General features: G+C 58.0%; 60 protein-coding genes (2 of these 60 only partly in view). 29 read left to right on the forward strand and 31 right to left on the reverse strand.

Annotated features, from left to right (window positions below):
- Window positions 1-140: the start of a Trk system potassium transporter TrkA gene (gene trkA, locus GS632_RS05815; protein ID WP_171179974.1), read on the reverse strand. It extends 1,237 nt beyond the left edge of the window; 140 of the gene's 1,377 nt are visible here — the first part of the coding sequence; its start codon is at window positions 138-140; its stop codon lies off the left edge, out of view.
- A 96-nt stretch (window positions 141-236) separates the two neighbouring features.
- On the opposite strand from trkA, the gene GS632_RS05820 reads away from it, so the two are divergent.
- Window positions 237-719: a hypothetical protein gene (locus GS632_RS05820; protein WP_171179972.1), complete on the forward strand. Its 483-nt coding sequence runs from the start codon at window positions 237-239 to the stop codon at window positions 717-719.
- Here the strand turns inward: GS632_RS05820 and GS632_RS05825 are convergent.
- From GS632_RS05825 to dusB, 7 genes are all read right to left on the reverse strand, one after another.
- A complete protein-coding gene (locus GS632_RS05825) occupies window positions 711-1,874 on the reverse strand; it encodes an MFS transporter (RefSeq protein ID WP_171721452.1) in 1,164 nt (387 codons plus the stop codon). The two genes, GS632_RS05820 and GS632_RS05825, sit on opposite strands and share 9 nt — an antisense overlap.
- 53 nt (window positions 1,875-1,927) lie before the next feature.
- Window positions 1,928-2,506 carry a helix-turn-helix domain-containing protein gene (locus tag GS632_RS05830; RefSeq protein WP_171237685.1) on the reverse strand — a complete coding sequence of 193 codons (579 nt, stop codon included), beginning with the start codon at window positions 2,504-2,506 and terminating at the stop codon, window positions 1,928-1,930.
- 24 nt (window positions 2,507-2,530) lie between these two features.
- Window positions 2,531-3,940, reverse strand: coding sequence for a sigma-54 dependent transcriptional regulator (locus GS632_RS05835; RefSeq protein ID WP_171179966.1), 1,410 nt, complete (start codon window positions 3,938-3,940; stop codon window positions 2,531-2,533).
- Window positions 3,937-6,201, reverse strand: a complete 2,265-nt coding sequence (locus GS632_RS05840) for a PAS domain-containing sensor histidine kinase (protein ID WP_171721524.1) — start codon at window positions 6,199-6,201, stop codon at window positions 3,937-3,939. The genes GS632_RS05835 and GS632_RS05840 overlap by 4 nt, the downstream gene beginning before the upstream one ends.
- A 123-nt stretch (window positions 6,202-6,324) precedes the next feature.
- On the reverse strand, window positions 6,325-7,692 hold the full coding sequence (locus tag GS632_RS05845) for a response regulator (protein ID WP_171179962.1): 1,368 nt from the start codon (window positions 7,690-7,692) through the stop codon (window positions 6,325-6,327).
- Window positions 7,692-8,780: a nitrogen regulation protein NR(II) gene (locus tag GS632_RS05850; RefSeq protein ID WP_171237687.1), complete on the reverse strand. Its 1,089-nt coding sequence runs from the start codon at window positions 8,778-8,780 to the stop codon at window positions 7,692-7,694. Before GS632_RS05850 ends, GS632_RS05845 begins: the two co-directional genes overlap by 1 nt.
- Window positions 8,777-9,760 carry a tRNA dihydrouridine synthase DusB gene (gene dusB / locus GS632_RS05855; RefSeq protein ID WP_256368512.1) on the reverse strand — a complete coding sequence of 328 codons (984 nt, stop codon included), beginning with the start codon at window positions 9,758-9,760 and terminating at the stop codon, window positions 8,777-8,779. Before dusB ends, GS632_RS05850 begins: the two co-directional genes overlap by 4 nt.
- 182 nt (window positions 9,761-9,942) lie before the next feature.
- Between dusB and GS632_RS05860 the strand changes: the two genes are divergently transcribed.
- The 6 genes from GS632_RS05860 to GS632_RS05885 all read left to right on the forward strand — a co-directional run bounded on the left by GS632_RS05860 (window position 9,943) and on the right by GS632_RS05885 (window position 15,923).
- Entirely contained in the window at window positions 9,943-11,073 is a 1,131-nt protein-coding gene (locus tag GS632_RS05860) for a bifunctional 2-C-methyl-D-erythritol 4-phosphate cytidylyltransferase/2-C-methyl-D-erythritol 2,4-cyclodiphosphate synthase (protein ID WP_171237689.1), read from the forward strand.
- Window positions 11,070-11,567 carry a phosphatidylglycerophosphatase A gene (locus GS632_RS05865; RefSeq protein ID WP_171237690.1) on the forward strand — a complete coding sequence of 166 codons (498 nt, stop codon included), beginning with the start codon at window positions 11,070-11,072 and terminating at the stop codon, window positions 11,565-11,567. Before GS632_RS05860 ends, GS632_RS05865 begins: the two co-directional genes overlap by 4 nt.
- A complete protein-coding gene (locus tag GS632_RS05870) occupies window positions 11,564-12,031 on the forward strand; it encodes a CinA family protein (protein WP_171237691.1) in 468 nt (155 codons plus the stop codon). Before GS632_RS05865 ends, GS632_RS05870 begins: the two co-directional genes overlap by 4 nt.
- Window positions 12,032-12,235: 204 nt before the next feature.
- Window positions 12,236-13,417: an ammonium transporter gene (locus tag GS632_RS05875; protein WP_171237692.1), complete on the forward strand. Its 1,182-nt coding sequence runs from the start codon at window positions 12,236-12,238 to the stop codon at window positions 13,415-13,417.
- Window positions 13,418-13,553: 136 nt separating this feature from the next.
- On the forward strand, window positions 13,554-14,231 hold the full coding sequence (locus tag GS632_RS05880) for an orotate phosphoribosyltransferase (protein WP_171179948.1): 678 nt from the start codon (window positions 13,554-13,556) through the stop codon (window positions 14,229-14,231).
- 201 nt (window positions 14,232-14,432) lie between these two features.
- Window positions 14,433-15,923 (forward strand): replicative DNA helicase, encoded by a 1,491-nt coding sequence (locus GS632_RS05885; RefSeq protein WP_171179946.1) that lies wholly within the window; start codon window positions 14,433-14,435, stop codon window positions 15,921-15,923.
- A gap of 254 nt (window positions 15,924-16,177) precedes the next feature.
- On the opposite strand, the gene GS632_RS05890 is transcribed toward GS632_RS05885, so the two are convergent.
- Window positions 16,178-16,717 (reverse strand): GNAT family N-acetyltransferase, encoded by a 540-nt coding sequence (locus GS632_RS05890; protein WP_171179944.1) that lies wholly within the window; start codon window positions 16,715-16,717, stop codon window positions 16,178-16,180.
- 241 nt (window positions 16,718-16,958) lie between these two features.
- Between GS632_RS05890 and alr the strand changes: the two genes are divergently transcribed.
- The 11 genes from alr to GS632_RS05945 all read left to right on the forward strand — a co-directional run bounded on the left by alr (window position 16,959) and on the right by GS632_RS05945 (window position 26,855).
- On the forward strand, window positions 16,959-17,993 hold the full coding sequence (alr, locus tag GS632_RS05895; protein WP_171237693.1) for an alanine racemase: 1,035 nt from the start codon (window positions 16,959-16,961) through the stop codon (window positions 17,991-17,993).
- Window positions 17,990-18,772 carry an ABC transporter permease gene (locus tag GS632_RS05900; RefSeq protein ID WP_171179939.1) on the forward strand — a complete coding sequence of 261 codons (783 nt, stop codon included), beginning with the start codon at window positions 17,990-17,992 and terminating at the stop codon, window positions 18,770-18,772. Before alr ends, GS632_RS05900 begins: the two co-directional genes overlap by 4 nt.
- The gene (locus GS632_RS05905) at window positions 18,769-19,515 is read left to right on the forward strand and encodes an ABC transporter ATP-binding protein (protein WP_171237694.1); all 747 of its coding nucleotides are present in this window, start codon (window positions 18,769-18,771) and stop codon (window positions 19,513-19,515) included. Before GS632_RS05900 ends, GS632_RS05905 begins: the two co-directional genes overlap by 4 nt.
- Window positions 19,512-19,955: a hypothetical protein gene (locus GS632_RS05910; protein WP_171721453.1), complete on the forward strand. Its 444-nt coding sequence runs from the start codon at window positions 19,512-19,514 to the stop codon at window positions 19,953-19,955. Before GS632_RS05905 ends, GS632_RS05910 begins: the two co-directional genes overlap by 4 nt.
- Before the next feature lie 14 nt (window positions 19,956-19,969).
- On the forward strand, window positions 19,970-20,422 hold the full coding sequence (locus GS632_RS05915; protein WP_171721454.1) for a paraquat-inducible protein A: 453 nt from the start codon (window positions 19,970-19,972) through the stop codon (window positions 20,420-20,422).
- 150 nt (window positions 20,423-20,572) lie between these two features.
- Window positions 20,573-21,355 (forward strand): DNA repair protein, encoded by a 783-nt coding sequence (locus GS632_RS05920; protein WP_171179931.1) that lies wholly within the window; start codon window positions 20,573-20,575, stop codon window positions 21,353-21,355.
- 122 nt (window positions 21,356-21,477) lie between these two features.
- Complete coding sequence (gene radA / locus GS632_RS05925; RefSeq protein ID WP_171179928.1) at window positions 21,478-22,842, forward strand: DNA repair protein RadA; 1,365 nt, start codon at window positions 21,478-21,480, stop codon at window positions 22,840-22,842.
- Window positions 22,843-22,882: 40 nt separating this feature from the next.
- Window positions 22,883-23,476 carry a CvpA family protein gene (locus GS632_RS05930; protein ID WP_171237697.1) on the forward strand — a complete coding sequence of 198 codons (594 nt, stop codon included), beginning with the start codon at window positions 22,883-22,885 and terminating at the stop codon, window positions 23,474-23,476.
- A 654-nt stretch (window positions 23,477-24,130) separates the two neighbouring features.
- Window positions 24,131-25,654 (forward strand): amidophosphoribosyltransferase, encoded by a 1,524-nt coding sequence (purF, locus tag GS632_RS05935; RefSeq protein ID WP_171179924.1) that lies wholly within the window; start codon window positions 24,131-24,133, stop codon window positions 25,652-25,654.
- 265 nt (window positions 25,655-25,919) lie between these two features.
- The gene (locus GS632_RS05940) at window positions 25,920-26,168 is read left to right on the forward strand and encodes a hypothetical protein (protein ID WP_171234395.1); all 249 of its coding nucleotides are present in this window, start codon (window positions 25,920-25,922) and stop codon (window positions 26,166-26,168) included.
- A 42-nt stretch (window positions 26,169-26,210) separates the two neighbouring features.
- On the forward strand, window positions 26,211-26,855 hold the full coding sequence (locus GS632_RS05945) for an SDR family oxidoreductase (protein ID WP_171179920.1): 645 nt from the start codon (window positions 26,211-26,213) through the stop codon (window positions 26,853-26,855).
- Between the two features lie 60 nt (window positions 26,856-26,915).
- On the opposite strand, the gene GS632_RS05950 is transcribed toward GS632_RS05945, so the two are convergent.
- From GS632_RS05950 to GS632_RS05965, 4 genes are all read right to left on the reverse strand, one after another.
- A complete protein-coding gene (locus tag GS632_RS05950; RefSeq protein WP_171179918.1) occupies window positions 26,916-27,758 on the reverse strand; it encodes an ATP-binding protein in 843 nt (280 codons plus the stop codon).
- A gap of 115 nt (window positions 27,759-27,873) precedes the next feature.
- Complete coding sequence (gene tatC / locus GS632_RS05955; RefSeq protein WP_171234397.1) at window positions 27,874-28,755, reverse strand: twin-arginine translocase subunit TatC; 882 nt, start codon at window positions 28,753-28,755, stop codon at window positions 27,874-27,876.
- A complete protein-coding gene (tatB, locus tag GS632_RS05960) occupies window positions 28,752-29,210 on the reverse strand; it encodes a Sec-independent protein translocase protein TatB (protein ID WP_171179914.1) in 459 nt (152 codons plus the stop codon). Before tatB ends, tatC begins: the two co-directional genes overlap by 4 nt.
- Before the next feature lie 6 nt (window positions 29,211-29,216).
- Window positions 29,217-29,432 (reverse strand): twin-arginine translocase TatA/TatE family subunit, encoded by a 216-nt coding sequence (locus GS632_RS05965; RefSeq protein WP_171179912.1) that lies wholly within the window; start codon window positions 29,430-29,432, stop codon window positions 29,217-29,219.
- Between the two features lie 222 nt (window positions 29,433-29,654).
- On the opposite strand from GS632_RS05965, the gene GS632_RS05970 reads away from it, so the two are divergent.
- Window positions 29,655-29,960, forward strand: a complete 306-nt coding sequence (locus GS632_RS05970; protein WP_171237699.1) for a hypothetical protein — start codon at window positions 29,655-29,657, stop codon at window positions 29,958-29,960.
- Between the two features lie 21 nt (window positions 29,961-29,981).
- Window positions 29,982-30,653 carry a YafY family protein gene (locus GS632_RS05975; protein ID WP_171179907.1) on the forward strand — a complete coding sequence of 224 codons (672 nt, stop codon included), beginning with the start codon at window positions 29,982-29,984 and terminating at the stop codon, window positions 30,651-30,653.
- Between the two features lie 60 nt (window positions 30,654-30,713).
- Here the strand turns inward: GS632_RS05975 and GS632_RS05980 are convergent, their stop codons facing one another.
- From GS632_RS05980 to GS632_RS06015, 8 genes are all read right to left on the reverse strand, one after another.
- A complete protein-coding gene (locus tag GS632_RS05980) occupies window positions 30,714-31,886 on the reverse strand; it encodes a M23 family metallopeptidase (RefSeq protein WP_171721455.1) in 1,173 nt (390 codons plus the stop codon).
- 62 nt (window positions 31,887-31,948) lie between these two features.
- Window positions 31,949-32,599, reverse strand: a complete 651-nt coding sequence (locus tag GS632_RS05985) for a protein-L-isoaspartate(D-aspartate) O-methyltransferase (RefSeq protein WP_171179903.1) — start codon at window positions 32,597-32,599, stop codon at window positions 31,949-31,951.
- A complete protein-coding gene (surE, locus tag GS632_RS05990; protein ID WP_171237701.1) occupies window positions 32,596-33,378 on the reverse strand; it encodes a 5'/3'-nucleotidase SurE in 783 nt (260 codons plus the stop codon). The genes GS632_RS05985 and surE overlap by 4 nt, the downstream gene beginning before the upstream one ends.
- A 114-nt stretch (window positions 33,379-33,492) precedes the next feature.
- Complete coding sequence (locus tag GS632_RS05995) at window positions 33,493-34,623, reverse strand: ABC transporter ATP-binding protein (RefSeq protein ID WP_171721456.1); 1,131 nt, start codon at window positions 34,621-34,623, stop codon at window positions 33,493-33,495.
- Window positions 34,624-34,668: 45 nt separating this feature from the next.
- Window positions 34,669-35,721 carry a methyltransferase domain-containing protein gene (locus tag GS632_RS06000; protein ID WP_171179897.1) on the reverse strand — a complete coding sequence of 351 codons (1,053 nt, stop codon included), beginning with the start codon at window positions 35,719-35,721 and terminating at the stop codon, window positions 34,669-34,671.
- Between the two features lie 101 nt (window positions 35,722-35,822).
- Complete coding sequence (locus GS632_RS06005) at window positions 35,823-36,941, reverse strand: hypothetical protein (protein ID WP_171721457.1); 1,119 nt, start codon at window positions 36,939-36,941, stop codon at window positions 35,823-35,825.
- A 2-nt stretch (window positions 36,942-36,943) separates the two neighbouring features.
- A complete protein-coding gene (locus tag GS632_RS06010) occupies window positions 36,944-37,723 on the reverse strand; it encodes an SDR family oxidoreductase (protein ID WP_171721525.1) in 780 nt (259 codons plus the stop codon).
- A 73-nt stretch (window positions 37,724-37,796) separates the two neighbouring features.
- Window positions 37,797-38,159, reverse strand: a complete 363-nt coding sequence (locus tag GS632_RS06015; RefSeq protein WP_171237703.1) for a nuclear transport factor 2 family protein — start codon at window positions 38,157-38,159, stop codon at window positions 37,797-37,799.
- Between the two features lie 109 nt (window positions 38,160-38,268).
- Between GS632_RS06015 and GS632_RS06020 the strand changes: the two genes are divergently transcribed.
- The 4 genes from GS632_RS06020 to GS632_RS06035 all read left to right on the forward strand — a co-directional run bounded on the left by GS632_RS06020 (window position 38,269) and on the right by GS632_RS06035 (window position 43,139).
- The gene (locus GS632_RS06020; protein WP_171237704.1) at window positions 38,269-39,873 is read left to right on the forward strand and encodes a peptide chain release factor 3; all 1,605 of its coding nucleotides are present in this window, start codon (window positions 38,269-38,271) and stop codon (window positions 39,871-39,873) included.
- Window positions 39,874-39,922: 49 nt separating this feature from the next.
- Window positions 39,923-40,666: a hypothetical protein gene (locus GS632_RS06025; RefSeq protein WP_171237705.1), complete on the forward strand. Its 744-nt coding sequence runs from the start codon at window positions 39,923-39,925 to the stop codon at window positions 40,664-40,666.
- Window positions 40,663-41,592: a glycosyltransferase family 2 protein gene (locus GS632_RS06030; protein ID WP_253284432.1), complete on the forward strand. Its 930-nt coding sequence runs from the start codon at window positions 40,663-40,665 to the stop codon at window positions 41,590-41,592. The genes GS632_RS06025 and GS632_RS06030 overlap by 4 nt, the downstream gene beginning before the upstream one ends.
- Window positions 41,593-41,777: 185 nt before the next feature.
- Window positions 41,778-43,139 carry a DEAD/DEAH box helicase gene (locus GS632_RS06035; protein ID WP_171179887.1) on the forward strand — a complete coding sequence of 454 codons (1,362 nt, stop codon included), beginning with the start codon at window positions 41,778-41,780 and terminating at the stop codon, window positions 43,137-43,139.
- Here the strand turns inward: GS632_RS06035 and GS632_RS06040 are convergent.
- Genes GS632_RS06040 through GS632_RS06050 form a run of 3 tightly spaced genes read right to left on the reverse strand, consistent with a single transcriptional unit; the run spans window position 43,136 to window position 45,158 of the window.
- On the reverse strand, window positions 43,136-44,038 hold the full coding sequence (locus tag GS632_RS06040; protein WP_171721458.1) for a DMT family transporter: 903 nt from the start codon (window positions 44,036-44,038) through the stop codon (window positions 43,136-43,138). The two genes, GS632_RS06035 and GS632_RS06040, sit on opposite strands and share 4 nt — an antisense overlap.
- A 21-nt stretch (window positions 44,039-44,059) precedes the next feature.
- A complete protein-coding gene (locus GS632_RS06045; protein ID WP_171234408.1) occupies window positions 44,060-44,962 on the reverse strand; it encodes a fatty acid desaturase in 903 nt (300 codons plus the stop codon).
- A complete protein-coding gene (locus GS632_RS06050) occupies window positions 44,955-45,158 on the reverse strand; it encodes a DUF2061 domain-containing protein (RefSeq protein WP_171234409.1) in 204 nt (67 codons plus the stop codon). The genes GS632_RS06045 and GS632_RS06050 overlap by 8 nt, the downstream gene beginning before the upstream one ends.
- 108 nt (window positions 45,159-45,266) lie before the next feature.
- Here GS632_RS06050 and GS632_RS06055 point away from each other — a divergent pair, with 108 nt between their 5' ends.
- Both GS632_RS06055 and GS632_RS06060 read left to right on the forward strand, forming a co-directional pair.
- Entirely contained in the window at window positions 45,267-46,136 is an 870-nt protein-coding gene (locus tag GS632_RS06055; protein WP_171237707.1) for a helix-turn-helix domain-containing protein, read from the forward strand.
- 79 nt (window positions 46,137-46,215) lie between these two features.
- Window positions 46,216-46,398, forward strand: a complete 183-nt coding sequence (locus tag GS632_RS06060; protein ID WP_171237708.1) for a hypothetical protein — start codon at window positions 46,216-46,218, stop codon at window positions 46,396-46,398.
- Between the two features lies 1 nt (window position 46,399).
- Here GS632_RS06060 and GS632_RS06065 read toward each other — a convergent pair whose 3' ends face one another.
- The 4 genes from GS632_RS06065 to GS632_RS06080 are packed head-to-tail and all read right to left on the reverse strand — an operon-like array spanning window position 46,400 to window position 49,922.
- Window positions 46,400-47,158, reverse strand: a complete 759-nt coding sequence (locus tag GS632_RS06065) for an SDR family oxidoreductase (RefSeq protein ID WP_171721459.1) — start codon at window positions 47,156-47,158, stop codon at window positions 46,400-46,402.
- A complete protein-coding gene (locus GS632_RS06070) occupies window positions 47,155-48,621 on the reverse strand; it encodes a carnitine 3-dehydrogenase (protein ID WP_171237710.1) in 1,467 nt (488 codons plus the stop codon). The genes GS632_RS06065 and GS632_RS06070 overlap by 4 nt, the downstream gene beginning before the upstream one ends.
- 8 nt (window positions 48,622-48,629) lie before the next feature.
- Window positions 48,630-48,947 (reverse strand): hypothetical protein, encoded by a 318-nt coding sequence (locus GS632_RS06075; RefSeq protein ID WP_171721461.1) that lies wholly within the window; start codon window positions 48,945-48,947, stop codon window positions 48,630-48,632.
- Window positions 48,948-49,007: 60 nt separating this feature from the next.
- On the reverse strand, window positions 49,008-49,922 hold the full coding sequence (locus GS632_RS06080) for a 3-keto-5-aminohexanoate cleavage protein (protein WP_171179871.1): 915 nt from the start codon (window positions 49,920-49,922) through the stop codon (window positions 49,008-49,010).
- Window positions 49,923-50,054: 132 nt separating this feature from the next.
- On the opposite strand from GS632_RS06080, the gene GS632_RS06085 reads away from it, so the two are divergent.
- Window positions 50,055-51,041: a GlxA family transcriptional regulator gene (locus GS632_RS06085; RefSeq protein ID WP_171721462.1), complete on the forward strand. Its 987-nt coding sequence runs from the start codon at window positions 50,055-50,057 to the stop codon at window positions 51,039-51,041.
- Between the two features lie 74 nt (window positions 51,042-51,115).
- On the opposite strand, the gene GS632_RS06090 is transcribed toward GS632_RS06085, so the two are convergent.
- The 3 genes from GS632_RS06090 to GS632_RS06100 are packed head-to-tail and all read right to left on the reverse strand — an operon-like array spanning window position 51,116 to window position 54,123.
- On the reverse strand, window positions 51,116-52,162 hold the full coding sequence (locus GS632_RS06090) for an aldo/keto reductase (protein ID WP_171237711.1): 1,047 nt from the start codon (window positions 52,160-52,162) through the stop codon (window positions 51,116-51,118).
- A gap of 31 nt (window positions 52,163-52,193) precedes the next feature.
- Complete coding sequence (locus tag GS632_RS06095; RefSeq protein WP_171237712.1) at window positions 52,194-52,652, reverse strand: DNA polymerase III subunit chi; 459 nt, start codon at window positions 52,650-52,652, stop codon at window positions 52,194-52,196.
- Window positions 52,653-52,656: 4 nt separating this feature from the next.
- Entirely contained in the window at window positions 52,657-54,123 is a 1,467-nt protein-coding gene (locus tag GS632_RS06100) for a leucyl aminopeptidase (RefSeq protein ID WP_171237713.1), read from the reverse strand.
- A 229-nt stretch (window positions 54,124-54,352) separates the two neighbouring features.
- On the opposite strand from GS632_RS06100, the gene lptG reads away from it, so the two are divergent.
- Together lptG and GS632_RS06110 are read left to right on the forward strand one after the other, a co-directional pair.
- Complete coding sequence (gene lptG / locus GS632_RS06105) at window positions 54,353-55,453, forward strand: LPS export ABC transporter permease LptG (RefSeq protein ID WP_171234417.1); 1,101 nt, start codon at window positions 54,353-54,355, stop codon at window positions 55,451-55,453.
- Window positions 55,453-55,697: the 5' portion of an LPS-assembly protein LptD gene (locus tag GS632_RS06110; RefSeq protein ID WP_171721463.1), read on the forward strand. Its footprint extends 1,912 nt past the window's final position; only the first 245 of its 2,157 coding nucleotides appear in the window; its start codon is at window positions 55,453-55,455; its stop codon lies beyond the right edge, outside the window. The genes lptG and GS632_RS06110 overlap by 1 nt, the downstream gene beginning before the upstream one ends.

Raw genomic sequence — 55,697 nt, forward strand, 5'->3', positions numbered from 1 at the left:
CCCTGCACATCCAGCGTTTCCGTCGCCCGGCGCACGAGATCGGGATTGTTGTCCACGACCGTTACGTCATTCAGTTCGCCCGAAAGGTGCCGCGCAATCTGCCAGCCAACCTGACCCGCGCCGCATATGATGACCTTCATGTTTCTGGCCCTTCTGCCTGAAAGGATTGAATGACAGATGCCCCCAAAGCGGTCAATTGAATTGTCATCTCTGTGCGGCTGCGGCAAGATAAGCATATGAAAACGCTGTTTCCTATGCTTGCAACCCTAATGGTGCTGTCCTCATGCGGCGGGCCGCTTTCGCTTTATTACCGCGAAGGTGCAACCGTTTCCCGCCTGCAACAAGAGACGACACAGTGCCAGCTTAAGGCGGTACAAGAAGTGCCGGTTGCCAATCAAATCCGCCAGAGCCCGCCAACATACTGGCCCGGGCGCACCTATTGCGACGGTCGGGGACGGTGTTACCAGTCCCCGGGATGGTGGCAGCCCGGTCGGGTCTATACCGTGGATGTGAACCAGGGCCTGCGCAACACGGTCGAGGCGCAGTGCATGGCGCAAAAAGGATTCCGCCCCGTCAGCCTGCCGCCCTGCAAGCAAAACGTAAAATCAAGCGTACCTGCAACGCGCACAACTACATTGCCGCCACTTACAACGCAATCGTGTTTTGTAAAATTCGATGACGGGTCTTTTCAGATCATTTCGCCTGGTCAGTCAGGCTGAGTTGGTTTGTGCTGCGCGCTGGCGGGCCAGCGCGGTATGCGCAAGGATCGCGATCGCATAAATTCCGGTTATACTCAGCAGCATCCCGGCCTCATCCACGCGCCACAAAACCGCCAGCAGAACCGGTGTGCCCAGCAAGTTTCCCGCGTTGCCCATCTGCGCCATGGCCCCATAGCTAAGCGCCTGCGCCTCGGCCGTTTGGTTCAGGATCGGTACTGCAGCAAAGCTGCCCCCCTGTACGAGTCCCAAAACGGCAAACAGTAGAACGCACACGATCTCCAACGGCAGGCCAAGGAAGGCCCCGGAAATGGAAAAAATGCCCAGCCCGAGCCCCAGATTGATCACCGCGACGCAGGGCATCACATTCAATAGGACAGGAACAGCTATCCAACTCAGGACAATACCCGCCAGCGGCATCAACCCGGCGACATGCGCGCTGATGTCTTCCGGCAAACGACCCGGCAGGATGGCCAGCAAAGACACAAAGGTCAGCGTATAAAAGAACCACCCCACTGCCGGGGCTGACACGAAGGGAGAGCGATAAGTGCGAAGATGAACGTTCAGCACTTCTGCCCACCGCCAAGGTTTGGTGTCAGAGGCAAATTGCACGCGCATCCGGCAGATCAGGATCACACCAGCTACTCCAAGCATCAAGAAACCATGCAGCAGGAAGAACGTGGTCAGACCAAAAGCGGCGATCATCGGTAGTCCGATCCACGCATTCAGTGCGAAAGCGACGCCAAAGAATGTACTCCAAAGGACCATCGCAATGTTACGCGCTTTGCCGGTTGTGATTTGCGCGATCAGTGTGGGCGCAGCGACGACAATGGCCAGATGCGAAAGCCCTTCAACAAAGCGACTGGCCAGCATGATGTAAAATCCGGGCCATGTCGCCTGAAACACTGAAATCGCGCCACCGAGGCACAAGCCGAAAATCAAAAGCTTCATGGGCCCAACCCGCCCTACGATGGCCCCGGACAAGGCCCCAAGCAAGGCTCCGATCAGGCTGATGATCGACAGCAACCATCCCATGGCTTCGGTGTGATCAGGATACAGTAAGACAAGCTCGGGAAACGGAACTGCAATTTTTGCAAATTGCGTCGCCGCACCCAATCCGGCCAGCCAAAGAATGAGGACCTGAAATACCCGTAGCATTGGGCGCTTCTAACGTGCCGCGCCCGGTCGCGGAACGCATAAATTATGCGACCTTAGTGTCTGGAACCGCTGACCAGACGAACAGGCGTGCCGTCAGACAGATAGAGACGTTCCCAGATGATTTCGCCAGCGCTGATACGAATACGGTCATGGACAGCTTCGGACGTCAGGAACGCCTTTGGCGCGGGCGTATGCATCTCCCACCATCCATCGGCATCGAGTTCAGCCTCGGCTGCCTGTATTTCCTCCGTTGCAAATTGCCACAGCGACACACCAAGCAAAGCGCTCTGGCTGGTTTTCCAATCGCGCGCCCGGCTGGCCGAATAGGCAAGACACCTGTGGCTGGCCTCTTCTACCAAATGCACACAATCTGACGAGCTCATGACCAACCGCCGCAATGCGCTGTCATCAGTACGGGCCGGACCAAGGGCCGCAAAGACGGCCTGTTGGGTCTCGGGCGGTGGTGTCTGACCGCCTCTTTCCCACCGCGAAACGGTCGCCTGATCCACCTGCAACAATTCAGCTAGATGAGCCTGCTTGAACCCAACCGACCGGCGCAGCCGTTTCAGGCGCTTTCCGAAACCTGGATAGCCGCGGGTTTCAAGCCGGTTCACTGCGTTTGAAGCCCTCATGGCCAGCCCAGCCGTCCCGGTGGATTACTCCGCCGGTTCCGGCTCATCGATTTGCGCAACACGTGCACCGGATTTGTTCGACGTAACGACACCCAGCGACTTCAGCTTGCGGTGCAACGCGCTGCGCTCCATCCCGACAAAGCTGGCCGTGCGGCTGATATTGCCGCCAAAGCGATTGATCTGGGTCAGCAGGTACTCTCGCTCGAACGCTTCACGCGCCTCGCGCAGCGGCAAGGTTGCCAGAGCACCCGACAGAACGACGCGGCCCGAATCTTCGGTCTTATCCTCTTCGCTGGGCAACTCGCGCGCTTCGATCGGGCCGGTTCCGTCGCCGAGGATCAAAACCCGTTCGATCAAGTTCTTGAGCTGACGCACATTCCCCGGCCATGTCATCGTCTGCAACAGAGCAACAGCCTCTTCCGAGAGTTCGCGGATCGGCAGACCTTGGGTTTCGTTACACATTTCGATGAAATGCTGGGCCAGAACCGGAATATCCTCGCGGCGATCTTCAAGCGAGGGAACTGCAACAGGCACAACGTTCAGACGGTGATACAGTTCTTCGCGGAACCGCTCGGCTGCGATTTCTTCGTCCAGATCCTTGTTGGTGGACGATATAACACGCAGATCCACGCGCACTTTGTCCGATCCACCCACACGCTGAAACTGCTGATCCACCAACACCCGAAGGATCTTGGATTGGGTGCCCAGGGGCATGTCCGCCACTTCGTCAAAATAGACAACACCGCCATGGGCTTCTTCCAGCAAGCCGGGCTCGACCCCGCGCTCAGCGGATTCGCGGCCAAACAAAACCTCTTCTACGCGCTCGGGCTCGATCCCTGCGCAGTTCACTGTCACAAAGGGCGCATTGGCACGGTTGGAATGGGCGTGGATATAACGCGCCGCGATTTCCTTGCCCGACCCGGCAGGACCGCTCAGCATCACACGGCCATTTGACTTGGTCACTTTGTCCAACTGACCCTGCATGGCCCGGAACGAGGCCGATTTGCCGATCATGTCCGAGTTGTTGACCTCTTTGCGCTTCAACGACGCATTCTCGCGGCGCAGGCGAGACGTCTCCATCGCGCGGCGGATCACCACCATCAACTGGTCAATGTTAAACGGCTTTTCGATAAAGTCGTACGCGCCCTGCTTGATAGCGGCGACAGCGATTTCGATATTGCCGTGCCCGGAAATGATCACCACCGGCACATCTGGGTTATCGCGCTTCACCGCTTTCAGAATATCGATCCCATCCATGCGGCTGTCCTTCAGCCAGATATCAAGGATCAACAGCCCCGGCGGCTCGGAATTGATGGACGCCATGCACTCGTCCGAGTTGGCCGCCAGCCGGGTTGAATAGCCTTCGTCCTCCAGAATGTCGGACACCAGCTCGCGAATATCGCGCTCGTCATCTACGATCAGAATGTCACTCATCTTTGGCCTGCTTTCAGTTTGTTGGTTCTAATTGCCTGCTTCTGTGGCGCAACGGTCGAGGACATATTGGCCCCCGGCAAACGGATTACGGCCATCGCGCCAAAATGGTCCTGTCCGTCAAAGACGGGCGCGTCCTCAAGCGTCAGCGCTCCGCCGTGTTCTTCGATGATTTTCTTGACGATGGGCAGGCCCAGCCCCGTCCCTTCGTCGCGTGTAGTCACATAGGGTTCAAACAGTCGCGCCCGATCCTCGGGCAGACCGATCCCGTTGTCTGCAATCGTGATGACCGTACCGGCATCATCACTGGAAACTGCCACTTTTATCTGCGGCTTGAGATTATCCGGTGCCCCTTTTTCTTTCAGGGTACCAATCGCTTCTCCGGCGTTTTTAATGAGGTTTGTCAGGGCCTGATGCAACATCGTCGCATCCAGGTCGGCCATGATGGGTTGCTGCGGCAAATCCGCGTCAATCTGCACGTCCGGTTGCCCCGCCTGTTGCAAAACAACTGCTTCACGGACGAGTTCGACCACGTTTTCTTCGCGGCACTCAGGCTCGGGCATCCGCGCGAATTTCGAGAACTCGTCCACGATGCGACGCAGGTCGTTGGTTTGGCGCACAATGACACCTGTCATCGACTCGAGGCTTTCGCAATCCTCTTCGTCCAGCTTGCGCGCGAACTTGCGTTTGATGCGTTCGGCGCTCAGCTGGATCGGGGTTAATGGGTTCTTGATCTCATGGGCGATGCGGCGGGCAACGTCGCCCCAGGCTGCCATCCGCTGCGCACTGACCAGATCGGTCACGTCGTCAAAGGCGACCACATAGCCTTCCAACCCACCATCTTCGCCGCGACGGATGGCCATCCGCACTAAGAGGTTTTCCAGACGTCCCTTGCGTGTGACTTTAACCTCGCCCTGAACAGCCTCCTGCCCGCTGTCTTTCAGGCTTTCGAACAGCGGCAGAAACTCTGGCACCGCGATGCCAATGGCCAGATGCTCTTCTCCCCGCGACCAGTCCAGCAACCGTTCGGCCGAGCGGTTCACAAAGGTCACGCAGCCCTCAGGGTCAACGCCGACAACACCCGATGTGACCGAGCTGAGTACCGAGTCGAACAGGCGACGGCGGCTTTCGATTTGCTGTGTGTTTTCCAGCAGCGTGTCCCGCTGCCCTTTCAGTTGCCGGGTCATCTGGTTGAAATACCGGCCCAGCATGGCGATCTCGTCATCGCTGGCCTCTTCTATAACCTGAACGCTCAGGTCCCCGGCCCCGACCCTTTGGGCCGCCGTGGTCAAACGCCCCACCGGACGTGATAGGCGTTCGGCGAACCACATCCCCAAAGACATCGCAGCAAGGATCAGGATCAACGCAAAGCCCAGATACAGCAGGCCAAATTCGAACAGCACCCTGCCCCGCTCGCTTTCCAGCTGTTGGTAGAACTGTGCCGTTTCCTTGGTGTCATCCAGCAGGGTCAGCAACTGCCCATCCACTTCGCGGCTGACATAAAGGTAACGGTCCAGATAGGCTGTCAGAGGCACAAGCGCGCGGAATTCATTGTTTGGCCAATCAGCTATGATCAGCAGCCCTGTGTCAGTGGCCTCAGCCATCTGTTCCGAAGTGGGTGCTTCGTAGTTGAACAGATATGATCGATCGCCGCGCGATTTGATCTCGCCACTGCCGTCGATGACATACGCTTCCCGCAATCCGCGTTGAATTTGGGCCTGCCCCTGCGCCAACACTTCGCGCAATTCGGCGTCCGAGATGTAGAAATCCAGCGAACGCGCATTGTCCAGATACCGCGCCAGCACCGAGGCGTCCTGAACCAACCCGCGGCGGTGCTCTTGTTCATAAGCTTCTGCCGCTGTCAGGGACGATCCAACCACTTGCCGCACCCGGTCCGAGAACCAGCCCTCGAGGCCGATATTCACAGTGAGCCCGGCAAAAATCGCTACGGTTACGGTAGGCACCAGCGCCAGCAGAGTGAACGCCCCAATCAAACGCAAATGAAGGCGCGAACCCGCCGACTTGGCCCTGCGCGCCGCAATCAAGCTGCCGACCTGACTCAGCACCAGTGCCGCGACGACAAGTACATAGACGAGGTCTGCCAACAGAATCAGCCGCAGGGTTGGTGCCGTTGCACCAAGATCAAAGGGACCAATGACCAGATAGGTTGCCAGCGCAAGAATTGGCCCCAAAAGGACCAGCCCAAAGGTACCGAAATTGCGCAGTTTTCGTGATTTACGCCATCGACTTATCGATGGGATCATCCCGCTCTGTGCTCGGGTTGCCACCGTCTGCCCTCATCCTGATGTGCCGCGTTCGCGGCTTACCGCCATATATCGTGATCTTTTCCCAAAAGATGCCGGGATGCCACGGTTTGTGTGGCGATATTACATCAGTTTGCGGCGGCGTGTCACCTGAATATCGAGGTCAGTAATCTTTTTTCGCAACGTATTTCGGTTGATTCCCAGCAAATCGGCACATTTCGCCTGATTTCCGCCGGTTGCGTCCAGTGCAATTTCGATCAGCGGTGCCTCAACCTCACGCAAAATGCGCTGATACAGACCTGGCGGCGGCAAAATATTGCCGTGCAGGTCAAAATATCGACGCAAATGTCGCTCGACCGAGGTCGACAGTTTTTCACGCTCTCCGCCACTGAGAACCGGTTCAGCTTCGGGCTGGCTGCCCAGAACCATTTCCACTTCAGCCTTCGAGATTTCATCCGCCCGGCTTGTCAAGCTCAGCCTGCGCACTGCGTTTTCCAACTGTCTTACGTTACCGGGCCAGGAATAGCGCCGCACCAATTCTACCGCTTCGGGGCTGAGCCAGCGCTTTGCACCGCTTTCACGCTCTTCGCGGGCCAGAAAATGTTCCGCTAGCAGCGGAATGTCATCCACCCGTTCACGCAATGACGGCACATGAATGGTGGCACCGCACAACCGGTAATACAAATCCTGACGAATGCGCCCGGTTTCCATCCCTTCCGTCAGATCCGACTGGCTTGTGGCCATGAAACGCGGAACATGATCGCCGGGTGTATCCATCATGCGCACGATACGGGCCTGAACCTCATCTTCGATATCTGCGATTTCATCGATCAACAGCGTGCCGCCGCGAACACGCGCCAAAACACGCGCGGGTCCTTCCAGATCCCGCAACTCTGCCGCCGTAACGGTAACAAAAGGTAATGTGCGCCGGTCCGAGAAGTCATGAATAGCGCGTGCAATCAGGGACTTACCTGTTCCACTTTCACCGGAAATCAGCACCGACAAATCGGTGTTCATTACCCGTGCGACCAACCTGTACAGGGCCTGCATCACCGGGGTGCGCCCGACCAAAGGCAATTCGTCCGGACGCTCGCCATCTACATGAGCCGTTTCGGGCTGTACCCGTTGCTTTTGATCCAAGGCCCGCGCGGTTCGTTTCATCAAGTCAGGTAGATCGAAAGGTTTCGGCAAGTAATCATAGGCGTCCGCCTCTGCCGCCTGAATCGCCGTCATGATCGTGTTTTGCGCCGAGATCACGATGACGGGCAGTCCGGGACGATCTTCGGCAATCTTTGGCAGCATTTCCAATCCGTTGCCATCTGGCATGACCACGTCCGAGATCACCACATCGCCCTTACCTTCCCCAACCCAGCGCATCAGCGTGGTCAGCGACGACGTTGCATGCACCTTGCACCCTGCACGCGTCAGGGCCTGTGTCAGAACGGTGCGGATCGTGCGGTCATCATCCGCAACCAGTACGGTGCCATCCATTAGGTGGTCTCCTTTTTGTGCTCGGCGACCTCGCGCGGCGCGCGGCGCAGCGACAGTTTGAATACGGTTCGCCCGGGAACGGACTCGGCTGAAATCCAGCCGTCATGGTCCGATATGATCTTACTCACCAGCGCCAGCCCCAGCCCGGTGCCATTTTCCTTGCCCGAGACAAAGGGGTCAAAAATGTCCCCGCGAATGTCCTCGGGCAACCCTGGTCCATCGTCGATAATCTCGATCTGCAAAGGCAATGAATGACCAGACCCATCGCTGCGGCGCAGACGGAAGGAATGTTCGAAGTAAGTCCGAAGCCGGATGGTTCCCCCCTGCGGCCCAGCAGCTTCGGATGCGTTCTTGAGCAGGTTCAGAACCACCTGCAACAATTGATCCGGGTCTCCGAAGGCCAACGGCAAGGACGGGTCGTAATCTTCAATGATCGTCATGTCCGCGCCAAACCCCAGCAAGGCTGACCGGCGGGCGCGATCCAGAACGTCATGGATATTGACTGGTTTGAAGTCGGGTTTCTGCAAGTTTCCGAATTGTTCAACCTGCTCCAGCAGCTTCACAATTCTGCGGCTTTCCGCCACGATTAAGTCTGTAAGTTCTAAATCTTGCGCCGGGATATTCATGCTCAGCAACTGCGCGGCGCCCGTGATCCCGGCCAAGGGGTTCTTGATCTCGTGGGCCAGCATCTCAGCCATGCCAATGGCCGATTGCGCGGCCGATTTGACCGTGTTGCCCCGTGTCATCCGCCCCGACAATTCGCGCGGCGAGATGATCATGATCATCGATCCAGGATATCCAACCAAAGGCGCGATCTGCAACGCGCATTGCAACGGTGCGCGGTTTCCTGATCCGGCGTCGACATCGTTGACAAAAAGCGGCGTACCATAGGTGCGCGCGCGCTCGAAAGCCTCTTCAAGCGGTGCATCTACGGCGATCTGATCCCACACGGGATGGCCGATCACAGCCTTGCGTGACGCGTTCAGAAACCCTTCACCTGCTGCATTTACATCGGAAATGCGATCGTCCGGATCAATGATGAAGGCCGGAACGGGCAATGAGTTCCAGATGCTGGCGTTCGAGTTCATGCCGCCACCTCGCCCGTCTCGCTCAGCGCATCCGCCAGCAGGCGCAACACTTCGTTTGGATCGCGTGAGGTCAGAACGGCTCGCCGCAAAGGCGCCGGTGTCGCGGCTTCATCCATGTACCATCCAAGATGCTTGCGGGCGACGCGCAGGCCGAGGTCCGCCCCATAGAAGGATAGCATCGCCTGATAATGCGCCTGCACCATGTCGATCAGATCCGCGCCGATCGGAACCTCAGGGGCCTCTGCCCCAAATAGGTCATGGCATACCTGCGCCAAGAGCCAGGGCTTGCCCTGCGCGCCGCGCCCGACCATCACCCCATCTGCACCGGACTGATCCAGCGCAGTCTGCGCGGCAGCGGTATCCACGATATCGCCATTGGCGATGACTGGAATCGACACAGCCTCTTTCACGGCCCGGATCGCCCGCCAATCGGCATGCCCTTTGTAAAACTGACACCGCGTGCGCCCGTGAATCGTGACCATCTGAATTCCGGCGTCCTGCGCTCGTCGCGCCACGTCTGGTGCGTTCAGCAGAGAGTCGTCCCAGCCTAGCCGGGTTTTCAAGGTCACCGGCACATCAACGGCACTGACCACGGCTTCGATCAGGGTCAGTGCGTGATCCGGCGTTTTCAGCAGCGCCGAACCAGAATAACCATTGGTCACTTTCTTGGCGGGACAGCCCATGTTGATGTCGATCACCCGCGCGCCCCTGTCGGCCACCTGACGGGCGGCTTCGGCCATCCAGTGCGCTTCACGCCCGGCCAATTGCACGGCAGTGTTTTCTACGTCCGCAGACAGTTCCGCACGTTCGCGCACGCCAGGCTTGGCTTGCACCATCTCCTGACTGGCGACCATTTCGCTTACCACCATGCCGGCACCAAACCGCATCACCAGATCGCGAAACGGGCGATCAGTGATTCCGGCCATCGGAGCCAGAAGGACCGGTGATGTTACTTCTTTTTCAGCGAGGCGCAGAGTCAACGTGCTTAATCCTTGGGCAGTTGCGGTTTTGATATCGAATTCCGCGCATATGAACAACAAAACGGCGCGAAACAAGCCCGCAAAATCATCAAATGCCTAACTTTTAATCGTTTTACCTTGGGTGATTGCTTCTGCTTTCACCGCCGCCTAAACACAGCCCAATACGAAGGAGCGCCCGAGACATGACTACAGCCGCCATCATAGTCGCCGCAGGGCGCGGGTTGCGCGCCGGAGGTGGCATACCCAAGCAGTGGCGCAGCCTTGCGGGCCGTCGCGTGGCAGACTGGACGATCGAGCGGTTCCGCGGACAGGTGGATCACATCGTACTTGTGCTTTCAGACGAAGACACCCCCGCATGGGAAGAGTTTCGCAATTCAGATCTGATCCTCGCATCTGGCGGATCAGATCGCTCAGGCTCAGTAAGTAGCGGATTGAAGGCCCTGGAAGGTCTGGGTGTGCAACATGTTCTGATCCACGACGTGGCCCGCCCTTGTGTCTCGTCGCGCATCATAAAGGACGTTTTGAACGCGCTGGAAACGCACCAAGCGGCTGCCCCGGGGCTTGCTGTCACGGATGCGCTGTGGGTTGGGCGGGATGGCGCTGTAACGGGCACGCAGGATCGCAATGGCCTCTATGCTGCGCAGACACCGCAGGGGTTTCACTTTGACGCCATCACAACCGCACACGCAGCCCATTCGGGCGGGGCTGCGGATGATGTGGAGGTCGCCCGTAAGGCGGGCCTTGATGTATGCATTGTCCCCGGCGACGCAGACAATCTAAAAATCACCCGACCCGAGGATTTTGCCCGGGCGGAACGGATAATGGGAACGGATATGGATGTAAGGCTTGGCAACGGGTATGACGTACACCGTTTTGGCGAGGGGGATCACGTTATCCTGTGTGGTGTGAAGGTGCCTCATGGGCGCGGATTGCAGGGACATTCAGATGCGGATGTCGGGATGCACGCCGTAACCGATGCGATCTACGGCGCTTTGGCGCAGGGTGACATTGGTCACCACTTCCCGCCCTCAGATCCGCAATGGAAGGGTGCTGCCAGCGAGATTTTTCTGCGCCATGCGGTCGAGCTGGCCGGGCAGATGGGATACCGCATTTCGAACGTCGATTGCACCTTAGTCTGCGAGTATCCAAAAATCGGCCCTCATGCCGCTGCCATGCGCGCTGAAATGTCTAAAATCATGGGGTTAAGCGCAGATCAGGTCTCGGTCAAGGCCACCACATCTGAGCGTTTGGGCTTTACTGGTCGCAGCGAAGGGATCGCCTCGCTCGCCACAGCCTGCTTGGTGAAACAATGACCACGGCACAGGTGATCGGTACGGTCGGCGGTGTCGGATATTTGCGCCCTGCCCCCGGAACCTGGGGATCCTTGGCGGCGCTGCCGATGGCTTGGATATTGCACACGCTGGGTGGGTTTCCCCTGCTGGCACTTGCAACACTGGCCGTTTTTGTTGGCGGCCTTTGGGCAACCCGCGTGATGACCGAGGGCCAAGATGATCACGACCCGTCAGAAATCGTCGTTGATGAGGTCGCAGGCCAGTTCATCGCGCTTTGGGCGATTTCTTACCCGTCTTGGGCCCATGGGATCGACATTACCGCCCTTTGGCCCGGTTGGGTGGCTGGGTTCATCCTGTTCCGCCTGTTCGATATCACCAAGCCCGGCCCCGTTGGCTGGGCCGACAGGCGTGGCGATCCGATGGGCGTTATGCTCGACGACGTCATCGCAGGCGTTTTCGCAGCCATCGGCGTGATGATACTGGCGGGAATAGCACACGGAGTACTGGGTCTGTGAACGTGAGCGAGCTGTTGGATTTTGCCAAGGCGCAGGGCGTGATGATCGCCACGGCTGAAAGCTGTACGGGCGGGATGGTGGCTGCGGCCCTGACCGATATTCCCGGCAGCTCCGCTGTGGTTGACCGGGGCTTTGTCACTTACACCAACGCAGCCAAACAGGACATGCTGGGTGTTTTGGCCGAAACGCTGGCCGCGCATGGCGCAGTGTCAGAGGAGGTCGCCCGCGAGATGGCAGACGGAGCCCTTCGCAATTCTCCGGCGCAGCTTGCCGTATCGATCACCGGCATTGCCGGACCGGGCGGATCCGAGTTCAAACCGGAAGGGCGAGTGTGTTTCGGACTGGCCCGCGACAGTAGAGACACTCGAACCGAAACCGTTGAATTTGGCGCATTGGGGCGAGATGCGGTCCGGCTGGCAGCGCGTGATCACGCGTTAGATCTACTTAAAGATGGCCTTTCCTAAACGCCCATTCCTTAGGCAAGATGCCTGAAAAGCCGCAAAAACTGTCATCACTTGAAGAAAAGGTGACATTTTAAGCGCCTTTAACAACTCTGCCTCTTTTTTCCTCACCTCTCCTCCGTTTCAAGGCTGCGCACACACTCACAAGGGTTCCGAGCGCCGACACAAAGCGTTCCGAACCAAACGCAGGGGAAAGGAGAACGGCCCATGAATGGAGCCGATACAGCCTGGATCATCGTTGCAACCGCACTGGTCCTTTTCATGACATTGCCAGGTCTTGCCCTGTTCTACGGCGGGCTTGTACGTGCCCGAAATGTACTCAGCGTGTTCATGCATTGCTTTTCAATCGCCTGTTTGATGAGCATTTTGTGGCTCGTTGCGGGCTACTCGATCGCCTTCGGCCCTGGCGAAAGCGGGGTTTGGGGTGGTTTGGGCAAAGCGTTCCTGAATGGTGTGGATGCCGATAGCCTTGCGGGTACTCTGCCCGAGATCCTGTTCTTCGCCTTTCAGATGACCTTTGCGATCATCACACCGGCCTTGATCGTTGGCGCCTATGTCGAACGTGTCGGCTTTGGCTTTGTCCTGACCTTTTCGGCCCTTTGGATGCTGCTCTGTTACGCGCCGGTCGTCCATTGGATCTGGGGCGGCGGCATGCTGGCTGATGGCGGCATTCTAGGCGAGATCGGCGTACGCGACTTTGCGGGCGGAATCGTAGTCCATGAAACCGCTGGTCTGGCTGCTCTGATCATCGCCGTCATACTTGGCCCGCGCCGCAACCGCACCACACCGCCGCACAACCCTGGCTATGTCATGGTTGGAGCCGCGATGCTTTGGGTCGGTTGGTTCGGCTTCAATGGCGGATCACAGCTGGCCGCAGACGGCGGGGCCGCGATGGCAATGACTGTTACGCATCTGTCCGCCGCAACCGCGTCGCTGACCTGGGCCCTGTGGGAACGTATCCGCTTTGGCAAGGCTTCCATGGTTGGTCTGGTCACAGGCACCATTGCTGGTCTGGCTTCGATCACCCCAGCCTCGGGCTTTGTGGGTCCGGTACAAGCACTGATCATCGGTGCGGTCGCCGGTATATTGTGTCAGGAAGCCGTCAATGTCATCCGCAACAAGCTAAACATCGACGACACACTGGATGTCTTTGCAGTACACGGCGTCGGCGGCATTTTCGGCACCATCATGATCGCTGCTTTTGGCCTTGGCACGTGGACCGCGCAGTTGGGCGGCCTGGTGATCGTGGGGGCCTTTACGACAGTTGTCACGATTGTGTTGGTGAAGGTGGTTGCACTTATCACCCCGCTTCGCGTAGACGCCGAAACCGAGACAAACGGGCTCGATCTTTCGGTACACGGGGAACGCGCCTACGACATGAGCAGCTAAGCCCACCTTGGCGCTCTGCCCGAAAGGGCGAAAAGCGGACCTCTTGGGGGTCCGCTTTTCTTTTTTGCCCTCTCGACTCCGGCCCAACGGTCGGGCTATCAGCCCGCAACGTGTTTTCAGCCCCGAGGTTTGCGCCATGATCCCCAGTTCCTTTCCCGACAGCACCGAAATCGCCCGCCTGACCGCGCGGATGCTGCTGGAGATCAAGGCCGTCCATTTCAACTCGCGTGAGCCGTTTACCCTGGCAAGCGGACTGCCCAGCCCGACCTATATCGACTGTCGCAAGCTGATCTCGTACCCGCGCATCCGTTCGACACTGATGGATTTCCTGACCGTGACCGTGATGCGCGAGGCCGGGTTCGAGGCGTTCGATAACATCGCCGGCGGCGAAACCGCAGGCATCCCCTTTGCCGCCATGGTTGCCGAGAGGATGGCGCTGCCGATGACCTATGTGCGCAAGAAACCCAAAGGCTATGGCCGCAACGCTCGGATCGAAGGCGCGATGAACGAAGGCGAGCGGGTGCTGCTGGTCGAGGATCTGACAACCGACGGTGGCTCGAAACTTTCCTTCGTGGACGCGATCCGCGAAACCGGCGCGACCTGCGGGCATACTGCGGTGATCTTCTACTACGGCATCTTTCCCGAAACCGAGAAAACACTGGGCGATCACGGTGTAAAGCTGCATTCGCTTTGCACTTGGTGGGATGTTCTTGCCGAGGCCAAGGCGCAAAAGGCCTTTGACGAAGAGACCCTTAGCGGCGTCGAGGCCTTCCTGAATGACCCGCGGGGGTGGCAGGAAGCGAATAAAAGCTGACGTCGCGAAATCAATTTTCTGAGCGGAAACAGTAGCAGGTCCGCGGACTTAATTCGCACTACATGTTGACGTACAGCCCCGTCATGCTTCAAGATGATGGGGCCCGGAGATATTCACAGCATATCCCCAGAAAACATACAATTTGCCCCGACTCGCAGGGCTAAGCTATGGACCATGTCCCAAGGGACGGTGAGAGCAGCAATGAACGAGATCAGCAGTATCGAGCAAGCAGCGGCACAGATTCAAAACGCAGAAACCATGCCGCATTCCATTGAGGCTGAACAGCAGCTTCTGGGCGCGATCCTGACCAATAACGACCTCTATGACCGGGTCGCCTCGATCATCGGGGCCGAGCATTTCTATGATCCGGTTCATGCCCGGATTTATGAAGTCGCCGCCGCCCGCATCGCTAAAAACGCGCTGGCCTCACCGGTCACACTGAAATCCTTCATGGGCGAAGATGAAGGCTTGAAGGAGCTGGGCGGCCCGGCCTATTTGGTCAAGCTTGCCGGTGCCTCGATCAGCGCCTTTGCTGTGCATGACTATGCCCAGATGATCTATGACCTCGCCATTCGGCGCGAGTTGATCCGACTTGGCCGCGACATTTCAGACAAGGCAGCGCGGGTCGAAGTCAGCAGTGAGCCAAAAGAACAAATCGTCGAGGCCGAGCAGCAGCTCTATCAGCTATCCGAGCAGGGCCAGACCGAACAAGGTTTTCAATCCTTCCTGAAGGCGGTCACAGAAGCCGTCAACGTCACCAATGAAGCGTACCAGCGCGGTGGTGGAATGGCGGGGATTTCCACCGGTCTGGCCGACTTGGACAAACAGCTTGGGGGCCTGCACCCCTCTGACCTGATCATTCTGGCCGGGCGTCCGTCGATGGGGAAAACCTCGCTGGCGACGAACGTAGCGTTCAACGTGGCCAAAGCCTACAAACGCGGACAGAAGCCGGATGGCTCGGAAGGCGCGATTGACGGTGGTGTGGTCGGGTTCTTCTCACTTGAGATGAGCGCCGAGCAGTTGGCGGGCCGTGTGCTGGCCGAAGCGTCCGAGATTTCCTCGCACAAGATCCGTCAAGGCGATATGACCGAGGCCGAGTTCCGCCGCTTCGTGGACGCGGCCAAGGAATTGGAAGCCTGCCCCCTGTTCATCGATGACACCCCGGCACTGCCGATCTCGCAGCTTGCCGCCCGTGCGCGTCGGCTCAAGCGGACGCATGGTCTGGACCTTCTGGTGATCGACTATCTGCAGCTTTGCCGAGGTATGTCCGACAACCGCGTGAACGAGATTGCCGAGATTTCGATGGGTATGAAGGCCATCGCCAAAGAACTGAATATCCCGGTCATCGCCCTGTCACAGCTGAGCCGTCAGGTCGAAAACCGCGACGATAAACGCCCGCAACTGTCCGACCTGCGGGAATCGGGCTCGATCGAGCAGGATGCCGATGTGGTGATGTTTGTGTTCCGCGAGGAATACTACAAGGAACGCGAAAAGCCCGGTGATCACGAGCTGGAAAAGATGGAAGAGTGGAAGCAGGCGATGGAACGCCTGCACGGCAAGGCCGAGGTCATTGTCGGCAAGCAACGCCACGGTCCCATTGGCACCGTCGAGCTTTCGTTCGAAGCCCAATTCACACGCTTTGGCAATCTGGTCAAACCCTGGCAGCAGGGTGGCGAGATCGAAGGCTACTGAACAGGCGGTCTCTGACTTTTCCTGTTCCTCCGGCCGAAGCGATGGCGCATCAGCCACGCTGTGTTAGAACCGCTGAACAAAGCTTCCACAGCAACAGGTCTGCATCGCCGCCGGCGCTGCGGATTATGGCCGGCCATATCCCCAGACAACGGCCGCAAAAGAAGCTGGTGGCGCGCCATGTTCACAACAACAAGACAATGCTCGATTATTCTCTGAACTGGCGACAGGTCCTTTCGCGTACCGCACGATTCCCCTCACCAAAGCGATGGATTGTTCAATGCGGGCACGCAGCGCGACGGGCCTTTCAGCGGTGTCAGATCCTGACCATCCAATGACTGCCCCAGCCATCCGTGCGGATGGCTCAGCGCCAGCGGCGGTTGCGCGGTTGTCTCAGAGATCTGACCAAAGCCGGTTTTGCAATAGTACCCGGGATCGCCATAGGTCAGCGCCACATCCACACCAGCTGCGCGCAGGCAGTCCAACCCGTAAGAGATCAATGCCTGCCCCACGCCAGTCTTTTGATTGTCTGTCCTAACCGCCATGGGCGACAGGATGAATACGCAACGCGCGTCCTGCGGAAACATGATGCGCGAAAAGATGGCACAGCCCAGCAGTTGGCTTTCGCTATGCGCGGTGCAGACCAACAGGTCCTTTGATGGCGTGCTGTCGATCAGGTCTTGCACAAAGGCACCAATGACCACGCCTTCATCCGTGCCTTCAGACGCCGCAAAAACATCCTCGAAAAACTGGGCCACATTGAAGGGGCTATCAGCCAACCCGGTCGAAAACTTCATGACTTCCTCAATTCTCGCTGCTTTGTCATTGACTGAACAATGATGGAACGATCATTCTCGCAAGATCGCTTTAACACCAATGTGAAAACAATCGCAAAGCGAACCATTCACAGCGAAAAACCGCTAAAACGTCATGGTTTTCGGCGCCATCTGATGATTGGCAACATCGTGCAACGGAATACGCATCAGAAAAGCACCATTCCCTCTTGACCTTGGACAGCGCGATGTCATGAACAGTGCCATGAGTACTGCACGTTTGACGATCAATCTTCATGCGCTGGCCAGCAACTGGCGCGCGCTTGATGCGAAGACCGGGGTTGAAACCGGAGCCGTGGTCAAGGCCGATGCCTATGGGCTGGGTGTCGGGCCTGTCAGTGACACGCTGGCCGAAGAAGGCGTTCGCAAATTCTTTGTTGCCGCCGCCGAGGAAGGTGCTGCCGTGCGCGAGGCCGTGGGACCTGGCCCGATGATCGGTGTCTTTTCTGGGCATATGGAAGGCGACACGGATCTGCTGCGCGCGCACGACCTGACGCCTCTGATCAACTCGGCCGAACAGTTCCAGCGTCACCTGCAAGCACTCCCTGACCACACATTCGGCATTCAACTGGACAGCGGCATGAACCGTCTGGGGCTGGAGCCCGCAGACTGGGCCGAATTGCGCCCAAAGGCTGAGGCCTTGAACCCGGCGGTGGTCATGTCTCATCTGGCCTGTTCGGACGAGCCGGATCACCCGATGAACCATCAGCAGCTTAAGACCTTCCGCGAGATGACCGACGGCATCACTGCCCCGCGTTCGCTGGCCGCAACCGGAGGCACCTTACTGGGGCCAGAGTTCCATTTCGATTTCTGCCGCCCGGGTATCGGCCTTTATGGCGGTCTGCCGTTTGCTGGGGCCAAGCCGGTTGTCACCGTCGATCTGCCCGTCATTCAGGTACGCCAACTAGAGGTGGGCGAAACCGTCGGCTACGGCAACAGCTGGGTCGCACGCCGCCCGTCACGTATCGCGACCGTCGCGGCGGGCTATGCTGATGGCCTGCATCGTGCCATCGGCGGAGGGATTGACACTTTTGCCGGAAACCAGCCTTGCCCGGTGGTCGGCCGTATCTCGATGGACCTGATCACGGTGGATGTTACCGACTTGCCGAACGACCCGGAACGCCTGCGCATTCTCAACGGCCACCAGACTGTCGACGATCTGGCTGAAGCTGCCGGAACAATCGGTTACGAAATACTGACATCTCTCGGCAATCGCTATTCGCGGGGCTACGTGGAATGAACCCAATTTCCGCGCTTGGGGGGCTGGGCCGGGCTGTACTGAGCCTGATGGCAGCCTTTGGCCGGGTGGCCCTGTTTGCGCTGGATGCCATCTCGCATATCCTGCGCCCGCCTTTCTATCCGCGCGAGTTCGGAATGGCCTTGCTTAATATCGGTTGGCTTTCCCTGCCCGTGGTCGGCCTGACCGCTATCTTCACCGGCGGCGCGCTGGCGTTGCAAATCTACGCCGGCGGCGCGCGTTTCAACGCCGAAGCGGTGGTGCCTCAGATCGTCGCCATCGGTATGGTGCGAGAGCTTGGCCCGGTGCTGGTCGGCCTGATGATTGCTGCCCGCGTAACTTCTTCCATCGCTGCAGAGATCGCCACGATGAAAGTGACCGAACAGATCGACGCGCTTGTCACGCTGTCGACCCATCCGATGAAATACCTGACCGCTCCACGCGTGTTGGCTGCGCTGATCACCGTGCCCGCACTGGTCGCAGTGGGCGATATCATCGGCATTGCCGGAGGCTACACGGTTGCCACTCAAAATCTGGGCTTTAATCCGGCGGCCTATCTGAAGAACACGGTCGATTTCCTTGAAGCCCGCGACATCGTCTCGTCTTTGGTCAAAGGCGCAGTCTTCGGCCTGATCGCCGCCATCATGGGGTGCTATTACGGTATGAATTCCGGTCGCGGTGCACAGGGCGTGGGCCGCGCCACCAAAGGCTCGGTCGAGGCCGCAGCCGTGCTGATCCTGGCCGCAAACTTCGTTCTCACAGGGGTATTCTTCTCGCTATGATCCGGATGGAGAACGTACATAAAGCCTTTGGCGACAACCACGTATTGCAAGGTCTTAACCTTGAGATCCCCAAGGGCACTTCGATGGTTATCATCGGCGGGTCGGGCACCGGGAAATCGGTTGCGCTGAAATGTATCCTTGGCCTGATCCACCCCGACAGCGGCATGATTTATGTGGACGGAAAAGACGCCAGCAAAGGCGACCGCGACGCGTTTCTGGCCCGGTTCGGGATGCTGTTTCAGGGGGCCGCCCTGTTTGATTCACTGACCGTCTGGCAAAACGTTGCCTTCCGCCTGCTGCGTGGTTCTCTGAAACGTCCGACCGAGGAAGCGCGCGAAATCGCTATCGAAAAACTGCGGCGCGTGGGCCTGAAGTCCGACGTGGCCGACCGTTTTCCGGCCGAGCTGTCAGGGGGGATGCAAAAACGTGTGGGCCTTGCCCGTGCTATCGCCGCCGAGCCCGAGATCATCTTTTTCGACGAACCCACCACCGGCCTTGACCCGATCATGTCCGGCGTCATCAATGACCTGATCCGAGAAATCGTGACCGAGATGGGCGCCACCGCGATGACCATCACCCATGACATGAGCTCGGTCCGCGCGATTGCCGACAACGTCGCTATGCTGCACGGAGGCGTCATCCAATGGACCGGTCCCGTCGGGCAGATGGATGCCTCGGGTGATCCTTATGTCGAGCAGTTCATTAGTGGCAGTGCGGAGGGGCCGATTGAGGCGGTTCGGTGAACGGCGAAGTGACTCTGCTTGAAACCTCTAACTTTGTCAGAGATTTAGGCATCTACTATGTAGGCAGCCTTGTTGTCGCCGAAACCGTTGGCTCTATAGCAAAAGGCACCAAGCCAGCTTACAAAAGCTTATGGTCATCCAATACCGCGACACTCGAACGGCCTGAGAAAATAAAAGCTGTCAGTGTTAAGCCTAAGGACAAATCTAGCCTCAAGAGAGCTGTTTTTGCTTGGTCAGCCTTCTTAATTCTTTTCTCTCTCACGCTCGTTGTCATTTTCTGGTCTCAAACTACAGAACTGCTCTTACCTAACTTTATTATTGGTTCACTCTTCCTCGTGGTCGGGCTGTACAGGCGCAGAGACTATTTACGCAAATGGGATAGTTCACGTTTAAATCTGGACGTCGCTTGTTTTCTGATCTGTTTATTCCTTCTTATTTGACAAATAGTAAGAGAATGACCCTCCGCCTCGCCACCCTCTCGCTCCTGATCCTCTACCCCATCGCGTGGTTCGCTCCGCTGATGCGCGCGGGGTTCCTGCCGATCTTCGGCCTCAGCGAAATCAGCGTCATCACCGGGCTCCAGTCCTTGTGGAAATCCGACATCTTCCTCGCACTGATCGTCACCGTCTTCGCCCTCTTCGCGCCGTACATCAAAACCATCGGCACCGCGCTGATCCAATGGAACCTGCTGGATGCCCGCGTCCAACCCGCGCTGAATATCCTCGGCAAACTGGCCATGGCCGACATTTTTCTGATCGCGCTTTACATCACATTGGCCAAGGGCATCTCTTACGCCACCGTTGAGACCGCATGGGGTCTTTATCTGTTCACGGCCTGTATTCTGGCATCCATCGCACTGGGTCATATTACAGAGATGACATCTGGTTCACGAAAAGCTCAGACCTAATTGATTGAAAACACATATCTAAGTATCATCTTTATATTTCGAGCAGTTAAGATTTGTAGTATTCGGGTCCGCAGCGGATCGCCCTAAGTTGTTTGATCTTCCTCCGCTTCGGCCCGGTGTGTTCCGGTTTGAAAAAGGAGTTCGACGATCATGGCCGCCCTCCACAACATCACATTGCAATGTCAGAATGCCTTTTTAAGATTGACTTTTTTACTGATTTGCATGGCGGCCCTGCTGGCCGTTTCAACCACGATGTTATCCGCTGCGGGCGTGTTGCCCTGGCTTTCGATGCAGGCCGGATTCGGCGACGGACCGGCGACGGATGCCGGGATGTTCATCCAGATCGGGCTGACCGCACTGATTCTAATGCTGGCATTCTACCTGCCCGCAAACGCACGAATGATGGCCCTGGAAAACAACCACCGCAAATTTGCCCTCGATATGCATGACATCGCGAACGCGTATCAGATGGCCCATGCCGCTGACCGAGGCGGGCTGTTCATGATGTCCTCCGAGTTCGACGCGGTCAAAGAGCGTATGGCGTTTCTGCGCCAGCACCCTGACCTGCAATCGCTTGAACCAGAGATTCTGGAACTGGCTGCACAAATGAGCCAGATCAGCCAGGAATTGGCCGAAACCTATGGCGACGCGCGGGTCGAACGGGCGCAGATGTTCCTGCAACAACGGCAGCAAGAGATTGAGCTTTTCCAGCAACGTTTGGAAGAGGCTCAGGTCATCCAAAACGAATTGCGCCAATGGACGCGCGATGTGGAAATGGAAGAGACCATCGCCAAGTCGCAATTGGCACGCTTGCGGGATGAACTGTTCGAGCTGTTGCCCGAACTGTCGACTCAGTTGCAAACACCACGCAAAGACAGCGCCTCAAAGGCGTCCAGCGTGGTTGCGATGTCCCCCCCTCGGGCGGCGGAATAGGCGCGTCAGCGCCCGCTGTGGGCGATGGCCCGTTCGGGGCCTGAGGCCGCAGCGCGCCACCGTTGGTGAGGAAAGCCCGCAAGGGCTTGAAGAACCGCCCAAGCTCGGGCACCAAAGGCCGCATGGCAAAAACGACTTCTTTCTCCTGCTCGGCCTGCGGAGCAACACATACGCGATGGTCCGGACGCTGCGACGCGTGCGGCGAATGGAACACCATCGTTCAAGACGTGCCCCTTTCGGCTGGCCCGACCAAGAAATCCCTCGGCGGCAAACGCGGCCAGTCCATTGCACTCACGGATTTGTCGACCGAGGAAACCCCGCCGCCCCGCACCCTTTGCGGGGTCGAGGAACTTGACCGGGTATTGGGCGGTGGTCTGGTCCCGGCCTCTGCCCTTCTTGTGGGCGGAGATCCGGGCATCGGTAAATCCACACTGCTGTTGCAGGCTGCTGCCCGGTTCGCGCGTGCTGGTGTCAAAACCATCTACGTCTCGGGCGAAGAAGCCAGCGCTCAGGTCCGGATGCGTGCGCGTCGTCTGGGTTTGGAGGACGCGCCAGTTCAACTGGCGGCAGAAACCAATTTGCGCGACATCCTTACGACGCTTGAGGCTGAAAAGCCCGGTCTGGCGATCATCGACTCGATCCAGACCATGTGGGCCGATAATGTGGACAGCGCGCCGGGCTCGGTGTCACAAGTCCGGGCCGCAGCACATGAACTGACCACATTTGCGAAACGGCACGGTGTCTCGATCATAATGGTCGGCCACGTTACGAAAGAGGGCCAGATTGCCGGTCCCCGCGTGGTCGAACACATGGTCGACACGGTGCTGTATTTCGAAGGCGAGCGCGGCCACCAATTCCGCATCCTGCGCGCCGTCAAGAACCGCTTTGGCCCGGCAGACGAGATCGGTGTCTTCGAGATGACTGGCAAAGGGCTGGCTCAGGTCACGAACCCCTCTGCCCTGTTCCTGTCGGAACGAGGCACGCCCAGCCCCGGTTCAGCTGTCTTTGCAGGCATCGAAGGCACCCGCCCCGTTTTGGTCGAATTGCAGGCCCTTGTCGCCCCTTCGCCCCATTCCCAGCCCCGACGCACGGTCGTTGGATGGGACAGCGGGCGGCTGGCCATGATCCTTGCCGTGCTCGAGGCGCGTTGCGGAATCCCGTTTGCAGGCCTCGATGTCTATCTAAACGTGGCAGGAGGGCTAAAGGTCACCGAACCCGCCGCCGACCTCGCAGTTGCCGCTGCGTTACTCAGCGCGCGTGAAGACACCGCCCTGCCAGCCGACACCGTCGTTTTCGGAGAAATCTCGCTATCTGGGGCACTTAGACCTGCCCCGCAGACAGAAAACAGGTTGAAAGAAGCACAAAAACTTGGTTTCACAGCGGCAATTGCTCCGGCAGGTGGCAAAACCGGCACTGTGGCAGGTCTGTCACTCACCCGACCCTCTGATTTGGTTGGGTTTGTTGGCGAAACCTTCGGAGCAGGTTAAAGTCGCGCCCTGAGGGGCAGAAAACGAACAGGCGAGGGCCATGGAAGGTTTTACAATAGTTGACGGGGTCGTCGCCCTGATCATCGTGGTGTCGGGCATATTGGCCTACTCACGTGGCTTCATGCGCGAGGTTCTTGCAATCGCAGGCTGGGTCGCAGCGGCCGTTCTGGCGTTCATCTTTGCCCCACAGGCCGTCCCACTGGTCAAGGAGATCCCCGTTGTCGGAGATTTCTTACGCGACAGTTGCGAGCTTTCGGTCATCACCGGCTTTGCTGCAGTCTTTGCCGTAGCGCTAATCGTGGTCAGCATTTTCACGCCGTTGTTTTCGTCACTGGTGCAACGCTCGGCCTTGGGGGGGCTGGATCAGGCGCTTGGTCTGTTCTTTGGTATCGCAAGGGGCATTCTGCTGGTTGCGATCGCTTTCTTTGTCTACGACACCGTCATGACCGGCCAATCTTACACGATCGTTGACGAAAGCCGCTCGGCCAAGGTGTTCGAACAGTTCAGCGGTCAGATCGAAGAACAAAATCCCGAAGCCGCTTTGGGCTGGGTTACGGCGCAATATGAAGAGCTGGTAGCCAGCTGCACCGCAGACAACGCCCAGCCTGCAACCACGGCACCTGCCGAAGGTTAAGCGTTCATTCGTTTGGATTTCACCGAAAAGCCCGGATTTGTCCGGGCTTTTTTAATGCCGGTCAGTTGAAACCTTCGCCACCACATACGGTGCATCGGATGGTTTTCAGTCCGAAACAGCCATCGCACCGGCTAAAGATGGGTTTACCCAGAATATCGCGACCTTTGGCAACTTCACCAGCACCGTTGCAGATCTGACAAGGCGCACGCCCCATGCCCCGGCAGCGATGACACCGTTGTTTGATGCGTTCCTGCTTGTTCTGTTGAGACTTATGCTGCCACATTCGGGTCCTCTGTGTGCTCTACTACTCCAAACTTGCGGATACTCCTTAGCATGACAGCATATATGTCTGTGCATGTCATCACCTTCGTCACAACACGACTCCGGCGAATATTTCCGCCTGCGGCAATAGGTGAGTGTGATCCTTTGATGACAGCCCGGTCATTAGGCTTTATGTGGAGGCCAACCCGCCACGGAATCGGAGCCACCGATCTTGTTCTTTCTGTATGAATGCGCGCTGGTCGTGATGATAGTCGCCCTATTGGCGTCAATTTCACCTGCTACCAAGACATCCGCATACGCTTTGCAGACGGCCCGTCTCCGAAAAGCGGTCAGTCCTCAGATAAAATCGTCATAGAAGTTGGAGCCCCGTAAATGTGTGGGATTTTGGGAATCGCAAGCCGGACACATGATGTGTTTGCCGAGATCTATGACGGGCTGCTTATGCTGCAGCACCGGGGTCAAGATGCCTCGGGGATCGTGACCTTCAATGGCGAGTTTTTCCGGGAAAAGAAGGCCAACGGGTTGGTCAAGGACGTGTTCAATGCTCAGGACGCCGAAACCCTTCTGGGCCATGTCGGCATGGGCCATGTCCGTTATCCCACCGCAGGTTCGCTTAGCGCGGCCGAGGCGCAGCCGTTCTTTGTAAACGCGCCTTATGGCATCTATCTGGTTCACAACGGCAACATTACCAACACTGCCGAGCAGCGCGAGAAGGTTACCGGCAAATACAGCCGCCATCTGCGCACCACCTCAGACTCCGAGATTCTGTTGAACGTCTTGGCCGACAAGGTGGCGGACGCGATCAAGGTAAACGGCAATGCGGAACCCATCCGCAACCTGTTTGCAGGTGTGAAGATGACGATGGAACGCGTTCAGGGCGCCTATTCCGTGATATGTCTGGTCGCGGGCGTCGGGATGCTGGCCTTCCGCGATCCGTTTGGGATTCGTCCTCTGTCGGTTGCAAAGCGCGAGGTCGATGGCCAGGGCGATGACTATGCGTTTGCCTCAGAAGACGTAGCCTTCGGCATCAACGGCTTTGAAAAGCTGCGCGATCTGCGCCCGGGTGAAGCGATCTTGATCGATCTGGACGGCAACATGCACGAATTCCAGGCCGTCGAAGGCAAGCTGACGCCCTGTATCTTTGAATACGTGTACCTCGCCCGTCCTGATTCACTGCTGGACGGGGTTTCGGTGTACAAAACCCAAATGCGTATGGGGCAGACGCTGGCCAAGCAGATTCAGGAGTCTGGTCTGGAAATCGACCGGATCATCCCTGTACCGGATAGTGCCCGCCCCGTGGCATTGGAAGCAGCCAAGATCACCGGAATCCCCTATCGCGAAGGTCTGGTGAAAAACCGTTATGTCGGGCGCACCTTCATCATGCCTGGCCAGGCTGAACGGCAGAAATCCGTTCGCCGCAAGTTGAACGCCGTTCCGCTGGAATTTGATGGCCACAGCGTTTTGCTGATCGACGATTCCATCGTGCGCGGCAATACCATCAAAAAAATTGTGCAGATGTGTCGCGACGCGGGTGCCAAGAAAGTTTATGTCGCAAGCGCCTCGCCCCCGGTAAAATACCCCAATGTCTACGGCATCGACATGCCGACTAAGGCCGAGTTGATCGCAAACGGAAAAGAGATCGAGGAGATCCGCGAAGAACTGGGCGCGGATGCTCTGTTCTATCAGCATCTGGATGACCTGATCTGGGCCGCCAAAGAAGGCAACCCCGAGATCGACGCCTTTGACTGTTCGTGCTTTGACGGCAATTATATCACCGGCAGCGTCAGCGAGGATTATCTGGACAATCTGGAAAACAGCAGCCGCGTCAGCCAGAAGCGTGCAGACATGCAGGTGCCCGGCGGGTCGTGGAACGCGGCAAAGCTGGCTTCTGGCTAAACGGGTTCACCTTTACCCCCCGGTGCTAAGGGCGGATGATTCGCTTTGGTAACGTGACGACAGCATTCAGTTCGGGCCGTTTCGATGAGTGGTTTTTTGCCACAACTCAGCGGTGAATGCCGTGTGATCTCAGGGGCTTTTTCGTAGGGCATTTTTTTCTCGATGACATCTGTGTGTGATGCGCTTTTGCTTGCGCTTTGGTTTTGGTAGTTGGCCCACACCACTCACTAAAAAGGGGTTTGGGCTACGGTCCAGGCCGCAGATCATGTCGAATGCAACAGTCAAAAGCGCGGCCACCCAGCGGGGCGCGTTGAAGAAGAACTCCGTGTCGGTCCTTGGCGTCTTTGGACCAAAGGCCGAGATGCGGGCCCTCATGCGACTTTCGTCGGGACGAGTAAAAGAGGTCAAAACCGGCAGTCGGGTTGCTTCGGGTACGGTTGTTGCGATTGATGAACATGGCATTATGCTGCGACAAAGCGGCCAGACCAAGCGGATCACCATTCCCGGCAGCTAATCGCGACTTGACGCCCCGCGCGCAGGGGTTCAAACCGCAGCCATGACCGATCAGACCAAAATCGCCCTTATCACCGGGGCCTCTCGCGGGTTGGGCGCTGCCCTGGCCGAAGCGTTGGCGCCCGAATATCATATCGTCGCCGTTGCCCGCACCACCGGCGGGCTGGAAGAGCTGGACGACAGGATCAAGGCCAAGGGTGGGTCGGCAACGCTGGCCCCTATGGACATCACCGATCCAAATGCCATGGCAACCTTGTGCAGAGGAATTCACGACCGTTGGGGCAAGGTGGATCTTTGGTTGCACACAGCGATCCATACCTCGGCCCTGACACCGGCTCATTTCATTGATCCCAAAGAGTGGGCAAAGGCCGTTAACACCAACGCCAATGCGACCTCGGTTCTGATTCCCTACGTTACGCCCCTGCTGGGTGAAAACGGCCACGCGGTGTTCTTTGACGATCCGAAGGTTGGTGAAAAATTCTATGGCATCTATGGGGCCACCAAGGCGGCGCAGATGGCTCTGGCCCGTAGCTGGGCCGCGGAAACCGAACGCACCGGTCCGCGCGTTTCAATTGTCGAACCTGCACCGATGCCCACCGCTGTACGTGCAAGGTTTCATCCCGGAGAAGACCGGGATGCGTTGAACAGCACGGCAAGTGAAGCCGCGCGCATTCTGGCGCTGCTATAGGAAATGGCCCTATCGGGCCATGCCTCCGGCGGAGGTATTTTTAGCCAGATGAAGCTGGGATCAGGCGATATGGACGCCATTGCGCCCGGCCAGATCGACGAAGAACTGCCATGCGACACGGCCCGAGCGCGAACCGCGCGTAGCTTGCCATTCGATCGCTTCAGCCCGCAGGGTATCTGCATCGGCTGACACACCATAGGCCGCGCAATACCGGTCAATCATGGCAAGGTATTCGTCCTGATCACAGGGATGGAAACCCAACCAAAGACCGAAACGGTCGGACAGCGAGACTTTTTCCTCAACCGCCTCGGATGGGTTGATGGCGCTGGAGCGTTCGTTTTCGATCATATCCCGTGGCATCAGATGACGGCGGTTCGAAGTGGCATAGAACACCACGTTCTCGGGTCGGCCTTCGATGCCTCCATCCAGAACGGCCTTGAGCGACTTGTAGTGCTGGTCATCATGACTGAACGACAGGTCATCACAGAACAGGATGAACCGGTACGGGGCGGGGCGCAGATGATTCAACAGGCGCGCGACTGAAGCCATATCTTCACGCTGTAGCTCTACAAGTTTCAGATCCGGGTGATCCGTGCTGAGCGTGCCGTGGACGGCCTTTACCAGGCTGGACTTCCCCATTCCCCGAGCGCCCCACAACAACGCGTTGTTCGCTTTGTACCCGGCAGCAAACCGGCGTGTGTTGTCGAGCAAGGTATCGCGCGACCGGTTGATGCCGACCAATAAGTCCAAATCGACGCGGTTGACCTGCTCCACCGGTTCCAGACGTTCTGGTTCCACATGCCAGACAAAAGCCGGTGCCGCGTTGAAATCCGGCGTTGCCAGAGGCGCCGGTGCCATGCGTTCCAATGCAGCGGCGATGCGGTTCAAAGCTTGGTCGTCCATCGGGTCCTCCGGTCAATTCTGATGGGTTCAAAGCATGTTCTGATTGACGCAACAAGGCCCACCAACGAAAAAGGCGCGCCCAGATGTGGCGCGCCTTTGTTGTTTTCTCAGCAGATTACTTCTTGTCTTCGAACTCCTGCATAAGGTCTTCATCCGCTTCGGCCTCTTCATCGTCGTAGTAGCCGTCGGCGCGCAATTGTTCTTCTCGCTTCCGTTCAACCCGGGCTACCAAAAAGATCGAAATTTCGTAGAGACCATAAACCACAACAAAGAGGATGATCTGAGTGATCACGTCAGGGGGCGTGACAATGGCCGCTAAAACCAGAATGCCTACGACGGCATATTTGCGCACGGCACCCAGCCCTTCGGCGCTGACCAGTCCCGCCTTGCCCATGAGGGTCAAAAGAACCGGCAGTTGGAAGCACAGTCCGAAAGCCACGATGAACTTGATCGTCAGGTTCAGGTATTCCTGTGCTGAGCCCTGGAAAACAACGCTCAGGGGTGCAGCAGTTGCACCATCTGCTACGGCTTCACCTTCGGCGCCGAACTGCTGAAACCCAAGAAAGAAATCATAGGCCAGTGGCGTGACGACATAGAACGCAAAGCTTGCGCCCAGAAGGAACATGAAGGGCGAGGCCAGCATAAAGGGCAAAAACGCGTTCTTTTCCGACTTGTAGAGACCAGGCGCCACAAAGCGCCACATCTGCATCCCTATATAGGGAAACGCCAGAATAAACCCGCCCAGCAACGAGACCTTGATAGCCACAAAAAAACCTTCCTGCGGCGAGATGAAAATCAGGCCGCAATCCTGTCCACGCTCGGTCAGAACCTCGCACAGGGGATTTGTCAGAAAGTTAAAAAGCGGCGTGGCCACGGTAAAGCAGATGATCATACCGACCAGAAATGCCACGACACAGTGTATCAACCGTGTGCGCAGCTCGGCCAGATGCTCGATCAGGGGCGCCGAGGTATCTTCGATCTCGTCGGTCTTGCTCATGTCTTGCTTTCAGTATTCAGCGCGGCTTCGGCCTCTTCCGCCTTGGCCAGTGCGTCGGCGGCTTCCTTGGCTTTGCGCTCGGCAGCGGCACGTGCTGTGGTGGCCTGAATTTTCTTGGCCTGCTCGGCCCGTTCTGCCGCCAGTTTGCCGGTTTCGCTGTCAGGATCGAATTTAGTGGGATCGATGCTTTTTGCCATGTCCTGCGCGGCTTGTTTGACACCGTCCACGGCAGAACCCACAGGATTCGCGGCGGCGTTGAGACCTTTCTTGATCTCGTTCACGCCAGCCTGATCCGCAGCCTCGTTCATGGCGCTGCTGAATTCGCGCGCCATGCCACGGGCTTTGCCGACAAAACGCCCGACATTGCGGAACAGCACCGGCAGGTCCTTCGGCCCCACAACGATCAGGGCGACGATGCCGATGACCAGAAGTTCGGTCCAGCCCAGATCAAACATCTGCGCTTACGCCTTGTCTTTCTCGGTTTCGGGGGTCACGTCCTTGGCGATCTCGGACGCATCCTGTTCCAGCTCTTCCGTTCCGTCCTTCACGCCTTTTTTGAACGCGGTGATGCCTTTGCCAACTTCGCCCATCAGCGAGCTGATCTTGCCGCGACCAAACAGAACCAGAACCACAACGGCGATCAGCAGAAGACCGGGAAGGCCGATATTGTTGAGCATGTCTTTTCTCCTTTTTCGTCGGCGCGAATGAACGCCGGGAATATGAACTGGCTCTGTGTTTACGCCCGGAGGCTTTTTGTAAAAAGAGATCAGAAGCGGATTGAAGGCAAAATTTGATGTGATCTGAAAGAATCTAAGGGCTCGTATTTCTCAACTGACAGGTTTATGTCAGTTGGGTACGCATAAGTAGACGGTATCGAAACCTGGTCAACGGAGACCCAAATGACCCATGTTGCTGAAATCGTCACCTTCACCCTCGCCAATGGCACTACACCGGAAGAGTTTGTGAAGCTCAGCCAAGCCTCAGAAGCCTTTGTGCGCAGCGCACCGGGCTTTGCCCACCGCCAGTTGAGCCAGGGCGAAGACGGTCGCTGGACTGACTATGTCATCTGGACGGACATGAAGGCGGCCAAGGACGCCGCCGCACAATTCCCACAACAGGACTTTTGCGCCGGTATGATGGCGGCCATCAACCCTGAAAGCATTCAGATGCGTCACGAGAAAGTGCTATGGAACATGACTGCCTAGGCGCAGTCTGGGCGGCGTGACATGCGCCGCACGGATCGCCTATTTGATATCATCCAGATCCTGCGCGACGGCAAACTGCACCGTGCGAAGGACATTGCGGACCGGCTTGAGGTGTCGGTCCGCACCATCTATCGCGACATGGACACGCTGGTGGCTTCGGGTGTTCCGGTCGAAGGCGAGCGCGGCGTAGGCTACATGGTGCGCGAGCAGATTACTCTGCCCCCTTTGAACCTGACCCCAGCCGAGCTTGAGGCGCTGAACCTTGGCATGGCCATCGTGGCGGAAGCTGCCGACCCGGAACTTAAAGCCGCCGCCAACGCGCTGGCTGACAAAATCGACGCGGTTCTACCGACGCAGGTTGTGGCCGAAGCTGACACGTGGAAATTCGCAGTCTACCCCTTTGCCGATGCCGCCCGCGGGCTGGCACATATGGCCCCGATCCGCGCGGCCATCAAATCACGCCAGAAACTCCGCTTGTCCTATCGCAGAATCGACGGGGTTCTCACCAACCGCACTATCCGCCCGCTGCACATGGAGTATTGGGGCCGCGTCTGGACCCTCACGGCCTGGTGCGAGCTGCGTCAGGGTTTCCGGGTCTTCCGTATCGACCTGATCGAATCCGTCTTACCTCTGCCGGAAGTCTTTGCCGATGAACCCGGCAAACGCCTGAGCGATTACGACCCAAACGATTGACAGGTTTCATCTTTTCCTAGTCTTTGCGCAAAAAGCATGGCCCGAAACGGGCTATTGCCCTTATTTCAGGTAAGGCTCTGGATCGACTGACTCGAACCCTTTGCGCACTTCAAAGTGCACATAGGCATTGTCTCCGCCCCTCAGCTGCGCAAGCTTTTGGCCACGACGTACCCGGTCGCCTTTCTTGACGGTGATATCATCGACATTGGCATAGACTGTCAGCAGATCGTTCTTGTGCTTGACCACGATGATCGGAACCTGATCCGCGTCCGCCGTAATTGCCGCAACAGTGCCCGCGTCGGCCGCCGTCACCGCCGTGCCGGGTGCCGCTGCGATGTCGATACCTTCATTCTTGCCTTTGTTATACCCACGAATGATGGTGCCGCTTACCGGCAGAGACAAAGCTGAAGACCGCGTATTGGTTGGGGCTTCGGCCGTCACATCGGGGGCCTCGGCCAGCGGCGCAACATCTTCTTCAGGCAGAGGCTGCGTTGCGCTTGGCGGCGTCGGCGTCGGCGAGCCCTGCCCCGGCTCGGTCACTTCCGTTGCCGCAACAGGTGCTGCGGCAGCAGCGCTTTGCCTTGGCGCTGGTTGGTTCTTGACCGGGATCAGCAGAAACTGACCTTCGCGCACGGTGAAATCTGACCCCAACCCGTTCCATTCCGCCAAGGCTTCAACCGGCACCTGATAGAGCCGCGAGATGGTATAGGCTGTCTCGCCCCTCTTCACCTTGTGCCGAACCGGCTCCGGCCCCGAGGTCACTGGAGCCGGGGATGTCGCTGGTTTCGCAGGTTCCAACGTCGTTGTCTGAACCGAGTTTGTATCCGGGGCCTGATCGATTGCATTTCCGGCCACCGAGGCGATATCCACTCCGCTTCCTGCACCCACTGACCGCGGCAGCGCCAGCACTTCGCCTTCGCGCAAGGTGTCGGTTGTCTGCAGACCGTTAAAGCGTGACAATTCCTCTTCCGGCAGGCCCACCCGTGCGGCTACGTCCCGCACCGTGTCGCCTCGTCGGGCGACGACAACCTGATAGTTAGGATAGGTGATCACGCCCCGACTGTCCGGTTTGGGCCGCGACGTAGTGGCCGACTGCGCCGCATCGGTGGTCGAGAACCCGCCGACTTGCCCGCGCAAATCATAGTCCAGAGGCCCTTCACACCCGGCCAGAACTGCCACAGCGACCAGTCCGGTTGCACAGCGGCGCATAGATGATTTGGATACTGCTTTCATAATTCTGTCCTCAAAGCCTGCCCCTGTTTTCCGGGGTTCCGGCGACCAACTCACAAAGCCTGTTACTTCTCGTCCTTCCCAAGTCCCTCAAGCAGAGGCACAAAACGAACTGACGTCAATTCATCATAGTCCAGACCGGTTTCAGTGCGTGTCACTTTGATCAACTGCTGCACCGCATCCGACTGCCCCACGGGTAAAACCATAATACCCCCGATTTTAAGCTGCGCCAAGAGCGGGCCCGGAGGGTCCTCGGCTGCGGCTGTCACAATGATCCGATCAAACGGTGCCTGTTCCGGTAAACCGAAGGATCCATCAGACAACATGGCGGTGACATTGGTCAGGCCCAAATCGGTAAACAGCTTGCCCGTTTCGCTCACCAGCCGCCGGTGACGTTCGACGGTATAGACACGGCGCGCTAGTTTCGACAGGATCGCCGCCTGATAGCCCGAGCCGGTTCCGATCTCGAGCACGGTGTCCCGCGCCCGCACATCCAGCGCCTGTGTCATCAGCCCGACAACCGAAGGCTGGCTGATTGTCTGACCGCAGGCGATTGGCAGCGGCATGTCCTCGTAAGCGCGATCCGCAAACAGGCCAGTGACAAACCGCCCCCGATCCACCTGCTCCATTGCCGCTAAAACACGCGCATCGGTCACGCCCCTTTTGCGCAGGGCAAACAGGAACTGCATTACGGTTTCGGGGTCCAGTCCGCTCATTCGACTGCCTTCAATGCCTCCAGCATGTCATGCGCGGTCAAGTCGGCGCGCATCGGCGTAACCGAAATGTAACCTTCCAAATTGACCGCCGCATCGGTACCCGGCGCCGTCGGGTTGTGCTGATAACCGCCCTTGATCCACAGGAACCGCCGCCCCGAGGGCGAACTGTGTGGCTCGACCGAGAAATGTGTATCACGCCGGAAACCCTGTGCCGCTACGCGTGTGCCCAGCACCTCATCCGCTGGCACAGGCGGGAAATTCACGTTGTAGAACAGGCGGTAATCACCCTGCTCTGTCGGAGTGGCATCCAGAATACGCCGGACCAGGTCGGCGCCAAAGCGCGCAGCGCCCTCAAATGGATCATCCAACCCCAGGTTACGTGGGCCGAAATACTGAGACAGTGCAATTGCCGGCACGCCTTGCAGCGCCGCTTCCATCGCACCACCAATGGTTCCTGAGTAAAGTGTGTTCTCAGCCGAGTTGTTGCCCCGGTTTACGCCCGACAAGACCAAATCCGGCGGGCAGTCCACCATTACATCATGCAACCCAGCCAATACACAGTCCGCAGGCGACCCTTCGGCCGCATAGCGTCGCTCGCTGAGCTTGGCGATCATCGTGGGATGGGTATAGCTAATACAATGCCCGACCCCGGATTGCTCGAAGGCAGGCGCAACCACCCAAACTTCGCCATCCGGTCCGGCAAGTTCGGCTGCGATTGCCTCAAGCGTGATCAAGCCCGGAGCATTGATTCCGTCGTCATTGGTCAGAAGAATACGCATGTGCTCGATTTACCCCCGCGTTTGGCCCTTGATAGACCCCGGTCTGCGTTGCGGCAAGCGACGCAGGCCTGCATTCTGAGGCTTTCGCGCACCACTCAGGCGGAAATCGTCAGATCAGCTTTTGCTGTCAGGGAAAACGAAACATTTGTCACGGCGAATGGTCAGCCACATAACGCGACCCGGCCCCGGTACAAAAACATTTGGAACCGTCGCCTTCAGAATTGAGCCGTCGTAATCCATGCGAAACTCGACAAGGCTCTCATTTCCCAGAAAGCGCGCGCGCTCGACCACACCCCGCGCAGCCACACCATCTGTCGGCGTGGGCAAAGGTCCCTTTCCGTTGCGGTCAAAATCCAGTTTGACATGCTGCGGGCGGAATACAATCTCGACATCCGTGCCGTCCGGGATGCCGGGCGCAAGAAACTGACCAAACGGCGTATCTGCCAAAGCCCCATTCACTTGCGCCCGCAACACGTTGACATCGCTGAAAAAGGCCACGGCGGCTTTATCCGCTGGTCGGGTGTAAACGTTATAGGGTGCGCCTTGCTGCACCACCTTACCACGCCGCATCAGCGCGATCTCATCCGCCATGCGCATCGCCTCTTCCGGCTCGTGCGTGACCAGCAGAACGGCGGCGTCCTCTTCCTTGAGGATAGACAGCGTTTCGTCCCGAATGCCATCACGCAGGCGGTTGTCGAGGCCGGAAAACGGCTCGTCCATCAACATGATCCGGGGTCGTGGTGCCAATGCGCGGGCCAGTGCCACACGCTGCTGCTCCCCGCCCGACAACTGATGCGGAAATCCGTCGATGAAGCGCATCAGGTCTACCTTGCGCAGCAATTCTTCAACCCGGGCGCGTTTTTCGTCCTTGCTGCCCTTCAAGCCAAACGCCACGTTATTGGCCACGCTCAAATGTGGGAACAGCGCGAAATCCTGAAACATCAGACCAATCTCACGCCGTTCCGGCGGCACCCTGAAAACCGTGTCGCAGATCAGCTTGCCATCTACGTAGATCTCGCCCGAGTCCTGCATTTCGACCCCGGCGATCATGCGCAGCGTCGTGGATTTGCCGCAGCCCGACGGCCCCAGCAAACACGTCACCTTGCCCGCCTGAACGGTCAGTGACACGTCATCCACCACAACCCGCCCTTCGAACCGGCGGATAATATTGCGAATTTCCAGACGTGGAGGAGTTACGTTACCTGTCACCGATGGACCCCAATTGCCTTTCCCGATCAAATCCATCGGGCTTAGGCGGGGATAGCAACCCCGCCCCTCAGGTGCAAGGGATCAGCAGCAACCACCGCCCGAAGATGCTGTCTCACCCACGGCTTCGAACGGGCTTTCGCCACCGCAGCCTTCGAAGATGCCGTAATGGGTCGAGAAATCACCGATAAAATCAAAGTGCCGCGCGAAACGCGTATCCTGCAACATCATCCACGTGTTGCCACAGACCGGAAAGACCTTGCCGGTTTCGATGATGTGGTGATCGTCCAGAACAAACTCATGCGGTGCGTTGGGCACGGTGCCCTTGTAGACCACCGCCTGCCCATAGTCTTCGCAAGCCGGCTCCAGCGCGGGTAGTTTGAACAATCGATACGTGGCCGACAGGAACTTAAGCGGTGCCACACGTGCTTCGAGCACGGGATTTTCGATAGTCAACGGACGGTGAGTCTCGCGTCGTGGATCACCGAAACCGGCCTTACGGGCCATCGACAGGAAATCATTCCAGTACAACGCGCCCGACAGGCATTCGCCGTACAGCACTTCATCCTCGGCCATCGCCTGCGGGATACGGCGGTCTGCGTAAACGTCCGAGAAGTACATCTCGCCACCCTCTTTCAGCAGCCGATACGCTCCGCGCAGAACCGCATCCTTGTCGGTCGCCAAGTTGATCACGCAGTTCGACACTATGATGTCGAACGATCCGGGCTCCAAATCCAGCTCATCCAGCTTTTCGATATAACCGTGATGGAATTCTACATTGCTTTTGGCGTGGCCAAAGGCTTGGGCGTGATAGTCCTGATGCGCACGGGCAACGTCCAATTGCTCGGGCGTCATGTCCACACCGACAACCCGCCCGTTTTCACCCACCATAGCCGACAAGGCATAGACGTCACGCCCCGCGCCGCAGCCCAGATCGAGGATCGACATGCCCTCGAGATCCAGAGGCGCGATCAGACCGCAGCCGTAATACCGGGTCAGCACGTCGTCATGGATTTTCGAAAGGATCTTTTTGACATGATCCGGCATGTCATCAGGCGTACAGCACGCGTTGGTCTGCAAGTCCGCGCTGCTTTGCAGGACCTCACCATAGTAATTCTGCACCGACTCGTGCTTCATCGCAGTCTTCCCCTCAAACATGGTTTCTTCGCAGGTAATGCAGCAAGCCGCGCCAAGCAATCCAAAGCCTTTGCTTTTGACAAAAGCGTGAGTGTTTCTTTTCAGGTCGAGCCCAGCAATTCGAAATCCACGCCCGCGCGGACCTTGCCGTTCACCTGCACCTCAAGCCGATGTGCGCCGGGCACCAGTTTGAACGTTGTGGCGTCGCCCTTCAGCTTGTGTCGTTTACTCAGGTGCAAGTGGCCATTTTTAAGCGACGCCTGTTTGAGTTTGTGCACTTTGGCTGAGATTTTTCCACCAGGACGTTGGAAATGAACGATATAATCCACCAGAACAGGCTGCTCGCCTGCGCCGGTCAGGGCAACTGAAAACTCCAGCGCCCCGCCTATCCGGGCCTCTGAGGTCAGATCCACTGACACCGCCACCTTGGCCTCAGGGTCATACCCCAAAACCTTCATCGCCTCGGGGTGTCCTGCTTTGACCAGTCCGCGCAACGTATGTGAGGTCATCCAGTCCAACTCAGCCACGTTCTGCCGTCCATCAGCGCGCCACTTTTCCAAGCGTTCCAGAACCAGATCAGGGTTTTTCTTGGTGATGTCGTTCAAATGATTGGCCACAGACCGGGTAACATAGCGTGTGCCGTCCCCGTGCAGCCGGTCCAACAGCGGCAGCGGATCTGCCAGATCAAGACCAATCCCCTGTCCCCAAGGCAACCGGGGCCGCGTGCCCTCGCTCACCAACCGGCGCACATGATAGCTGTCATGGCTGCACCATGTCTGCATTCGCTTTAGTACGGCGTCTGGATCATGGTTCAGAAACGGGCGAATGGCCCATTCCATGGAAAACCGCTGGGTCAACTCTTCCAGCACATCCAAAGCCAGATCAACGTGATCCAGCCCGATCTCTGCAACCCACTCGCCCAACGGTCCAAAAATGAAATCCCCGAAATCATCATCTGTCTTCGAGGGGTCCAAAGGCGGCGGCAAAGCGCGCAGGATGACAGGGGCAACCGCTGGTAAATTGCCCGGCACTGCCTGTTGCAGGCAGTCTGAAATCCACACCATTCTCTCTTTCAGTTCCAGTTTCAGCAGGCGCGACATAACCTGCGCATGAAACGCCTCGGCATCAAAAGACGCGTCAGCTGCATCAAACAACCCCGCGAGATAGCGGGTTTTTTCCGCATTAAACAACTGGTCTTTTAAAGAGAAATTCTGAGCCATCTTTACATCGTCATGTTTCCGGCGCCACCGTCCAGCAGAATGTTCTGCCCAACTATGAAACCCGCCTGTTTCGAGCAGAGAAACGCGCAAGCAGCACCAAATTCCTGCCGTGTACCGTAACGACGTGCAGGGATAGTGGAGGCTCGATTTGCACGCGCTTGATCGATCGAAATACCTTGTTGCGCTGCGACACTGCCATCCAAAGAATCCGCCCGATCGGTGGCATGAATGCCCGGCAACAGGTTGTTGATATTGACCCCAAAGGGCGCAACCTGACGCGACGTACCCGCCACGTATCCAGTCAGCCCCGTACGCGCTGCATTCGACAAACCCAAGGCCGGGATCGGAGCACGCACCGACTGTGAAGTGATGTTGACGACACGCCCCCATCCTTTGTCGATCATTCCGGGCAACAGTGCTTTCATAAACGCAATTGGCGTTAGCATGTTGGCATCCAACGCCTCAATGAAATCATCACGATCCCAGTCTGACCACAGCCCCGGAGGGGGACCACCTGCATTTGTCACAAGAATATCAACGCCCTGCGCGGATTCGATCACCTGGGCCTGACCCTCGGCAGTTGTCACGTCACACACGACGGCTTGCACCTCGACGCCGTGCTCTGACCTTAGTCGCGCGGCCTCAGCCTCCAACGCGTCAGAACCACGGGCGTTCATCACCAGATCAACGCCCGCTTCTGCCAGAGCCTCTGCGCAGCCCAGCCCCAATCCCTTGCTGCTGGCGCAAACCAGCGCGCGCTTTCCTTGAATTCCCAGATCCATCGGATCCTCCCTGTCAGTCATTGCCGCATGTCTAGCACCGGCCAGACAGGGAAGACCAGAAACGGATCGTTGATCAGTAAAAGAACTCTTCTCGCACGATTTTGCCGTCGGCCACGTGGTAAACGGCCACCTCGCGCATATCAAAGGCTTCGCCGGTTTCTTTCACAGTGCCTTGCACTTCGAAGATAACGGCAAAGCGGTCGTCGCCATGGGGAAATGGATCACTGACTGATGCGCCCGACACGTCATGGACGCTTTCCCACCACTCATGCTTGCCACGTATGGCTTCCACACCGTGGGTTTCGCGCCCCATTCCCTGAAAATCCTGCCCTTCGATCGAAACAGCATCCGGAGCGTATAGCTTTGACAGGTTTTCCTTGGCGCGATCCTCACGGCATCCGGCGACCAGTTCATCTGCAATCTCTTTCAAATTCATTGATCCTCTCCATTATTTGTTCACTATATGTTCTTATTGCCATACCCTCACGATTCGAACCACCCCCTTTGTCTTGCTTCGGCAGGTTTCCCCGCATATACGCGCGCTCATGCTTGATACCTCGAACCAACCCACCCTGCCGCCCGAGATTGCCCGCCGCCGGACATTCGCCATCATCTCGCACCCGGATGCGGGCAAGACGACGCTGACGGAAAAGTTCCTGCTTTACGGGGGCGCGATCCAGATGGCCGGTCAGGTGCGCGCCAAGGGCGAGGCACGGCGGACACGGTCTGACTTCATGCAGATGGAAAAGGATCGGGGCATCTCGGTCTCGGCATCGGCGATGTCGTTCGACTATGACAATTTCCGCTTCAATCTGGTGGATACGCCCGGTCACAGCGACTTTTCCGAGGATACCTATCGCACGCTGACTGCGGTAGACGCGGCCGTCATGGTGATCGATGGTGCGAAAGGTGTGGAAAGCCAGACACAGAAACTGTTCGAGGTTTGCCGCCTGCGCGATCTGCCGATTCTGACCTTCTGTAACAAGATGGACCGCGAAAGCCGCGATACGTTCGAGATCATCGACGAGATTCAAGAGATGCTGGCCATCGACGTCACGCCAGCCGCTTGGCCGATTGGCGTGGGCCGTGACTTCATCGGCTGTTACGACATGCTGCGCGACCGGCTGGAGTTGATGGACCGCGCGGACCGCAACAAGGTGGCGGAAAGCATCGAAATCAACGGGTTGGACGACCCGAAGTTGGCCGAACATGTGCCCGAGCATCTGCTGGAAAAACTGCTGGAAGAGGTCGAGATGGCGCGTGAACTGCTGCCAGCACTTGACCCGCAGGCAGTTTTGGAAGGTCACATGACCCCGATCTGGTTTGGTTCGGCGATCAACTCGTTTGGCGTCAAAGAGCTGATGGAAGGTATCGGTGCTTATGGCCCACAGCCGCAAGTTCAGTCGGCTGAACCGCGTCAGATTGCGCCCGATGAAAAGAAAGTCGCAGGCTTTGTCTTCAAGGTTCAGGCCAATATGGACCCCAAGCACCGCGACCGGGTTGCCTTTGTCCGTATGGCTTCAGGTCACTTCAAACGTGGTATGAAACTGACGCATGTGCGGTCCAAAAAGCCCATGGCGATCTCGAACCCGGTGCTGTTCCTTGCATCCGACCGCGAACTGGCGGAAGAGGCTTGGGCCGGGGACATCATCGGCATCCCGAACCACGGCCAACTGCGCATCGGTGACACACTGACCGAAGGCGAAGCACTGCGCGTGACCGGTATTCCTTCGTTTGCGCCGGAACTGCTGCAGGGCGTGCGTGCGGGCGATCCGATGAAAGCCAAGCATCTGGAAAAAGCCCTGATGCAGTTTGCCGAAGAAGGCGCGGCCAAAGTGTTCAAACCCTCGATCGGGTCGGGCTTTATCGTCGGCGTCGTCGGCGCGCTGCAATTCGAAGTGCTCGCCAGCCGGATCGAGATGGAATACGGTCTGCCCGTTCGGTTCGAGGCGTCGCAATTCACCTCGGCCCGATGGGTCAGCGGTGACAAGGCCGAGGTCGAGAAGTTCGTCAACGCCAACAAGCAGCACATCGCACATGATCATGACGGTGACATCGTCTATCTGACGCGCCTGCAATGGGACATCGACCGAGTCGTGCGCGACTATCCGGCTCTGAACCTGACTGCGACAAAAGAGATGATGGTGTGATCCAACTGGCTGATTGCGCAGCCGAACCAGGCTGTGCAATCCTGCGCGCATGAGTGACGACGAACTGACCTATCCCGGTGGTCTGCCAGACATGCTGGACAGCTATGAGAACCGGCGCAGTCCGTTTCAGTTCGGCGCCCTCACCCTGCCTGATCCCGACGTCGATCTGGATGATCTGGCCGAACGCACGGTTCCAGACAGCGCCACCGAAGTGCCGGCCGGACGCAGCACCACATGGGATCGCAAACGCGCCCAAATCGCACGCGAATTCGTCGGCCAGTCGGAATTGGCCTTCCTGAACGCGCAATTGATTTCGAACCTTAGAAAACGGTCTTTTCCTCGCCACGCGCCAACCCTATTCTGCCGGTTGTGGGACGAACAGTCCGATCACCTGCTGGCCACACTCGACCTGCGCTGGCTGGTGTCTTCGGTTCAGACATTTGCGGACCACGGCCAGACGGCGACACAGCGCGAGGTGGGTCACGCGTTGCGGATGCTGTTTGGTCTGATGAAGCTTTACGAGTTTGAACGCCTATTCTCGGGCCTGGCCCCGGATACACCCTTTCGGTTCGAGGACAAAAACCATGTGGATTTACCCTTCGAAATGAAGGGTTTTTCCTTTGAAAAAGGCGGGTTGGACATCAATCTTATCGCCCCAATTTGGACCCGAGCGATGCACGACCCGACCATCGCGCCGTTGGTCGATCATCTGATGACGGAACTCAACAAAGACCCAGGCGGTGTCTTTCGCCGCCTGCAACGGATGCGCGACGCGCGCGCGACGCGCGCATGAGCACCTGGGGCATCGTCTCGATGGTTCGGGGCCCGACCGAGAACGTACTGCGGTTCGTGGCCCATCACCTCGAACTGGGCGCGGACTTTATGTATATCTACATGGACGAACCCAACCGGCGCACCTTTCGGGCGCTCAGGATGCACCCCAAAGTGCGCGTGCGGGTCTGCGACGATGCGTTTTGGGAAAAGCGAGGTCGCGCAAGGCCGGAAAAGCATCAGGTCCGTCAGACGGTTCACGCGACATTTGCCTATCGCAACACGCCCCTGGATTGGCTGACGCATATCGATGTAGACGAGTTTCTTTGGTCCCCGACCCCGATCGCCGAAGTGCTGGGCAACGTGCCGCCCAACCTCAACGCCGCACGCGTCCGCCCTATGGAAGCCCTGGCTGGCGGTGACGATCTTTATAAGGCACACATTCCGCAGGGGTCCAACCGCGAGGCATTGGTCGAAGCGATTTACCCTACCTATGGCGCGTTTGTTCTGGGTGGTTTTCTCAGCCATGTGCAGGGCAAGCTGTTCGTTCGCACTGGCTTGAAATACCTGAACTTCCGCATCCACAACCTGTTTCAGAACAAAAAGCTACTGCCTTGCAAATACGAGTTGCCCGAGGTCGAGCTGTGCCACCGGCACGCACCGGATTGGGACCACTGGATCGGACATTACCAGTTTCGTATTGATCGCGGCTCGTATCAGGCAGGCATGGCACCCAACGTACCGCGCGAACAGGGTGGTTTGAACAAAAATGAACTGCTCAACTGGATCGAAGCCGAACAAGGCAAAGACGGGCTGCGCGCGTTTTACGATGAGATGAGCGGAGCAGACCCCGAAGTCCGTGCCCGTTTGGAACAGCACAACCTACTGCGTCACCGCCCATTGGCTCTGGACGAAAAACTGGAGAAACACTTCCCCGGAACCTGCTGAATTGTTGCGGAAAATCCCGCGAACATTTTGCGTGCCCCGCACTAAGCGGACTTCATTTGACCCTGACCTACGTTTTTGTTATGTCCGCCCCCAAGCCGAATAGGCGCATTGCGCGCATGGCCATCCGGGCCCGGCACATCTTTGACGCGCGGGCCAGGTCAAGTGTCCGCAAAAACCGGACTTACATGACAAAGTTTAACGAACTGAACCTGAACCCAAAGGTCCTCAAAGCCATTGAGGAAGCCGGATACGAAACCCCCACTCCGATCCAGGAAGGTGCGATTCCACCTGCTCTGGAAGGTCGCGATGTTCTGGGGATTGCGCAGACCGGCACTGGCAAAACCGCCAGCTTTACCCTGCCGATGATCACCCTGCTGGCCCGTGGTCGCGCCCGTGCACGCATGCCGCGTTCGCTGGTTCTGTGCCCGACACGGGAACTCGCCGCGCAGGTGGCCGAGAATTTCGACACATACACCAAGCACCTGAAACTGACCAAAGCGCTGTTGATCGGCGGGGTCAGTTTCAAGGAACAAGAGGCGCTGATCGACCGGGGCGTTGACGTTCTGATCGCCACGCCGGGTCGCCTACTGGACCATTTTGAACGCGGCAAGCTGTTGCTGACTGGTGTTCAGATCATGGTGGTGGACGAAGCCGACCGGATGCTGGACATGGGATTTATCCCTGATATCGAACGGATCTTTTCGCTGACACCGTTCACGCGCCAGACCCTGTTCTTCTCGGCCACAATGGCTTCTGAGATCGAGCGTATCACCGACACATTCCTGTCCGCCCCTGCCCGGATCGAGGTTGCCCGTCAGGCCACCGCATCCGAGACCATTGAACAGGGCGTCGTCATGTTCAAGGGCGGTCGCCGCGATCGTGAGGCCAGCAACAAACGCAAGGTTCTGCGTGCGCTGATCGATGCCGAAGGTGAGAAATGCACCAACGCGATCATCTTCTGCAACCGCAAGACAGATGTGGATATCTGCGCAAAATCGCTGAAGAAATACGGCTATAACGCCGCCGCGATCCACGGTGATCTTGACCAGTCGCAGCGCATGAAAACGCTGGACGGATTCCGCGATGGGTCGCTACGCCTGCTGGTGGCCTCGGATGTCGCTGCGCGTGGCCTGGATATTCCTTCGGTTAGTCACGTGTTCAATTTCGACGTACCTGGCCATGCCGAGGATTACGTTCACCGCATTGGTCGCACCGGTCGTGCCGGGCGCGAAGGCAAGGCCATCACTATTTGCTCGGGCCGCGATGAGAAGGCTTTGGATGCAATCGAAAAGCTGATCCAGAAAGACATCCCGCGCATCGACAATCCGGTCAAAGAAGAGCCCAAGCCTGAAAAACCCAAGTCTGAGAAACCGAAGCCCGAGAAAAGGGCCAAGGAACAGGAAGGCTCGAAGGACAACCGGAAAGAGCGCGAACCGAAAGGACGCGGTCGAGGCCGCAAGGCCGATAACGGTCCGGTTGTTGTGGGGATGGGTGATCATCTGCCCAGCTTTATCGCTCTTAGCTTTGATGAGCGTCGTGCTGGCTAAATTGCCAGCACCAGCGCCAGTATCGAAAGCCCCAATAAGGTCATTCCGGCGATCTCCCGCCGGGTGATCGTTTCGCGGAAGAACAATGTCGAGGCCATCAAGCTGAAAAGCAGTTCGATCTGCCCCAGCGCTTTTACATACGCTGCGTTTTGCAAAGTGAACGCCCAGAACCAGCAAAACGACCCGCCCAAACTTGTCAGCCCGACAAAGACTCCAGTAGATCGCGTTTGCCAGACTGCGATCAACTCGGACCGATCGCGCCACAACAGCCAAAGCCCCATGCTGAGGAACTGAAACGTCACAACGGCAGCCAAAGTGACCAATGCCCTGAACCATGCGTCCAAGTCGCCCAGTTGCAGCGAGGCGCCGCGATAGCTGACGGAGGAAAAGGCAAACAAAACACCCGAACCAAGCCCCAATTTTGAGGCCCTGTTGGTCAGATGCCGCCACAATGCCCCGTCACCACCGGGTGTTTTCGACAGCAGCAGAACTGCGGCAAGACCCAACAGAATAGCCACCAGCGCGCCCGCTGACACGCGATCCCCCAGAACTAGAAAGCCGACAATCGCGGTTTGAATCACTTCGGTTTTCTTGAAGGTGATCCCCACCGCGAAGTTGCGCTGTTTGAACAGCGCCACCACACAAATCGTCGCAAGTATTTGCGCCGTCCCGCCGATCACCGCGTATATCCAGAACAATGGGCTGAGCGTTGGCAGGATTGCCCCCGTTACCTGCAAAGCGACCAGCAACCCTGCGACGGCCAACGGCATGGAATAGGCAAAGCGCGCAAACGTTGCGCCAGCCGCAGATAGTTTCACGCTGCTCAGCGATTTTTGCAGCATGAAACGCACAGTTTGAAAACTGGCGGCGGCGATGGTGACAGGGATCCAGAGACTCATGCCACCCGTTGTGTCGTCAAATCAGGACTTTGGCCAGAGCGGATGCGGCACGGGGTCTTTCGCGCGCCACAAGTACTGCCGGAAAATCTGCGCATAAGACCGGTATACATATGCCTCATTACAAGCCAGATACTTGTCTTTTCCGTCCCGATACAGTTGTGGTAAGCGATACCACGGGGCGCTTGGGTTCATGTGATGAACCACGTGCAGGTTATTGTTCAGAAACAGAAATGCCAGGGGTCCCCGATCTTCGATGATGACTGTACGCGCCCGGGATTTTTCATGCGCGCGGTGCTCAAGGAACGTACGGATTTTCAGCAGCCCCAGCCCGATATAGGCTGAGATCAGATAGGCCCAGACCGGCATGGCCGACTGGGCAACAATCCACAGTACCACCGCCACACCCGGCAGGTGCAATGCCCAGGCCAAGAGGATATCCTTGTCCCAATGCCGCGCCCCCTGCCATTCGTCGCGCAGAAACAAAACCTGACCGATGGCCGGGCCCAATAACATGCGGCCAAGCAGAGTGTTGTTGATCGCCAGCAGCACTTGTAAACTGCGCGGCAATGTCGACCAGACCTTGGGGTCCAGATAGTTCGATTCCGGATCGTCGTAGGGGTCCGTCAACGCGGCATCTTGATGATGTGCCAGATGCAGATCCCGAAAGCGGTTGTACGGGATGAAAAGCGTGAGCGGCAGCACCATCAACGCCTCATTCAGCCATTTGGCTTGAAACGGGTGCCCGTGAAGGACCTCATGTGTCAGTGACGAATGCAGGGCCGCAACCAGGCCCAAGGCCAGCACCGCCAACCACAACGAAACATCCGTCAACCAGAACAACCCCGCAAGCCACGCCGCATAACAGGCCATGATCAGGAAAAACGTGCCCCATTCAGGGGATTGGGATGTGGGTCGCTTAGCCATTGCGCCCCCACGAGATGCCCGCCCACACCCTTTCGTAAATCACGTACATGGTCAGACCAATGGCGGTGTTCACCAGCGCCACAACCCCGCCTACAGTGGCCGAGCCCGTGGCAATCAGCCCTACAGCGGTCATGGTGACAAGCCCCATGACATTCCAAACGATTGCTTTCACGACAGATCTTCGCCGCGTTTCCATTCCGACCCTCAGTCTTTTTGCTTTTTTCAAAGAGTTACAAGTCGGTGGTTATTCTGAAAATTCTGAATATGATTAACAAAATTCATCAATTATGATATTTATCACCATATGCAGGAAAAAATAGACAAACGAGATCGCGCCGCGCAGTTTCGACTGCGACTTGCCCGCGCGATGGAACAACGGAACATCAGTCAAAGCGCGCTTGCGCGTGACATAGGGGTTGACCGCTCGACCGTATCGCAGCTTTTGACCGGGCATGGCGCGCGCCTGCCCAATGCGCATGTGGTCGGAGGATGCGCGGCTGCGCTTGGCGTTTCAGCCGACTGGTTGCTAAGCCTGTCCGACAGGCCAGAAAGCGCGGCCGAGCTTCTGGCCGGTTCCCTAAGCTTCACCGAAGCACCCCGCGCGCTGGTAGATGAAAAGATTTTCGAGTGGCACAAAGAAGCGGCCGGGTACAAGCTGCGCTATGTCCCAGCCACGCTGCCTGACATGCTCAAGACCCGCGCTGTGCTGGAATGGGAATATGCCCCGCATCTGGGGCGAACGGCGGATCAGGCGATCGGCGCCTCCGAGGACAGGTTGGCCTGGATGCGCAGTGCGCAGTCGGATTATGAAATCGCCATGCCGCTGTTCGAAATCGAGAGCTTTGCAAGCGCCACAGGGTATTACAGCGGCCTTAGCACGCGGGTACGGCTGGAACAGATCGACCACCTTCTGACACTTTGCGATCAACTTTACCCCAGAATGCGGATCTATCTGTTTGATGCCAAAAGACTTTATTCCGCCCCGGTGACGATATTCGGCCCTCTGCTTTGCGTGTTCTACGCAGGCAGTCACTATTTGGCGTTTCGCGACCGGGACCGGATCGAAACATTTACCCGCCACTTCGATACGCTTGTACGCGAGGCAGACGTGACCGCCCGCAGCTTTCCCAACCATCTTCGGCAGCTCAGATCCATGATTTCAGAAGGCACATGATGCAGGCTTTGGAATACTGTGCTATGGTCCCTTGGCGCGAACCTTCGGGCATTCCGATCACAGACGGAGGACCACAGGAATGGACGCATTACAAACCGCTCAATACGCACGTGCCCTTTATGCCGCTCACGGAGACCGGGCCGAGGCCGAAGCTGCGCAGAAAATGCGTGAATGCGAGGCTGCCGGAAATCAGCAGGAAGCACAGGACTGGCAGGCCGTCCGCCAGAGCATCCGCCAGATCAGGGGGCCAAATCAGGGCTAAATCATAGTTTCGGGTCAGGATTGACCGTGTGGCCATCCACCGCGATGACCTGACCCGACACCAGCCGCGCCGCATCTGACGCAAGGAAGACGGCCATATTCGCTATGTCCTGCGCTTCGACAAAGCGCCCCATGGACGTACCCGAAGCATAGCCTTGGTACACCGCGTCGCGGGTCATGCCTTTGGCTTCTGCCTCACGGGCCAGAACACCCTCCATGCGCGGGCCTTCAACTGCGCCCGGGCAGATTGCGTTTGCGCGTATCCCATGCGGGCCCAGTTCCATCGCAAGTGTTTTCATCAATCCAATCACCGCCCATTTTGCCGAGGCATACGGCGCACGAAACGGATAGCCGTACTGACCTGCCGTCGACGAGGTCAGGATGATGCTTCCCGCCCGCGCCGATTTCATCAATGGCGCGGCATATTTGGCCGCCAGAAAAGCACCGTCCAGATTAACCGCAATGCAGGCGCGCCAAGCCTTCAGATCGATGTTTTCGATTGCCTCGGTTGGCCCTGCTATTCCGGCGTTGGCACACAGGGTGTCCAGCCCGCCTGCCTGAGACATAGCATCAAAGACGCCGCGCATATCAGCCTCATCCGACGCATTGGCGCAATGCGCCGTCCAAGGATCGGGCACAGAATTTAGCGCTGCCTGATCGATATCTGTAACCCAGACATCATATCCAGCCGCATCAAACGCCTCGGCCATGGCGCGACCGACACCGGACGCGCCAGCCGTTACCAACACCCTTCGGCTCATGAGGGCTTCCGAATAGCGGCCCCCGCGCCTTCGGGGTAAGGCAGCACGGACTGAGCTTCGGCAATACGCGCCATCGCCGCTTCGATTTCAGGGGACGGAGAGCTTGGACGCCGGGTCTCAAGACTGACATGCAGCAAGAAGCTTTCGCCTGTGGCCAGCAGTTTGTCGCCTTCATACATGCTGTGGAACACATGCAGCTTCTTGCCCTGCCCCAGCAACATCTGCGTGCGCACCTCGATCTTTGCACCCGCGTTGACCTCATCGATGTAACGAATGTGGTTTTCGGCGGTGAAGTAACTGCCGCCCGACGAGATGTACTCCATGTCGCAGCCGATGATCTCCATGAAGCGGTCCGTGGCGGCGGCAAAGGCCTCCAGATACTTCGCCTCATTCATGTGGCCGTTATAGTCCGTCCAATCCAGCGGGACGGCGCGCGACAGGGTCAGGATCGGCTGGCTCAGGTCCGCCTGATCCAATGTCGGCAAGGCACCCGGTTTCAACAGCGTATCATGCTGGTTCAGAACCGCGCCTGCCCCGTAATTCTGCGCCTTGAGCGCGCGCATCATCCCCACAAGGTTGTTGTCGCGAATGCGCTCCAGTTCGCGGATCGAATGCATGCCCGATTGCGCATCCGACTGGTCCGCAATCATATCGACCAGTTCTTCGGTGAACTCGGGCACATCCATCAGCTTTGTCCAGGGCCATTTCAACGCCGGGCCAAACTGCGCCATGAAATGGCGCATACCGGCTTCGCCGCCTGCCACGCGATAGGTCTCGAACAGGCCCATCTGCGCCCAACGGATGCCAAAGCCCATGCGGATCGCCTCATCGATTTCCTCGGTCGTCGCAATGCCGTCTTTGACCAGCCACAGAGCCTCGCGCCACACCGCTTCAAGGAACCGGTCGGCGATGTGCGCGTCGATCTCTTTCTTGATGTGCAGGGGGAAAAACCCGACCGATTTCAGCAACTCCTGCGCGCGTGCGACCATTTCGGGAGGGTTCCTATCGGTGGGCACCAACTCGATCAGCGGCAACAGGTAAACCGGGTTGAACGGATGCGTTACGACGATCTGTTCGGGGCGCAGCGCGCCCTCTTGCAATTCCGAAGGCTTAAAACCGCTGGTCGAAGACCCGATGATCGCGCCCGGATCGCAGGCCTCTTGCAGACCTTTGTAGACTTTCAGTTTCAGGTCCAAACGCTCCGGTACGCTTTCCTGAATCCAAACCGCACCTTCTACGGCGTCGGCCATTTCATCGTGAAAGCTCAATACGCCTTCGGGCGGCAATGGCACATCGCTCAGGCCTGGCAGAGACCGCCGCGCATTGTCCAGAACTTCGCCAATTTTGCGCTCGGCCTCAGGGTCCGGGTCGAACACCCGGACGTTCCAGCCATTCAGCAGGAACCGTGCAGCCCAACCGCCGCCAATGACCCCACCCCCGATGATTGCTGCCGTTTTTGTCATATCGTCCTCTAATCGATACAGATCAATTGCGCCTGCCCCGCCTCATCCAGATGTGGAATGCATCCGAATTTTGGCGTGACGGCACTGCATTGTTTGGTGTCCGACAGGCAGAACCCTGCACAATCGGAGGCTATTTTGCAGGGTGCCCCGGCGTCGGGCAAAGGTTCAAAGCAGATATACTCCCGGAGTCGCCCAGCCACCTCATATCTTCCGCCTTTGGCTTCGCACTGCTGGCGGGCCAACTCAACCTCTGTGGCTTGCGCTGCCCCTTCGCAGGGCAGGCATGCCATCAGTAGCGCCGCGCATATCACAACAACCGATCTCATGGTTATCATCCTTTTGCTGACGCTCCAGAGCCTTCGACCATGCCAGCGGCCGCAAGCAAATCATCCCTTTGGCGCGCGTTTCTCCAATCCCAACTTCTCACGCACTTCCTGCGGCCCAATAACCCGCGCGCCCATATTCTCGATGATGGTTCCCGCGCGTTCCACCAACTGCCAGTTTTCGGCCAGAACACCCTTGTCCAGCCACAAGTTGTCCTCGAGACCCACGCGCACGTTGCCGCCGGCCAGAACCGTCGCCGCAACGTAAGCCATCTGGTTCCGCCCCAATGAGAATGCGCTGAAGGTCCAGTCATCGGGGACATTGTTCACCATCGCCATGAAGGTGTTCAAATCGTCCGGCGCGCCCCACGGCACACCCATGCACAGCTGAACCAAGGCGTTGGGCTCCAGAATCCCCTCTTTCACCAACTGCTTGGCAAACCACAGGTGGCCGGTGTCAAAGGCTTCGATCTCGGGCTTCACGCCCATATCCGTCATCATTTGCCCCATAGCGCGCAGGGCTCCAGGCGTGTTGGTCATGACGTAATCGGCCTCGGCAAAGTTCATTGTGCCACAGTCCAAAGTGCAGATTTCGGGCAGACACTCGGCAATATGCGCAACGCGCTCCGACGCACCGATCATGTCAGTACCCGCTTCATTCACCGGAAACGGGCTTTCAACACCACCAAACACGATGTCCCCCCCCATCCCCGCAGTCAGGTTCAGAACAACGTCCACGTCGGCGTCGCGAATCCGGTCTGTGACCTCACGATACAGATCCAGCCGACGGCTTGGCGCACCGGTTTCGGGGTCACGCACATGGCAATGCACAACTGCAGCTCCAGCCTTAGCGGCAGCAATCGCGCTGTCGGCAATCTGCTGCGGCGAGCGCGGTACATGAGGGCTGCGATCCTGCGTTCCACCCGAGCCGGTCACGGCGCAGGTGATAAAGACATCGCGGTTCATTTCCAGAGGCATGGCGTTTTCCCCAAGTTATACCCGGTTTTGACCTGAGTTTTCCCCAGGCTTCTCCCCGGATTCCGATTTGCGTTACTTTCAACTCTGACGCAGCCTTGGGAAAACAACTTGGCAGAATGCGAATCGAACTTGATGCAATCCGCAAAAAACATACTGCAGCCCGAACATCGCGCCCTGAAAACGGCGGTGCTGGTACTTGATGACTGCAACACGCTCAGCTTCGCCTCGGCGATCGACCCAATGCGCGCGGCCAACCGTCTGGCCGATCGCCCGGCCTTTGACTGGGACTACGTGACAGCGACACCCGAACCGGCAATGCTGACCAGCGCCTTGCAAGTGCCGGGTATCCCGCTGGCACGTCTGCAAGGCTGTGACCTAATGATCGTTGTGGCCGGGTTCCAACTGGCCCGTCACGCCACCCCCAGCCTGCTTGCGGGTCTGCGCCGGATCGCAGGTACTGGCGCAACAATGGCAGGCATCGATGGCGGCCCCTGGCTGCTGGCCGAGGCCGGGCTGCTTGACGGCCACGCCGCCACCACCCATTGGGAAGACCTGGAAAACTTCGCCTCGCGTTTCCCCGAAGTGGACGTGCGCCCCGACCGCTTCACCGTGTCTGACACCCGGCTGACATCCGGCGGAGCAATCCCGGCGGTCGAGATGATGCTGCACATCATCGCCGCCCGTCACGGAGCGGGTTTCGCGGCGCGCGTTTCGGGCTTGTTCCTCTACGAAGGCGCACCCGACCCTGCCAAACCGCAAAGCCGCACTGGCGCACCACACCGCCACACAGCTTTGACCGCCAAGGCCAATTCACTGATGCAGGACTCTTTGGATGACCCCTTGCCGCTTGCCTATATCGCAGACCGGCTGGGCACCAGCCCGCGTACGTTGCAACAACAGTTCCGTCTGCGCCTGAACACCACGCCGCAGGACCATTACTTGCAACTGCGCCTAGCCGAAGCGCGTCGCCTTGTCACTGACACCGACATGCCGCTGATGGATGTGGCGCTGGCCACGGGCTTTGCCTCACAATCCAGCTTCGCCCGTGCCTTTCGCACCGCACACGGCCAGTCCGCCCGCGATCTCAGACAAGAGCGCGCGCACCCCACCCATCACTGACCGGATCCAACTTCATCTGGCTAAAAATACCTCGGGGGAGCCGCCGAAGGCGGCGGGGGCAGCGCCCCCTGCCCTCAGTACGGCATTGGGTGCGCCTTATGGGCTGCATCCAACTCTGCCAGCACCTCATCTGACAACGTCAGATCCGCGCCAGCCAATACGTGTTCAAGCTGCTCAACCGTGGTCGCGCCAAAAATAGCCGACATCATGAATGGCCGCGTGCGACACCAGGCCAATGCCATATGCGTCGGATCCAAGCTATGGCGCGCAGCAACGTCCAGATAAGCCGCGACCGCATCAAACACCCGATCAGACTTGCGCCCGCCTAGTTCAGGTGAAAGCGACATGCGTGAACCGTCCGGGACGGCACCACCCTGATACTTACCCGTAAGCAACCCGGTACCCAAAGGCGAGAACGCCATCAGCCCGACATCTTCATGCACGCATAGCTCGGCCATATCCGTGTCAAACAGCCTGCAGAGCAGCGAATACTCGTTCTGAATCGACGCCACACGCGGCGCGCCCATCTTTTCGGCCAGACGCACCCACTGCGCCGTGCCCCATGCACTTTCGTTGGACAGACCAAAGGCGCGGATGTTGCCCTTGTCGACCTGAGCCTGCAACGCCTCCAGACACTCCTGCATGTTCCCCAAAACGTCATCGGTGTTGTGCCCGGTTGGCGCAAAATCCCAGTTCTGACGGAACATGTAGCTGCCGCGGTTCGGCCAGTGAAACTGGTAGAGATCGATGCACTCTGTCTGCAACCGCTTCAGCGACCCTTCAATCGCTTCGGGTATCGTCTTGCCTGTGATCGGCGCACCGTCACGCACAAAGGACAAACCCTCACCGGAATGCTTGGTCGCAAGAATGTAATCCCCACGCCGCGCCGCATTGGCCGCGTTCCAGTTGCCCAGAATCTCTTCAGTGCGTCCGATCGTTTCTTTTGAAACCGGGTTTACGGGATACATCTCGGCTGCATCCACAAAGTTGATGCCGGCATCCAGCGCCATATCCATCTGCCTGTGCGCATCGGCTTCGGAGGTCTGTGTGCCAAAAGTCATGGTTCCAAGGCATAGGTCGCTCACCATAATTCCAGTACGGCCCAAGGGCTTCATTTGCATCTTTCAAATCTCCTGAAAACGGCGTCGCCCGTCAGGCTTCGGCCTTCTTTTCCCACCGTCCGGATTCTTCCGACCAGTATTGCGCCGAACACCCCGCAGCGGTCAGCGATTTCCACTGCCCCCGCGCATGTTGAACGGCTATGTCGTCATTGCCATCGAACAGAATGCACACACGTTCCATCGCGGTGACTTCTTCCGCCTCGACCAGCGCTCCGTCAACGACCATGACACAGGACGCGCCATTGGCAGCTTTCGAACCCGTGGTCAGCAAAATCGGCTGCTCTGCGTCATGGGGGCCGCCTTCGCGGCCATGCGGCAGAAACCCGTCTTCGGGCCCCAGCCACAGCTTTTCATCCAGCCAGTCCATCCGCGCAGGGTCGGTGCCCCGCACGGCAATCTTCCACCCGGCCTGCCACGCCTTGTCCAGCAGAACCGGCAAGGTGTGTTCCAGCGGCTGGCGGGTCAGGTGGTAGAAATAGACAGCGCCCATCTGCTTACTCGAAATTGTCCTGCACAAACCGGCTCAGCGCGCGAACACCCCAACCGGTGGCGCCTTTGGGTGCATAAGATGTCTCAGCGGACACTGAGGCCACCCCCGCAATGTCCAGGTGAATCCAGGGCGTTTCTTCTTTGACAAACCGTTGCAGGAACTGCGCGGCGGTAATCGACCCCGCAGGCCGACCACCCACATTCTTCATGTCGGCAATGCGCGATTTCAGCAACTTGTCATAGGCATCGCCCAACGGCATCCGCCACGCGCCCTCGTCTTCGGCTTTAGCCGATTTCAGGAAGGCATCACAGAACGTGTCGTTGTTTGAGAATACACCGGCATTCTCGTGCCCTAGCCCGATGATGATCGCACCTGTCAGAGTGGCCAGATCTATCATGCCAACGGGGCTGAACCGTTCTTGCGCGTACCACATGACGTCACATAGAACCAAACGACCCTCGGCATCGGTATTGATGATCTCGACCGTATCGCCTTTCATCGATTTGACCACATCGCCGGGGCGCGTGGCATTGCCTGAGGGCATGTTCTCGACCAATCCAACCAGACCAACGACATTGGCCTTGGCCTTGCGCTTGGCCAGCGCGCGCATGGTTCCGGCGACAACACCTGCGCCACCCATATCCATGGTCATCTCTTCCATACCGCCCGCGGGCTTCAGCGAGATACCCCCGGTGTCAAACACCACACCTTTGCCAACCAGAGCCAGCGGCGCATCGCCCTTGTCACCCCCCTTCCAGTGCATGATGACCACTTTGGACGGGCTGTCCGAGCCCTGCCCAACGCTCAGCAATGTGCGCATCCCCAGTTCCGCAAGTTTGTCTTCGTCCAGAACTTCGACCTCAAGACCCAGTTCCTGCATCTCGACCAGACGATCGGCGAATTCGGTGGTTGTCAGAACATTTGCGGGCTCGTTGGTCAGATCCCGAGTCATACGTACACCGTCAGCAATTGCGTAAAGCGGGGCAAATTCGGCCTCGGCTTCGTCCGGTTTGGAATGACTGATCGTGACCGTGCCCAAGCTGTCGCTTTCTTTGGTCTTGTGCGCGTCAAAGTCGTAGCTGCGCAAAGCGATGCCCAAAGCAAGTTCGTCAGTGCGCACCTGATTGCCGACCATCAAAAGCATGTCTTTGCCGCCCGCCAGCTTGGCCAGCGCTGACCCTGCCTTGCGCGCTTCGTCCGCTTCCGGGCGGCGCGGCAGCACCAGAACGTCCAGCGCCTCGGCGGCCATTCCCGCGGGCCAGGCCAGCGAGATCACATCAGCGGCTTTGGCTTTTTCGAACGACCCACTTTCGACCAATCGCGCCACTGCCCCTTTTGTCAGGCGATTGGCCCGACGGGCAGCGGGGTTCATCTTGCCGTCGGACGGAATGATGATGACCACCCGGCCTTCGGCCTGCGCCATCGCATCCAAGTCGAACTCTTGAAAGAGGATCGGTACCAGACTGCTCATTGTAAACTCCTCAAACTCTGTTCCCCAAGACCTAGCCCGCGTAGCACCGCTTGACCAGATAGCAGTTTTCCCCGGGCCTCAATTGCATTAAGGTCTCGAAAAAATAACCGGCAGGCTCGGGGGAGAAAGACGTGGCACGAGAGGGCAGGCATAAGCCGTTGCGCAGGAATTTCCGCGCGCGCGCGGACCGCCCGTATGCCCGTTCTGCAAGCTTCGCGGGGTGTTGCCCGTGATCCTCGACCGTTATTTCGCCCGTCGTTTCATGCAGAGCTTTCTGGTCATTGGCGGCATCTTTCTGACCCTGATGATTCTCATCGACCTGATCGAACAGATTCGCCGGTTTGACGATTACGACCTGTCTTTTGGGCAGTTGCTGCAACTGACTCTTCTGAACACACCGGCAGCGATCAGCGAAATGCTTCCCCTGCTGATCATCCTGTCTACGATCGCTCTGTTCGTCGGGCTTGCGCGCACTTCAGAACTGGTGGTGACACGCGCGACCGGTCGCTCGGGTATTCGTGCGCTGGTGGCACCTGTGCTTCTTGCGCTGATCATCGGCGCGCTGGCCGTAGCCTTGCTGAATCCGATTGCCGCCGCAACTTCAGAAGAATTCCAACGCCTTTCAGATTCCTACAAGAATAACGGCAGTTCGGCCCTGTCCATCAGTAGCGAAGGGTTATGGCTGCGCCAATCAGCGGAAAACGGTCAAGCGGTGATCCATGCGCGCGGAACCTCTAACGGGGATTCGCTTGGGTTGGACGATGTGACCGTGATTACCTTCGCCCGCGATGGCAAACCCACCCAACAGATCATCGCTGATCGAGCCGAGTTGGAAGATGGCAGGTGGGTCTTGTCCAACGCCAAGATCTGGACCATGCAGGAAGGGCAGAACCCCGAAGCCAGTTCCGTTGTTCATGACCGCCTGGAACTGCCGACTTCGCTGACCCGCCAGCGCATATTGGATACGCTCGGGCAACAGGATTCCGTGTCAGTCTATGACCTGCCCCAACTGATCGCGGACCTGCGCGAGGCCGGCTTTTCGACCAAGCAATATGAGGTTTGGTTACAAGTTCAACTGGCACGCCCATTCTTTCTGGTCTCGATGGTCCTGATCGGAGCAGCCTTCACCATGCGCCACGTCCGATTTGGCGGCACCGGAATCGCGGTGCTGACAGCGGTCTTGCTTGGCTTCGCCGTCTACTTCGTTCGCAACTTTGCGCAAATCCTTGGGGAAAACGGACAATTGTCCACATATATCGCTGCCTGGGCACCGCCCTTTGCCGCTATTCTGCTCTCATTGGGCCTACTGCTTCACGCGGAGGATGGCTGATGCGGCGCCTCCTTTATGTTGTGTTGACCAGTGCAGTGACGCTTTCCGTGCCCGCTGTACTTGTGGCCCAATCCACCCCGACACAGGCACAAGACACACAGGCTCAGGAACAGCCAGCGCTGCTGGTGGCCGACAAGGTTTTTATTACGCCTGAAAGAAAGCTGGTAGCCGAAGGAAATGTCGAGGCCTTTCAGGGCGACATCAAACTGTCTGCCCAACGCATCACATATGACCGAGAAACAGG

The sequence above is a fragment of the Ruegeria sp. HKCCD7296 genome (assembly GCF_013110775.1).
Taxonomy (GTDB): domain Bacteria; phylum Pseudomonadota; class Alphaproteobacteria; order Rhodobacterales; family Rhodobacteraceae; genus Ruegeria.

Bases quoted from the DNA above. Each gene is read 5' to 3' on its own strand.
- GS632_RS05820 (WP_171179972.1), top strand. From the start codon at position 237: ATGAAAACGCTGTTTCCTATGCTTGCAACCCTAATGGTGCTGTCCTCA.
- GS632_RS05825 (WP_171721452.1), bottom strand. From the start codon at position 1,874: ATGCTACGGGTATTTCAGGTCCTCATTCTTTGGCTGGCCGGATTGGGT.
- GS632_RS05830 (WP_171237685.1), bottom strand. From the start codon at position 2,506: ATGAGGGCTTCAAACGCAGTGAACCGGCTTGAAACCCGCGGCTATCCA.
- GS632_RS05835 (WP_171179966.1), bottom strand. From the start codon at position 3,940: ATGAGTGACATTCTGATCGTAGATGACGAGCGCGATATTCGCGAGCTG.
- GS632_RS05840 (WP_171721524.1), bottom strand. From the start codon at position 6,201: ATGATCCCATCGATAAGTCGATGGCGTAAATCACGAAAACTGCGCAAT.
- GS632_RS05845 (WP_171179962.1), bottom strand. From the start codon at position 7,692: ATGGATGGCACCGTACTGGTTGCGGATGATGACCGCACGATCCGCACC.
- GS632_RS05850 (WP_171237687.1), bottom strand. From the start codon at position 8,780: ATGAACTCGAACGCCAGCATCTGGAACTCATTGCCCGTTCCGGCCTTC.
- GS632_RS05860 (WP_171237689.1), top strand. From the start codon at position 9,943: ATGACTACAGCCGCCATCATAGTCGCCGCAGGGCGCGGGTTGCGCGCC.
- GS632_RS05865 (WP_171237690.1), top strand. From the start codon at position 11,070: ATGACCACGGCACAGGTGATCGGTACGGTCGGCGGTGTCGGATATTTG.
- GS632_RS05875 (WP_171237692.1), top strand. From the start codon at position 12,236: ATGAATGGAGCCGATACAGCCTGGATCATCGTTGCAACCGCACTGGTC.
- GS632_RS05880 (WP_171179948.1), top strand. From the start codon at position 13,554: ATGATCCCCAGTTCCTTTCCCGACAGCACCGAAATCGCCCGCCTGACC.
- GS632_RS05885 (WP_171179946.1), top strand. From the start codon at position 14,433: ATGAACGAGATCAGCAGTATCGAGCAAGCAGCGGCACAGATTCAAAAC.
- GS632_RS05890 (WP_171179944.1), bottom strand. From the start codon at position 16,717: ATGAAGTTTTCGACCGGGTTGGCTGATAGCCCCTTCAATGTGGCCCAG.
- alr (WP_171237693.1), top strand. From the start codon at position 16,959: ATGAGTACTGCACGTTTGACGATCAATCTTCATGCGCTGGCCAGCAAC.
- GS632_RS05900 (WP_171179939.1), top strand. From the start codon at position 17,990: ATGAACCCAATTTCCGCGCTTGGGGGGCTGGGCCGGGCTGTACTGAGC.
- GS632_RS05905 (WP_171237694.1), top strand. From the start codon at position 18,769: ATGATCCGGATGGAGAACGTACATAAAGCCTTTGGCGACAACCACGTA.
- GS632_RS05915 (WP_171721454.1), top strand. From the start codon at position 19,970: ATGACCCTCCGCCTCGCCACCCTCTCGCTCCTGATCCTCTACCCCATC.
- GS632_RS05920 (WP_171179931.1), top strand. From the start codon at position 20,573: ATGGCCGCCCTCCACAACATCACATTGCAATGTCAGAATGCCTTTTTA.
- radA (WP_171179928.1), top strand. From the start codon at position 21,478: ATGGCAAAAACGACTTCTTTCTCCTGCTCGGCCTGCGGAGCAACACAT.
- GS632_RS05930 (WP_171237697.1), top strand. From the start codon at position 22,883: ATGGAAGGTTTTACAATAGTTGACGGGGTCGTCGCCCTGATCATCGTG.
- purF (WP_171179924.1), top strand. From the start codon at position 24,131: ATGTGTGGGATTTTGGGAATCGCAAGCCGGACACATGATGTGTTTGCC.
- GS632_RS05940 (WP_171234395.1), top strand. From the start codon at position 25,920: ATGTCGAATGCAACAGTCAAAAGCGCGGCCACCCAGCGGGGCGCGTTG.
- GS632_RS05945 (WP_171179920.1), top strand. From the start codon at position 26,211: ATGACCGATCAGACCAAAATCGCCCTTATCACCGGGGCCTCTCGCGGG.
- GS632_RS05950 (WP_171179918.1), bottom strand. From the start codon at position 27,758: ATGGACGACCAAGCTTTGAACCGCATCGCCGCTGCATTGGAACGCATG.
- tatC (WP_171234397.1), bottom strand. From the start codon at position 28,755: ATGAGCAAGACCGACGAGATCGAAGATACCTCGGCGCCCCTGATCGAG.
- tatB (WP_171179914.1), bottom strand. From the start codon at position 29,210: ATGTTTGATCTGGGCTGGACCGAACTTCTGGTCATCGGCATCGTCGCC.
- GS632_RS05965 (WP_171179912.1), bottom strand. From the start codon at position 29,432: ATGCTCAACAATATCGGCCTTCCCGGTCTTCTGCTGATCGCCGTTGTG.
- GS632_RS05970 (WP_171237699.1), top strand. From the start codon at position 29,655: ATGACCCATGTTGCTGAAATCGTCACCTTCACCCTCGCCAATGGCACT.
- GS632_RS05975 (WP_171179907.1), top strand. From the start codon at position 29,982: ATGCGCCGCACGGATCGCCTATTTGATATCATCCAGATCCTGCGCGAC.
- GS632_RS05980 (WP_171721455.1), bottom strand. From the start codon at position 31,886: ATGAAAGCAGTATCCAAATCATCTATGCGCCGCTGTGCAACCGGACTG.
- GS632_RS05985 (WP_171179903.1), bottom strand. From the start codon at position 32,599: ATGAGCGGACTGGACCCCGAAACCGTAATGCAGTTCCTGTTTGCCCTG.
- surE (WP_171237701.1), bottom strand. From the start codon at position 33,378: ATGCGTATTCTTCTGACCAATGACGACGGAATCAATGCTCCGGGCTTG.
- GS632_RS05995 (WP_171721456.1), bottom strand. From the start codon at position 34,623: ATGGATTTGATCGGGAAAGGCAATTGGGGTCCATCGGTGACAGGTAAC.
- GS632_RS06000 (WP_171179897.1), bottom strand. From the start codon at position 35,721: ATGAAGCACGAGTCGGTGCAGAATTACTATGGTGAGGTCCTGCAAAGC.
- GS632_RS06005 (WP_171721457.1), bottom strand. From the start codon at position 36,941: ATGGCTCAGAATTTCTCTTTAAAAGACCAGTTGTTTAATGCGGAAAAA.
- GS632_RS06010 (WP_171721525.1), bottom strand. From the start codon at position 37,723: ATGGATCTGGGAATTCAAGGAAAGCGCGCGCTGGTTTGCGCCAGCAGC.
- GS632_RS06015 (WP_171237703.1), bottom strand. From the start codon at position 38,159: ATGAATTTGAAAGAGATTGCAGATGAACTGGTCGCCGGATGCCGTGAG.
- GS632_RS06020 (WP_171237704.1), top strand. From the start codon at position 38,269: ATGCTTGATACCTCGAACCAACCCACCCTGCCGCCCGAGATTGCCCGC.
- GS632_RS06025 (WP_171237705.1), top strand. From the start codon at position 39,923: ATGAGTGACGACGAACTGACCTATCCCGGTGGTCTGCCAGACATGCTG.
- GS632_RS06030 (WP_253284432.1), top strand. From the start codon at position 40,663: ATGAGCACCTGGGGCATCGTCTCGATGGTTCGGGGCCCGACCGAGAAC.
- GS632_RS06035 (WP_171179887.1), top strand. From the start codon at position 41,778: ATGACAAAGTTTAACGAACTGAACCTGAACCCAAAGGTCCTCAAAGCC.
- GS632_RS06040 (WP_171721458.1), bottom strand. From the start codon at position 44,038: ATGAGTCTCTGGATCCCTGTCACCATCGCCGCCGCCAGTTTTCAAACT.
- GS632_RS06045 (WP_171234408.1), bottom strand. From the start codon at position 44,962: ATGGCTAAGCGACCCACATCCCAATCCCCTGAATGGGGCACGTTTTTC.
- GS632_RS06050 (WP_171234409.1), bottom strand. From the start codon at position 45,158: ATGGAAACGCGGCGAAGATCTGTCGTGAAAGCAATCGTTTGGAATGTC.
- GS632_RS06055 (WP_171237707.1), top strand. From the start codon at position 45,267: ATGCAGGAAAAAATAGACAAACGAGATCGCGCCGCGCAGTTTCGACTG.
- GS632_RS06060 (WP_171237708.1), top strand. From the start codon at position 46,216: ATGGACGCATTACAAACCGCTCAATACGCACGTGCCCTTTATGCCGCT.
- GS632_RS06065 (WP_171721459.1), bottom strand. From the start codon at position 47,158: ATGAGCCGAAGGGTGTTGGTAACGGCTGGCGCGTCCGGTGTCGGTCGC.
- GS632_RS06070 (WP_171237710.1), bottom strand. From the start codon at position 48,621: ATGACAAAAACGGCAGCAATCATCGGGGGTGGGGTCATTGGCGGCGGT.
- GS632_RS06075 (WP_171721461.1), bottom strand. From the start codon at position 48,947: ATGAGATCGGTTGTTGTGATATGCGCGGCGCTACTGATGGCATGCCTG.
- GS632_RS06080 (WP_171179871.1), bottom strand. From the start codon at position 49,922: ATGCCTCTGGAAATGAACCGCGATGTCTTTATCACCTGCGCCGTGACC.
- GS632_RS06085 (WP_171721462.1), top strand. From the start codon at position 50,055: ATGCAATCCGCAAAAAACATACTGCAGCCCGAACATCGCGCCCTGAAA.
- GS632_RS06090 (WP_171237711.1), bottom strand. From the start codon at position 52,162: ATGCAAATGAAGCCCTTGGGCCGTACTGGAATTATGGTGAGCGACCTA.
- GS632_RS06095 (WP_171237712.1), bottom strand. From the start codon at position 52,652: ATGGGCGCTGTCTATTTCTACCACCTGACCCGCCAGCCGCTGGAACAC.
- GS632_RS06100 (WP_171237713.1), bottom strand. From the start codon at position 54,123: ATGAGCAGTCTGGTACCGATCCTCTTTCAAGAGTTCGACTTGGATGCG.